Below are 57,671 nucleotides of genomic sequence, written 5' to 3' on the forward strand. Positions count from 1 at the left end.
TAGCTTGGTGGAGTTGCTCGAGTACGTCAACCCCTGACTTTTGGCTAATCCAGCCCTCAGCATAGTCCTTGTGGGGACCTTTCATGAATCTTGGCAGCCATCAGCGGCTGCCATCATTTTTGCGTTTTTGTTCTGCAGACTGCGACGTATGCGGAAATTAGTGCGTATGCTAAGGAATCATCACACTTCACGATTGAATCGAGCGATCAGACGATGGGCACTTTATTGAATCCCGCTCGGACACGGGCCATACAGGCCTGGGTCGAGCGTCTTGTAGAGCGCCTGAAACCATGGAGTTGGCTGTGGCCGCCCATGGCATTTGCAGCAGGCCTGGGCAGTTTTTTTCTGGTGGATCGTCAGCAGTGGCTGGGAGTGGCCCTGGCGGTGGGGCTGCTGGTGGCGTGGCTTCTGCTGCTGTCGGAAAGCTTGATCGGGCGGCTGCTGGCCAGGCGCGGCCACCCTACCCTGCCCAAGGGCATTGCCTCTTTCATTGCCCAGATGATTCACCAGGAGACGCTGTTTTTCACCCTGCCGTTCATCCTGATCACCACGGTGTGGAATAGCGGACAGACGCTGTTTGCCCTGCTGGTCATGGCCATGGCCGTGCTATCGATCATCGACCCACTGTATTACAAGCTGGCCGGACGATGGCGCAGCCTGTACTTCATGTTTCATGCGCAATGCGTCTTTCTGGTTCTGCTGGTGATCTTGCCGATCATGCTGCATCTGACCACCCGGCAAAGCCTGCTGCTGGCGCTGGTGCTCACCGTCCTGGTGGCCCTGCCCAGCTTCTGGCATCTGCTGAAGCAACGCAGCCTGGCGCGCTGGTGTGGTTTTCTTGCCTTGACCATGGTGTTGGCCTACGGCGCTTGGCTTGGCCGCGTCTGGGTGCCCCCCGCCAGCCTGTGGATGACGGGCAGCGCGCTATCGCCTGCTTTCGATACCCAGCAGCGCGTGCCCCAGGGTGCCACTCCGCTGACTCCTGAGGCCCTGCGCACCCATGGGCTCTATGTATATACCGCCATTCGCGCACCACGCGGCTTGAGCGAAACCATTTATCATGTCTGGCATCATAATGGTACGCCCATGGACCGTATTGCCCTGACTATCAACGGCGGCCGTGAACAGGGGTATCGCGCCTGGAGCCATAAACGCAACTTCCCTGAAAACCCCGCAGGGGATTGGCGAGTCGACATCATGACCGAAGGAGGACAACGATTGGGGCTGATCCGCTTCACGGTCTCGGATGACGAGCAGCAGGCCTCCATGGCCGACAGCACCATTCAGCGCAGCGGATTGAGCGCGCTAAATTTGCGGCGATTCGTGGCAGGCAGCCGCTCTGACCAGCAGGCCCCAGACGCCGCCGATTAGCATAACGCCTTGCATTCAGCGGCGCAGCTTATGACAATTCGCCCACTCACATTTTCTGGTAGCTAGCGACTATGGCTTCAACTATTGGTTTTCGTATTGCCCGATTGCCCCATTTATGGCGCTCCATCATCGACCGCAGGCTAGCACCGCTGGGGCTGACCCAAACGCGCTGGGTCACGCTTTATCACTTGTGGAAGCTCGGCGAAGGCAACCCGCAGTGCTATCTGGCGCGGGCCATTGGCGTCGAGGCACCTTCGCTGGTGCGCACGCTGGGGCAGCTGGAAGAGCAGGGGCTGGTGGAGCGGCGCGCCTGTGACACTGACCGTCGCAGCAAGCGCATTTATCTCACCCCGGCGGCGATGCCGCTGCTGGAACAGATCGACAGCGTAGTGCTCGCCGCCCGCAAGGAGATCTTCGCCGGGTTGAGCGACAGCGACCTGATCCAGTTGGACCAGTGGCTGGCGCAAATCGAATCCAATGGCCTGGCCATGCAGGCCAGAGACCAGGACAAGCCGTCGGTATGATCCCCCGGCGGCCGCGAACAGCTATCTCGTCAGGACAGCTATCTCGTCAGGAGGGTCGACCGCCTGACGACAGCGCCTTGCCTGGGGGGCGGTCTGACAGGCCGCCCAGCGACACTTTCAAGGTCATGATATCGCCCAGGTAGCTGGTAAAGCGTTCGGCGGTTTGTGATTCCCACCACCATAGCGTCAAGGCGTACGAGTTGCACTCCAGCACCAGCGCATCCTGGGGCAAACGCTCCAGCAAGGTGCGCAGCGTGGCGTCGGCGCTCTCCGGTAGCGGTCGCAGCGGCGCAATACGCCACCGCCAGCCAGCATGAAAGGCTTCCAGTGCCGCGCTGGCATGGCTATCGCGCACCAGAACGAAATCCGGCCCCGGCGTCTCCTGGCCAAACCGCCACCGATAGGCTGGCATGGTGCCTTTGAAATGATGCAGCGGCGGCACGGCCATCTTGATGGTCACCCCCTGCTGCCGCGCACTGTCGCGTAGCGCCATCTGGCGCTTCTGGCGGGGGCTGGGCTTGAGCCACATCACCGGCGCCATCACGAACAGCAGAATCAGAACAATCACCAACCATTCCATTTAGCCACCTCTTGCATTGCCGTGCAGGGCAACGATTGCAAAAAACCATGATCCAGGTCGTTGTGCAGCGCCACTACCCGGCCTAAAGTAAGGTTATCTAACGAAGCTTCTCTTTGTTAAATACCACCAAGGAGATACGCCATGAGCTATCACCACATTCTGGTCGCCGTCGACCTCACCAAGGACTCGCACAAGATCCTTGAACGCGCCGTGGCGATTGCCGAACGCAATAACGGCGCCAAGCTCTCGATCATGCACACGCTGGAGCCGCTGGGCTTCGCCTACGGTGGCGACATACCCATGGACCTGACCAGCATTCAGGACCAGCTGGACGACCACGCGAAAAAGCGTCTGGCCGACATTGCCGCTCCGCACGTCGAGCCCGCCGACCAGCACGTGGTGGTGGGCATGCCCGATACCGAGATCCATCGCTTTGCCGATGAGCACAATGTGGATCTCATCGTGGTGGGTTCCCACGGCCGCCACGGCTTTGCCCTGCTACTGGGCTCTACGTCCACCGGCGTGCTACATGGCGCCCAGTGCGACGTGCTGGCCGTGCGCGTCGGCAAGAAAGGCGAAAAAAGCGACGAGTGATCGGCCATGACCGACCCTAACGCCAAAGGCCCCTTACGGGGCCTTTTTTGTAGCGCCTTGAAGGCTATTCGCCGTTCGCCATCGCCTCCAGCTCCATCCAGCGCTCCATTGCCGTTTCCAGCGACTGCTGCACTTTTTCCAGGGCTTGCAGCCTGGCAGTCACGGCGGTAGCTTCCTGCTGGTAAAACCCCGGATCGCCCACTTCCTGCTCAAGCGTCTCGACTGCCTGCTCCAACCGCTCTATTTCGGCAGGCAGCGCATCCAGCTCTCGCTGCAGCTTGTAGGAGAGCTTCACGGACTTCCTGGCAGGCTCGTTGACAGGTTTTTCGACCACTTCTGGTGCAGGTGCCGATGTCGGCTCCGTCTGCTGGCGGGCAGCACCCTCCCAAGGGGCCGGGGGCAGCTTGCCACCTTGTCGAATCCAGTCGGTGTAGCCACCCACGTACTCGCGCACGCGCCCTTCCCCTTCGAAGGCCAGCATGCTGGTCACCACGTTATCCATGAAGGTACGGTCGTGGGAGACCAGCAGCAGCGTGCCATCGAAGTCGAGCAGCAGCTCTTCGAGCAGCTCCAGGGTTTCCATGTCCAGGTCGTTGGTGGGCTCATCGAGCACCAGCACGTTGGCAGGCTGGGTGAACAGCTTGGCCAGCAGCAGGCGGTTGGACTCGCCCCCCGACAGCGCCTTGACCGGCTGACGCACACGATCCGGCGTGAACAGGAAATCCTGCAAGTAGCTCATCACATGGCGGTCCTTGCCGCCGACAGAGACCCGATCACTGCCCTGCGCCACGTTGTCGTAAACGGTTTTCTCCAGCTCCAGCCCCGCCCGAAGCTGGTCAAAGTAGGCCACCTTCAGGTTGGTGCCCAGCTGCACGCTGCCTTCGCTTGGAGCAAGCTCTCCCAGCAGGATTTTCAACAGCGTGGTCTTGCCCGCGCCATTGCGACCCAGGAAACCGATACGGTCGCCGCGCATGACTTCCAGATTGACGTTGCGCAAGATGGTGTCGTCGCCAAAATACTGGCTAACGCCCTTGAGCTCGACCACCCGCTTGCCCGTGCGCTCGCCGCTGTCCACGGTCAGGTTGGCCGTGCCCTGGCGCTCACGGCGCTGGCTGCGCTCATTGCGCATCGCTTCCAGAGCCCGCACGCGCCCTTCGTTACGGGTTCGGCGCGCCTTGATTCCTTGACGGATCCAGGTCTCCTCCTGGGCCAGCTTCTTGTCGAACAGCGCATTTTCACGCGATTCGATTTCCAGCTCGTGCTGCTTGCGCTCTTGATACTCCGCGTACACGCCGGGGTAGCGGCCCAGCTTGCCACGGTCCAGTTCCAGAATATGGGTGGCCAACTTCGACAGAAAGGCACGGTCGTGGGTGATCAGCAGCACGGCGCCATTGAACGCCAGCAGTTGCTCTTCCAGCCACGCAATCGTATCCAGATCCAGGTGGTTGGTGGGCTCATCCAGCAGCAGCAAGTCCGGCTCCGACACCAGCGCCCTGGCTAGGGCCACGCGACGACGCCAGCCACCGGAGAGCGCGCTCATCTCTGCTTCGGGCGGCAGGCCCAGGCGCGTCAGCACCACGTCGATACGCTGGTGGAACGACCAGCCATCAATCGCTTCCAGCCGCGTTTGCAGCGTGGCCATGCGGTTCATGTCCGGGTCGGGGTCGTTGATCAGATGCTGGTATTCCGACAGCAGCTCACCCGCTTCGGGCAGCCCCTGGGCCACCATGTCAAAAATCGTCATGCCCGATGATTCGGGCAGCTCCTGGGCCAGCACGCCGATTTTCAGCCCCGGCGCGCGCCAGATGGTGCCGTCGTCCGCCTGGATGTCGCCTGCCACGAGTTTCAACAGGGTGGATTTACCGGTGCCGTTGCGCCCGACCAGCGCCAACCGCTCGCCCTTTTCAACCGTGAGGTCGGCGCGATTCAATAGTACCTGGGTGCCGTAAGCGAGTTGCAGCTGTTCGAGTCGTAACAGGGTCACGCAGTGTCCTCCTTCGTCGTGAGGCGCACAGTGTAACGCATGGACCCCTGTAACGGTGCACTCATATAGAGCCCGGCGGTACAACGTGCTAACGTCCAACGTGAAAGGGGCAACACCTACGGCTGTCTTGTGGCACTTACAGGGTAGAAAAGCGTGACCGTTACCGTCTCCATGCACTTTGTCAACGAGCTGTTTCGTGGCCTGGCTCCCACCGGGCAAGCGGCCACGCGTTATTTGATGTTGTCTGGCATCTCCCCATTCTTGCTCGAGGCTCCCAATGGCCGTGTAACGGTGGAACAGTTTGCCCAGCTTTACCGGCTTCTGGCGGAGGAGCTCGACGATGAGACGCCCGGTTTTTTCTCTCGGCCACTGCGCTGCGGCACTCTCAAACTGCTGTGCCTCAGCATGCTGGATGCCCCCACGCTGCGTATCGCACTACATCGCTACACCCAGTTTTTTCGTATTGTGCTGGATGACTTTGGCTATTGTTTTTCCGTGGAGGGCGACCTGGCTCGTATGGCCCTCGAGGAGCACAAACCGCTTCAGGGTAGCCACATTCTGGTGCATGAGCTGATGTTGAAGCTCTTTCACGGCATTGCTTCCTGGCTGATCGCGAGAAAAATCCCGCCCATATTGATGGAGTGCAGCTATCCACAGCCCGCCCATCGAGCTGACTATCTCTATTTTTATCCAGGCAAGGTGACCTTCAACCAGCCGAAAACGGCGGTCTATTTCGATACGGCTTTTCTGGAACATCCCGTCCGACAACGCAAACAACACCTGGGGGCTTTTTTGCAGCGTGCGCCAGCAGACTGGTTTTATGTCTCTTTCGAAGACCGTATCGCCACCCATCGCGTGCGGGAGTACTTGCACCGCCACCAGCTCTCTTCCAGCACCATTCACGACGTGGCCAATGCGCTGCACGTGTCCGTCCGTACCCTGTCGCGCCACTTGCAGGCAGAGGGCACCCACTTTCAGGCGGTAAAGGACGAGTATCGGCGGGACGTGGCCATTCAGGTATTGACCCGCAGCAGGGAGCCGCTCTCCTCGCTGGCCGACACCCTCGGCTTCGAGGACCAGGCCTGCTTCAGCCGAGCCTTCAAGCAATGGACCGGCAATTCGCCTGCCGCCTACCGCAAAGCGCAGACAGCAGGCACCACGCTCTGAGCCGCTAGATCTCCGTGCGGATACGTTTTTTATCCAGCTTGCCTACGCTGGTCTTGGGTATTTCATCGACGAAACGTATCAATGAGGGCACTCCCCAACGGTTGAGCTTGCCCTGCGCCACGAATTGCTCCATGAACCCCTGAATCGCCTCGACGGTAGGCGGCCGATTGAGGTCGCTGGGCACGACGAGCGCTGCGGGACGCTCCCCCCACTTGTCATCCGCCACGCCGATGACCGCCACTTCAGCGACGCCGGGGCATTGACTGATATAACTTTCCAGCTCCAGGGAGGACAGCCATTCGCCGCCGGTCTTGATGACGTCCTTGATGCGATCACTAATGGCCAAAAAGCCATGCGCATCCAGCGACCCCACATCCCCGGTGTGTAACCACCCCTCTCGCCATAGCTCTTCGCTACGCGTCTCTTCCTTGTAGTAAGCCTGAGTGAGCCAGGGCGCTTGTACGCGTACTTCCCCCACACTCTGGCCATCATGAGGAAGCGGTTGACCGTCCACATCGACCACCTGCAGCCGCACGAACGGCACCGGAAGACCGGCCTTGCAGCGCCAGGGAAGCTGGCTTTCGAAGTCAGCCTCCGCGACCTCCTTCGGCAAGATATCGGCAGTGAGCAGAGGACACGTTTCCGACATGCCGTAAGCGCTGCGGGTGTCGATCCCCAGCGCCCAGGCACGGCTTGCCAACGCCTGGGTCAAGGCGCTGCCTCCGACCAGCACTTTCCAGCCGGTCAAATCGACCTTTTTCGTCGCGACGGCCTCCGCGCTCACCACCATATTGAGCAGTGTCGGTACGCAGTGAGAAAAATCGACCTTTTCACTAACCAGCAGCTTCACCAGCATCTCCGGCTCGTATTTGCCCGGGTACACTTGCGTCGCGCCCAGCAGCGTGGCGGTGTAAGGGACGCCCCAGGCATGCACGTGAAACATCGGCGTAATGGGCATATACACCTTGTCTCGGTTCAACAGCTCGAAGCCAGGCGCCTGGAACGTGCTGGCCTCGCCCAGCGTGTGCAACACCAGCTGACGATGAGTGAAGAACACCCCTTTCGGGTTGCCGGTCGTGCCGGTCGTGTAGAACAGCGTGGCCACGCCATTTTCATCGAACGTGGGGAAATCATAATGGCTGGGCTGGTCAGCCAGCAGGGCCTCGTACTCCCCCACCAGTGGCAGCGACGTCGAGACGTCACGGCGCTCTTCCTGACAAAGCACGTAGCCACGAATATCGGGCAGTTGCTGCGCCAGCGGTTCCAGCAGAGGCACGAAGTCCTCATGCACCAGCACGAAGACGTCTTCCGCATGCTGCATGGTGTAGAGAATCTGTTCGGGTGCCAGGCGGACGTTCACCGTGTGCAGCACTGCGCCTATCATGGGAATGGCGAAGAAGCATTCCAGATAGCGGTGGCTGTCCCAATCCATCACCGCCACCACATCTCCTGCCTGCACTCCCTGCGCCGTCAACAGATGGGCCAGTTGATGGACTCGCTCTTGAAAACGACGGTAGTCGTGACGGCCTTGATCGCGGTACACGATCTGATTATTGCCCGCCATGCGAACGCCAGACTCCAACAGATCCTTGATCAGCATGGGAGGGTTGGTGGCGGAGGATGTCGAAGGAAGCAGTTTTGGCGTTATCGTCGGCATAAAACGTACCTTTGATTGTTGTTGGATGTCTGGGGCAACTTAACGCTCGATCAGTAGCGCGATACCTTGCCCGCCACCAATGCACAGCGTAATCAGTCCAAAGCGCCCCTGAATGCGCTCCAGCTCATGCAGCGCTTTAAGGATCAAAATGGCGCCGGTGGCCCCCACCGGATGCCCAAGAGCGACCGCACCGCCATTGGGGTTGAGCTTTTCCAGCGGAAAATCGAGCGTGCTGGCCACCGCCATGGCCTGGGCCGCAAAGGCTTCATTGGATTCGATCACATCGATATCGTGGATGGTCAATCCAGCCTGCTGCAAACAACGCTTGACGGCAGGAATGGGGCCCAACCCCATCAGCGATGGTTCCACGCCCGCCGTGGTGGCCACCCGCAGCCGCGCACGCACGGTGAGCCCGCGCTCCCGGGCCTCTTCAGCATGGGCCAGTACGAGGGTGGCGGCGCCATCGTTGATCCCTGAGGCATTGCCTGCGGTCACGACCCCTTCATGCTTGAAAGCCGGTTTCAGCCGAGCCAGGTCACTGAGCACCACGTCTTCCCGGACATGCTCATCACGGGCAAAGGTCAGCGTCTGCTTGCCCCGGGTCACCTCTACCGGCACGATCTGCTCATCGAAGCGGCCTTCCGATAGTGCCCGCGCTGCTTTTTGATGGCTCTCGAGGGCGAATTGATCCAACTGCTCGCGGCTGAAACCGTACTGCTGCGCGATATTTTCAGCGGTGATCCCCATGTGACCACTGCCGAACGGGTCACTCAACACGCCAAGCGTCAAATCCTCGATGCGGGTGTCCCCCATGCGAATACCGTGGCGCGCCTGCGGGGCCAACACGTAGGCTCCGCGAGACATGCTTTCGGCACCGCCCGCCAAGGCGAGGCGACTGTCGCCCAGGACAATCTGCTGAGCCGCAGACACCACCGCCTGGACGCCAGAGCCGCACAGGCGATTAACGTTGAAGGCACCGGCCTCTTTGGGAACGCCTGCACTGAGTGCGATGTGGCGGGCCAGATAGGCATCCTGCGGGCCAGTGGTGATGATATGCCCATAAACCGAATGATCGATGTCGGCGCCCTCCACCCCGGCCCGGCGCAGGGCTTCCACGGCGGTGATGGTGCCCAACTCATGGGGGGCGAAGGCGGATAGCGAACCGCCGAACCCTCCGATGGCGGTGCGCACGCCCCCTACAATCACCACGCTATCCAACTGCATATAGACTCCTTGTCGACCGTTTTTTGGACCTCTTGCTCAAGAGGCTTTGCCCAGCAGCGAGCGCGCAATCACTTCTTTCATGATCTCGGAGCTGCCGGCATAAATGGTTTGTACCCGAGCATCGAGATAAAAGCGCGAAATGGGGTACTCATGAGTGTAGCCATAGCCACCAAACAGCTGCAGACAGCGATCCACCGCATGACACTGCAGTTCGCTCAGCTGTAATTTAAGAATCGCCGCCTCGGTGCTGCTCATGCTGCCTTGCCGATACCGCTCCATGCACTGCTCGAAGTAAGCCCGGGCCATGTCAAGCTGGGCTTTGAGCTGCGCCAGCGTAAAGCGGGTGTTTTGAAAATCGGCAATCCGCTGGCCGAAGGCTTCCCGCTGGGTGACGTATTCGAGGGTTAGCGCTAGCGCCCCTTCTATCGCCCCCAGGGCCTGGGCGCCCACCCCCAAACGCTCACGAGGCAGCTCTTGCATGAGGTAACGAAACCCTTCGCCCTCGTTGCCCAATAGCGCGTCTGCGGGCAACTTCAACTGATCAAAGGCCAGCTCCGCAGTGTCGCTGGCATGCTGGCCAATTTTCTTGATCGGTTTACCTCGGGAAAAGCCGGGCAGCGACGTTTCCACTAAAAATAGCGAGACCCCTTTGGCGCCGGCACTGGGATCGGTTTTCGCGCACACGATCACCAGATCGGCCACCTGACCATTGGTGATGAACAGCTTGCCACCGTTGAGCAACCAGCCATCCTCTACCCGCGTGGCGCGGGTTTTCATCGCGGCCAAATCACTCCCGGCGTGGGGTTCGCTCATGGCAATGGCCCCCAGGCACTCCCCCAAGGCCATGCGCGGCAGCCACTTTTCCTTCTGCTCAGGTGTCCCCAGCTTCTGGACATACGGCATGACGATATTGGCGTGGATGTTGTAAGCACTGGCGAGGCCACCAAAGCCCTGACGAGACATCTCTTCGAGCACCCTTTGCGTGATGGCGATATCGGCCTCTGAGCCACCGTACGCTTCTGCCAGGTCAATACCCAACAGCCCTGCCGCCCCCAGCGCCAGCCACAGGGAGCGTGGTATTTCTCCTGCCTCCTCCCACTGCTGGTAAAAAGGCGCTACTTCCTGCGCTAAACAGCGGGTAATCATGGGCTGAAAGAGCCCCAGCTCCTGGTCGTCCATCATGACTCTCCCAGCGCCTGGCGCAGATGGCGCTTGAGAATTTTACCTGCCGTGCTCTTGGGCAGTGCGTCGGTAAACATCACCCGCTTGGGTACCTTGTAAGGGGCGATCAGGTCCTTGGCGTGTCGAATCAGCTCCGCTTCACTGGCGCTTTGCCCCTCCTTGAGCACCACCACCGCGGTAATCGCCTCGATCCATTTGTCATCGGGTAGCCCCACGACCGCCACCTCTGAAACCGCCATGTGCTTGAACAGCACCTCTTCCACTTCTCGACTGGCGACCAGCACACCGCCGGTATTGATCACGTCCTTGATACGGTCGACGATGTACAAATAGCCCGCTTCATCGACATACCCCACGTCTCCAGAGTGGAACCAGCCTCCCTGAAATGCCTCCGCGGTCATCTCGGGTTTGTCCCAGTAGCCCAGCATGAGCTGCGGAGAACGATGGACGATTTCCCCATGCTCTCCAGGCGGAACATCGTTGCCCTCCAGATCGACGATGCGCGTTTCGACCGTGAGAATCGGTCGTCCAGCAGAGGCCGGCCGTTCGGCATGCTCTTCTGGTCGCAAAACAGTCGCCAGGGGCGCTATTTCGCTCTGTCCGTAGCAGTTGTACAGGCCGACACCATCAAAGCGCTGCTGCATCTCTTCGAGTACCGGCACCGGCATGATGGAGGCCCCGTAATAGGCTTTTCTGAGGCTCGAGAGATCGTACTGATCGAAGTGAGGGTGCCGTAACAAACTGATCCACACGGTAGGAGGGGCAAAAAAAGAGCTGATCTGGTGCTGTGAAATGGCAGCCAGGCAGCTTTCCGGCAGGGGGGCTTCCAGCAGAATGACGGGCGCTCCCAGCAGTAGCGCAGGCATCAGAAACACGTGCATTTGCGCCGAGTGGTACAAGGGCAGCGCTGCCAGCACGGCGTCATCTGCCTGGATATCCAACTCCACCATGCACGCCATGTACTCGGCCATGAGCGCTTGATGGCTCATGATGGCAGCCTTGGGCGCTGCCGTGGTACCAGAGGTATATAACAACTGGGCGACGCTGGCCCCCTCCAGCGCGACGTCTGGCTCATGGGCAGCATGAGCCAGAGAAGCATGAACCCCGTGGGTACACGCCAGTACGTCGAAGGCGTCTTCTTGAAGCGATGCCCCCTCCGCCTGCAGGGTACCGTTGACGACCAGCGACAGCCCCGCGACGGCAGCGCGAACCTTGTCTCCTAGCACCGCGTCGCTCAGTACCCCTTTTGCGCCCGACTGCTCCAGAATGTAGCGAAGCTCGTCACTGCTCAGCGCAAAATTGACAGGGACGTGAATCAGGCCCGCCTTGCTACAGGCCAGCCACGCGATCACATAGGCATCCGAGTTTTTACCGTATACCGCCAGGCGGTCGCCCGGCGCCAGCCCTGCTTCCAGCAGCGCATTTGCCACCTGGTTGGCCGCGTTATTGAGCGCTTGATAACTCCACGTACGCTCGCCGAACGTCAAGGCCCGCTTCTGGGCATGCTTGCGCGCGCTGCGGTCAAGCGCAGCGCCAATCGTATTGCGATGAATGTTATCTACAGACGTCATGGCTGTTTAACCCTTTACGAGTGGGCAGACGCTTTCAGACAGTGGCCGGAACGCTTCCTCGGCAGGAATGGTGCGGACCACCCGGAACAAGTCGTCTTCATCTGCTGACTCTGCTGGGGTTTTGACTTCCACGAGGTACATGTCGTGGACCATACGGCCGTCTTCGCGGATATAGCCGTTCTGGGCAAAGATATCGTTGATAGGCGTGTCGGCCATCTGCTGACGCACCGTCTGGGTATCGTCTGTCCCGGTGGCAGCGATGGCGTCCAGGTAGTGGCGAGTGCTGGAGTAGAGGCCAGCGTGCACCATGGTAGGCATGCTGCCCGTACGCTCCCGGAAGCGTTCTGCCCAGGCGCGGGTTTCCTCGTTCAAGTCGTAATACCAGGCTTTGGTGAACTGCAGCCCTTGGGCATTTTCCAGCCCGATACTGCGCACATCGGTACTGAACAGCACCATTCCCGCCAGGATTTGCCCGGCCTGGGTAATACCAAACTCCCCCGCCGTCTGAACCGCGTTGATGGTGTCCCCGCCCGCGTTATTCAACGCAATGACGTCAGCACCAGAGGCCTGCGCCTGTAACATGAACGATGAAAAGTCGTTATTGGGGAATGGATGACGCGCACGCCCTACGATGGTGCCACCGTTCTCAGTGACCACACGCTCGACATCTGCTTCCAACGCATGACCAAAAGAGTAATCGGCACTCAACAAGTACCAGTTTTTGTAGCCTTCTTCGGTAATGGCTTTGGCGGTGCCGTTCGACATTGCCCAGGTGTCATACACCCAGTGAATATGATTCGTAGAGCAGTGTTCGTTGGTCACGCCGGAGGAGACGGCACCATTCACCAGCCCCAGCTTGTCGGCCTCCTGCAGCAGACTGACGGCTGCCAACGTGACCGATGATGCCACCAGGCCCGTGACCATATCGACGTTGCGCTCATCGATCCATTCACGCACCACGCTGGAGCCCACGTCAGGGCTGTTACGATCATCGGCACTGAACACCACGATATCCGCACCGTTGACACTGCCGCCAACATCCTCGATCGCCATCTGAATGGCATCGAGCCCCAGAGGACCGATAGGATCGCGGTAAACGCCTGACATATCGGCCAGATAGCCAATGCGGATTTCGTTATCAGAAATCCCTTCATGGGCGGCAACGAAAGGAACGAAGCCTGCAGCAACCACCGCAGAGGCTAACGCAGACAGGGTGAAACGACGTGATAACGGCATGAGGGTACCTCGCTATTGTTGTTATTGAGGTGAAAATCACAACGCTGGCGTTGCGCCTTCACTCATTGAATCACGGGCATGGCGGTGACTCATTTTCATGGTAAGAGCAAACAGGCCTGCACTGTTTACCTATTGAGCCAGTTTTTTTGCAATTCATGCCATTTGCAGTGTGATTACTTGCCACGTTCATGGCGGCTTGCGTTGGCGAGCCAAGCGGCACCAGCGTTACAATGGGGCCACTGGCCCACAGGAGAGATGACCACATTGGCGACTCAGCAAGCACACGACGCATTACCTGAAGCGCTACAGTTTCGCCCCAGCACACCGCTGGTCGACATTGGCGCCAACCTGACCCATGAGAGCTTTCAGCGCGACTTGAGCGACGTGATCGCCAGAGCCCGAGCCGCCAACGTGACCAGAATGATCGTCACGGGAACGGATGTCGCCCACGCCAGGCAGGCCGTCGAGATGGCTCGGCAGTTTGCGGGGTTGTATGCCACTGCGGGGGTGCATCCCCATGATGCCAGTGGCTGGAGCGAAGACGTGGCGCAGGCGCTGGGCAATCTCTATACACTGCCCGAAGTGGTCGCGGTCGGTGAGTGCGGGCTCGACTTCAACCGCAACTTTTCCACACCGCAGGAGCAGGAGCGCGCCTTTGAAGCGCAGTTGGCCCTGGCGGCGGCATCCGGGCTACCGCTGTTTCTTCATGAGCGTGATGCAGGCCAGCGCATGCGTGAGATCCTGCACCACTGGCGCGACGATATCAGCCACGCGGTGATCCACTGCTTCACCGCAGACCGTGAAACGCTGCGGGGCTATCTGGAGCTGGACCTGCACATCGGCTTGACGGGCTGGATCTGTGACGAGCGGCGCGGGCATCACCTGCGTGACCTGGTGCGCGAGATCCCGCTGGATCGATTGATGGTCGAAACCGACTGCCCTTACTTGCTGCCCCGTAATTTGCCCGCCAAGCTGAAAGGCAGACGCCATGAGCCTGCCCTGCTGCCCTGGATCGTGCAGGAGATTGCTCGTTGGCATCAGGTGAGTGACACTGAACTCGCGGCGGCGACCACCCGGACCGCCCTGCAATTTTTCCGTATCGACACGGATACCTAGAAGGAACGACAACCATGGCCGACTACCCCGGTTTTATTGCCATAGAGATAGGTGAAGACAATGGCTTGCCGCTGTCGATTGCATGGTCACTGCCCGATGGGCGCATCAAGCAGACCTTGATCCAGCCGGATGACAGCTGGATTACCGAAGACAGCAATGTCATGGGGGCTTACAGCATCGAAGAGCTGGAGAGTCTGGGGGTCAGCCCGCTGGATGTGATCCGCGAGCTGGAGAACGACCATTTCTCGGCCACGCTGTACACCAGCGACAACGGCGAAGATGAGGCCGCCCTTGCCCGCTTGTTCGACACCTACGGGCTGGACCCTTTTGTGGAGCTGGCACCCGCACAAGTGCTGTATGAAACCCTCAGCTCAAGCGAATGGCACCGCCTGCGCAGTGATACCTTCAACGATCTGGGCCTAGAACCCATGCGCCCCGAGCACGAAATCGAGGTCATGCTGACCCTGCATCAGCAGTTGTCCGAGGCTGACTAACCCACTTTCATCAGAGCATCGTCCAGCAGGCGGTGCCCCTGCCGAATCGCCTGCTCCAGCGTGTCCTGGTGCTGATAGTAGCGCGCCAATGCCGTCCGAAACGCATTGGCGCGCAGGGGCAGTCCCTCTTGCCGATAGCGCTCGGCCCTCGCTGCCACGCGTCTTGCGAAAGCCTCCCGGTCCACCTCGCCCGCACCGCCCAGATTGTCCACACTGACATGGAACGTACGGCCACACGCCTGGGTAAACAGTTGCTCCAACGCCTGAGGGGCCACTTCGGCCTGTTCGAATGCCTGTTGCTGTTCCGCCGTGCGCCCGTCCGGGTAATACCAGTAGCCATAATCTTCCCACTGGCGGCGTTTTGCGCCTGCGATGCACCAGTGGCTGATCTCATGTAACGCACTGGCAAAATAGCCTCGTGCAAAGATCACCTGATGGTAAGGCGTTTGCTCACTCAACGGGCGGTAAAGCGGCTCATCGCCACCGCGAATCAGCCGAGTCTGATAGTGGTCTGCAAACACCCCATCAAACAGCGCGGTAATATCGTCGAGCGTCCAGCGCTCTTGCGGGTCAGTCACACCGTTATCTCATTCATGAACGTTGCACTAGTATAACGAGGGACCCATCCTTGGCTAAAGAGGAGAGCGCGAGGTATAGCAACTCCTGCTACTCTATCGCCTTTTACTGGGTCTCTTTGCTAAATAGGAACCATACCTTGGGCGGCTTCACTAGCGATATCAAGAAAATTTACTGGCCTGAAACACGCACACTCATGGCCCTGGCGCTGCCTATCTGTGGTGCACAGCTGGCCCAGGCAGGCATGAGCGTCGTCGATGTGATGATGACTGGACGACATGATGCCACGTCGCTGGCAGCGGTGTCGGTAGGCTCCAGCCTGTGGATGCCTCTGATGCTGTTCATGACCGGCACGCTGATGGGGCTGACGCCCATCGTGGCCCAACTGCTGGGAGGCCAACGCAACGGCGCCATTCGCCCCGCCGTGCATCAGGCGCTCTGGGTGGCGCTGGCGCTGGGCCTGCTGGCCGCCCTGCTGCTGCGCACGGCCGTCATGCCGATCTTCGAGCTGATGAACGTGCCACCGGCAGTGGCCACCGAGTCGGCTGCTTACCTGAGCGCGGTGGCCTTCGGCATGCCAGGCATCGCGCTATTTCAGGCATTGAGAGCGTTTTCGGATGGCATGAACCATACCCGGCCAGCCTTGTGGATCAGCCTGATTGGCCTGGCCGTCAATATTCCCAGCAACTATGTACTGATCTACGGGGGGGATGGGCTGGTCAGCCTGTTCGGCGCCTCACTGCCTGATACGCTGCAGCAACTACCCGCGCTGGGCGCCTTTGGCTGTGGCATTGCCACGGCCTTCTCCATGTGGACCATGGTCATTGCCATGGCACTCTACACACGCCGTGGCACGGTGTACCGTAGCGTTTCCTTGTGGCATGGCGCCACCTGGCCGCAGTGGTCGGGCGTGCGTGAGCTGCTCGTGGTCGGGGTGCCCATCGGCGTCGCGATTTTTGTCGAGGTGACGCTGTTCACACTCATCGCCCTGTTCATTGCCAGCCTTGGTGAAGTGACCGTGGGGGCTCACCAGATCGCGCTGAGCTATACCTCGATCCTGTTCATGCTGCCCATGTCACTGAGCATGGCACTGACGGTGCGTGTCGGTAATACGCTGGGGCAGCAGCGCCTTTCCCTGGCCCGCAAGGTTGCCTGGAACGGTGTCGTGATCAGCGTGATCGTCGCCGCGTTCAACAGCACGCTGCTCTGGTTCACTGCCGCACCGGTCATCAGCCTGTATACCTCCAATAGCGACATTCAGGCCCTGGCGCTCACGATCATCGCTCTGGCGGTCATCTTTCAGCTGTCGGACTCGCTGCAAGTGAATCTGGCCGGCGCGCTGCGAGGCTACAAGGATACCCGCATCGTCATGGTGATCACCGTCCTTTCCTACTGGATCGTCGGGCTGGGGGGCGGTCACTGGCTGGGAACCTATGGCATGGGCGGTGAGTCACAGCCGCTGGGGGTACACGGCTACTGGATCGGCCTGATTGCAGGGCTCACGACAGCGGCCATCTTGCTGGCTTGGCGATTACATCGAATCAGTCAACGGGAGTGACCCCATGCGGCCTTCAAGTTTCTACCGCTCATGCCTCGTGATGCCCGTCGTCGTGTCAGCCAGCCTGGTGCTGGCTGGCTGCGGCGACAACAGCGCGGACGAGGCCTGGGCGGCCTACCAGCGCTCGGCTGCCGAGGAGCTCGGCATTTCCGCTCCTGAACGCCAGCAACCGCGTAACATAGGCGCCTTTCCCGACCGACGCCAGCGCGTGATCGAGCTGCCGGAGATACGCGAAGGCATGCTCAATATCTATGCGTTACGCGAGTGCCAGATCACCTCCCTGATTGCTGCCAGGAACAACCAGCTAGGCCGTGTCGCACCGCCCAGCCAGCAATGGATCTACGAGCGCACGCTGTGGCAACGCCTGGATCACTGCTGGAACAGCGATATTCCTGAACGGCTGGGTGACGATGACGCCCATCGCCTGGCACAGCTGACTCAGCTCAAAACCGAGCAATTGCCCTTTGCGACCTGGAACGCCATCTTTGCCTCGGAAGAGTGGGAGAAGAGTTTCGCCCGCGCCAGTCACCCTCTGCACACGCTACCCGATCAAGACTGGGCAGAACAGCGGGCAGCACTGGATTATCTTGAGCAGATGATTACCCAGCAGTTCAATCAGGCCTGGCAACACGACTCCTCGACCCTGGAAAACCATCTCAAAACGCTCCAGCAGCGTCCGCTGACTGCCGAAGTGCTGCGCGCCTTGCTGCTGGCTGAGCAGCGTCTGAACGAACTCAACGCGGCCATCGCGCAGGCCGAACCAGACGCAGCGAGCACCTGCTGGTCAGAAGCCCTGCCTGGCTGGGTAGACCAACTGGAGCAACGCGCAGAGCAGTGGCTGGTGGCGGTGAATAGCCTTTTCGATACCCATGCCGTCAGCCCACCGCCAGCGGTGTCTGACTACCAGCAGGCCTGGCTCGACATGCAGAACCCGGAGGCCCCCTGGCAGCAGTTTCAACGGGCTCTGGCCCATCATCGTCAGTGGGCACTTACCCTGGCGCTCTGCACACAGCATTAAATATGCTCGCCATGCTTAACCTTCCAGACAAGGTGTGCTATTGGTGAAGGTAGCGGCAGATGAAAGTCACTGTCTGCCAATGTCGTGACCACGCAGTACAAGGAGGGACACCATGGGCTCACCCCTGTCAACTCGCTCTGCCCAGGTCATCGACCTGGATACCGTGCGTCAGCGTCAGCAGGCGCGAAAATGTCTCGTTCGTCTGGCTCCAGAGCTGGACGGACTGGAAATGGTTTACCAGCTCGCTGCGAGTCCCGACACCTACTATGGTCTCCCCATTCTGGCCTGGGGCTTGAGAGAAGATGGCAGCATTACCGGGCTGGTACCCTGGATGGAGTCTCTGGCGGCCTGCCATGAGCTGGACAGCGAGGAAAGCGGTTGCTTCGTCGGTTACCGTGACCCCGAAACCGATGAAATCTTCGATGTTCCCCCCGACCACAAGTACGACGAACTGGTCGCGGCTGCAGGCTATTTCGAGTATGAGGCATCCGGTGAAGTGACGCTGATCCAGCAGCTTCCCGATACCCTGGGAACCCATGCATTGTGCATGAACCGGCCCAATGCTCCTTGGCACATGAAGCCGGTCTACGGATGGCGCCTGTACAGCGACGGCAGCGTCGACGCGCTGCTGGCTGACGAGCAAAAAGCCACTCTGATGCCGATCCTGCTGGGTGATAACTGCCTGTATGACGCCCACTCGCGCCATCACACCGTCTATTTCTTCCAGCGCCACATCGCTAATCGTATCCTCGAAGAGGACCCCGCCACACTGGAAGCATTGACCATGATGGTGATCTCCGACAGCGACGATCGCTCTTGAAGCCATCCCGGCAAGGCATTGCACCATGGTCTATGCATGCCTTGCCGGGGCTCCCCAGTATCACGCCAAACGGATAAAGTAGACGTAGTGGTCGTCTGAGCCCTGTTGCTCGATAAGCTCGTGCCCCAGGAATTGGCAAAACTTGGGGACATCGCGTGTCGTCGCAGGGTCCGTCGCCACGACCTTCAGCACCTGGCCCGACGCCATGTCACGCACCTTATTGTGCATCAGCATGATGGGCTCTGGGCAGTACAGCCCGGTGGTGTCCAATTCGGCATCGAAAGCACTGGGGGCTTGTGTAGGATCAGTCATCGACTCTCTCGGTTAGGAAACAGACACTATGATAAAAGTCATCATTGAACGACGCATCATGCCCGGCCTGGAAGATGAATACGAGCAGGCCGCACGCGAAGCCATGCGCGTATCATTGGGCATTCGTGGCTTCGTTGGTGGTGAAACGCTGGTAGAGCGCGGCCACACCGACCGTCGGCTGATGATCACCAAATGGCGTGACCTGCGCGCCTGGAAAGAGTGGCACGCCAGCGAAGCGCGCGCCATGGCCATGCAGCGCATTCTGCCCCTTCTTACCGAAGATGAGGCCATTCGTATCTATGAGCCGGGGTACTAGGCGAGCGTTCAGCCAGTCAAGCACACCTTCTCAGTGTAGCAACCTGACATGCACCGTCACCTCTTCCCGATCATGGTAGAGGTGACGGCAACTTATTTTAGCGTTTACCCCCGCTGACGCCAACGAGGCTTCCAGCGTCGTCAGGCAGCGCGTTACTTCATCCCAGCGTTTCTTCATGGGTAGCTTCAAGTTGAAGATAGCTTCACGACACCATTTACGCGTCAACCAACGCTCTACCATGGCCAATACCCGCACAGGCTTGTCCACGATGTCGCACACCAGCCAATCCAGACGCTGAGGGGGCTCCCAGGTAAAGCCATCTTCACGCAGGTGGTCGATCTGACCAGTCGCCATCAGGGCTTTGTCCATCGGTCCGTTATCGATGGCATATACGTACATGCCCCGCTGCACCAGCTGCCATGTCCAGCCTCCTGGCGCCGCCCCCAGGTCGGCTGCCTGCATGTGCTCCGCCAAGCGAGTAGCCCACTGATCACGTGGAATGAATTCATGCCAGGCCTCTTCCAGTTTCAGCGTCGAGCGGCTTGGCGCACGGGAGGGAAAGCGTAGCCGCCGGATTCCGTTCAACAGTTCGCTACGATTGTCAGGGAAGCTCATGCCGAGCTGCACACGGTCTCCGTCAGTCCAGAAAATATGCAGCCGCCTTCCGCCAGCCTTGCCTCGCAGCGCCCCGCGCTTTTTCAGCGTGTTTTGCAGCGGGCGAGTGAGCGCCTTGATCAACCCGGACAGCGCTTTGCCATCGTTGGTATCCGGTGTTTCGTGCCAAATCTCTTCAAAGCTCCAACGGCTGGCTTTGACCTGATCGAGAATGGCGGTCAGACGATCCTCACGGGACAGCACCAAGGGCGGCAGGGCTGCCAGACTCTGCCTGGCAAAGATGAGATGCTGAAAAGCTGCCTGGCGGTGCAGGTCATTAATCGCCTCACCATCCTGCCGCGTCAAGCTAACCCATCCGGCCCCATGGGCTGGTTCGCAGTTTACCCCCTGCTGTTTGGCATGGTGCTGCATTTCCGCCAACGTATCGCCCTCGAAACCGGGTCGACAATAGACCAGCCACGCCGTGGGTATCGTGTCACTCACCTTTCACCTCTCTGTAAACATGGAGCCGTCACTGCCCTCTCGAAAACACATGATAACATCGCAAGCAACAACGGCTCCCCAAGACAGCCTATCAACGCATCCCCCCCACAGCCTGAGCCATGAGGGTTTTGCGCAAGTGCCATACGCAAAAAGCCCCGAACACAGAGTGCTCGGGGCTTTTTGCTTAATAAGTGCCTGACGATGTTCGGGCCGGCCACCCGGCGGGCGGCGCTCCGCTACTCTTCAGGGGGAGACCCCCAAAAAGCAAAACCCCGGCCATAAGGCCGGGGTTTCGTAATAAGTGCCTGACGATGACCTACTCTCACATGGGGAGACCCCACACTACCATCGGCGCTAAGCGGTTTCACTTCTGAGTTCGGCATGGGATCAGGTGGTTCACGCGTGCTATGGTCGTCAGGCGTAACAGGTAATGCATATCATGCTGAGGTGTTCTTGACGTATTTTTGACGTGTATTGTGTGCGTCTCTTGTCAGCAAGCGCTCTGGCTCACTGCCGCGTATCCGGTGTTGCGAGTGCGTTCACACTCCTTCGTTATCATCACGACCAGACCCCTTGGGTGTTATAGGGTCAAGCCTCACGGGCCATTAGTACACGTTAGCTCAACGCCTTGCAGCGCTTCCACACCGTGCCTATCAACCAGCTGGTCTCGCTGGGCCCTTCAGGAGGCTCTAGGCCTCGGGGATGTCTCATCTTGAAGGGGGCTTCCCGCTTAGATGCTTTCAGCGGTTATCCCGTCCGACCATAGCTACCCGGCAATGCCACTGGCGTGACAACCGGAACACCAGAGGGTCGTCCACTCCGGTCCTCTCGTACTAGGAGCAGCTCTTCTCAAACATCCAACGCCCACGGCAGATAGGGACCGAACTGTCTCACGACGTTCTAAACCCAGCTCGCGTACCACTTTAAATGGCGAACAGCCATACCCTTGGGACCGACTTCAGCCCCAGGATGTGATGAGCCGACATCGAGGTGCCAAACACCGCCGTCGATGTGAACTCTTGGGCGGTATCAGCCTGTTATCCCCGGAGTACCTTTTATCCGTTGAGCGATGGCCCTTCCATACAGAACCACCGGATCACTAGAACCTGCTTTCGCACCTGCTCGACGTGTCTGTCTCGCAGTCAAGCACCCTTATGCTCTTGCACTCATTGCACGATGTCCGACCGTGCTGAGGGTACCTTCGTGCTCCTCCGTTACGCTTTGGGAGGAGACCGCCCCAGTCAAACTACCCACCACACACTGTCCTCGATCCGGATCACGGACCTGAGTGAGAACGCCAATGATGCCAGGCTGGTATTTCAAGGTTGGCTCCCCTCGAACTGGCGTCCGAGGTTCAAAGCCTCCCAGCTATCCTACACAGGCAACATCAGCGTCCAGTGTGAAGCTATAGTAAAGGTTCACGGGGTCTTTCCGTCTAGCCGCGGGTACACCGCATCTTCACGGCGATTTCAATTTCACTGAGTCTCGGGTGGAGACAGCGTGGCCATCATTACGCCATTCGTGCAGGTCGGAACTTACCCGACAAGGAATTTCGCTACCTTAGGACCGTTATAGTTACGGCCGCCGTTTACCGGGGCTTCGATCAAGAGCTTCGGACGAATCCTAACACCATCACTTAACCTTCCGGCACCGGGCAGGCGTCACACCCTATACGTCCTCTTGCGAGTTGGCAGAGTGCTGTGTTTTTACTAAACAGTTGCAGCCACCTGGTATCTTCGACCGGTTCGGGCTTGGAGAGCAAGTCTCGTCACCCTACGCCGGCGTGCCTTCTCCCGAAGTTACGGCACCATTTTGCCTAGTTCCTTCACCCGAGTTCTCTCAAGCGCCTTGGGATTCTCACCCTGACCACCTGTGTCGGTTTGGGGTACGGTCGCACATGATCTGAAGCTTAGAGGCTTTTCCTGGAAGCGTGGCATCAATGACTTCGACACCGTAGTGTCTTCGTTTCGTGTCTCGGCCTTGAAGGGTCCCGGATTTACCTGAGACCCCAGCCTACTCACTTTCACCAGGACAACCAACGCCTGGCTCACCTAGCCTTCTCCGTCCCCCCATCGCAATCATGTCCGGTACGGGAATATTGACCCGTTTCCCATCGACTACGCCTTTCGGCCTCGCCTTAGGGGCCGACTCACTCTGCTCCGATTAGCGTCGAACAGAAACCCTTGGTCTTCCGGCGAGGGAGTTTTTCACTCCCTTTATCGTTACTCATGTCAGCATTCGCACTCGTGATACCTCCAGCATGCTTCTCAACACACCTTCATCGGCTTACACGACGCTCCTCTACCGCTCATCCGTAAGGATGAACCCGTAGCTTCGGTACCGGTTTAGCCCGTTACATCTTCCGCGCAGGCCGACTCGACTAGTGAGCTATTACGCTTTCTTTAAAGGATGGCTGCTTCTAAGCCAACCTCCTAGCTGTCTGAGCCTTCCCACATCGTTTCCCACTTAACGATTTGGGGACCTTAGCTGACGGTCTGGGTTGTTTCCCTTTTCACGACGGACGTTAGCACCCGCCGTGTGTCTCCCACGCTGGCACTCACCGGTATTCGGAGTTTGCCTCGGGTTGGTAAGTCGGGATGACCCCCTAGCCGAAACAGTGCTCTACCCCCGGCGGTGATACGTGAGGCGCTACCTAAATAGCTTTCGAGGAGAACCAGCTATCTCCGAGCTTGATTAGCCTTTCACTCCGATCCACAAGTCATCCAAATCTTTTTCAACAGATCCTGGTTCGGGCCTCCAGTTGATGTTACTCAACCTTCACCCTGCTCATGGATAGATCGCTCGGTTTCGGGTCTATATCCAGCGACTGTGTCGCCCAGTTAAGACTCGGTTTCCCTACGGCTCCCTATACGGTTAACCTCGCCACTGAATATAAGTCGCTGACCCATTATACAAAAGGTACGCAGTCACCCAACAAGTGGGCTCCTACTGCTTGTACGCACACGGTTTCAGGATCTATTTCACTCCCCTCTCCGGGGTTCTTTTCGCCTTTCCCTCACGGTACTGGTTCACTATCGGTCAGCCAGGAGTATTTAGCCTTGGAGGATGGTCCCCCCGTCTTCAGTCAAGGTTTCTCGTGCCCCGACCTACTCGATTTCACATGATCAGATTTTCGACTACGGGGCTATCACCCGCTATGGCCAGACTTCCCAGTCTGTTCGTCTAATCCGTCACACGCTTAAGGGCTGGTCCCCGTTCGCTCGCCGCTACTAGGGGAATCTCGGTTGATTTCTTTTCCTCAGGGTACTTAGATGTTTCAGTTCCCCTGGTTCGCCTCTTGCGCCTATGTATTCAGCGCAAGATACTCATCTTGTGATGAGTGGGTTTCCCCATTCAGAGATGTCCGGGTCGCAGGTCGTTTGCCACCTCACCGAACCTTATCGCAGGCTACCACGTCTTTCATCGCCTCTGGCTGCCTAGGCATCCACCGTGTGCGCTTCATTGCTTGACCCTATAACCCGAAGGAGTCTGGGGTTCGCAATGATAACGATTGCCGGATACGCTTGAGACGTATCACAATACAATTTACGTAAGAACGCTTTAAGAAACGTTCTTGTCAGCATGATATACATTGTTAAAGAGCGACTGCCATAGGCAGTGATAAACACGCTGTTCCTTTCATTTTAAAAGAAAAAAGAAGGTCTTTCTTTTTCTTTCAACGTGAAAGCGCGTTTATCACTGCGCATCAACAGCATTCTGATCAGGTAATTCATTGTGAGCGCTTGCCGCGAGGGGAAGACATCGTTTAAGGAGGTGATCCAGCCGCAGGTTCCCCTACGGCTACCTTGTTACGACTTCACCCCAGTCATGAACCACACCGTGGTGATCGCCCTCTTGCGTTAGGCTAACCACTTCTGGTGCAGTCCACTCCCATGGTGTGACGGGCGGTGTGTACAAGGCCCGGGAACGTATTCACCGTGGCATTCTGATCCACGATTACTAGCGATTCCGACTTCACGGAGTCGAGTTGCAGACTCCGATCCGGACTGAGATCGGCTTTTCGGGATTGGCTCACTCTCGCGAGTTGGCAACCCTTTGTACCGACCATTGTAGCACGTGTGTAGCCCTACTCGTAAGGGCCATGATGACTTGACGTCGTCCCCACCTTCCTCCGGTTTGTCACCGGCAGTCTCCTTAGAGTTCCCGCCATTACGCGCTGGCAAATAAGGACAAGGGTTGCGCTCGTTACGGGACTTAACCCAACATTTCACAACACGAGCTGACGACAGCCATGCAGCACCTGTCTCTGCGTTCCCGAAGGCACTAAGGTATCTCTACCAAATTCGCAGGATGTCAAGAGTAGGTAAGGTTCTTCGCGTTGCATCGAATTAAACCACATGCTCCACCGCTTGTGCGGGCCCCCGTCAATTCATTTGAGTTTTAACCTTGCGGCCGTACTCCCCAGGCGGTCGACTTATCGCGTTAACTTCGCCACAAAGTGCGCTAGGCACCCAACGGCTGGTCGACATCGTTTACGGCGTGGACTACCAGGGTATCTAATCCTGTTTGCTACCCACGCTTTCGCACCTCAGTGTCAGTGTCAGTCCAGAAGGCCGCCTTCGCCACTGGTATTCCTCCCGATCTCTACGCATTTCACCGCTACACCGGGAATTCTACCTTCCTCTCCTGCACTCTAGCTTGACAGTTCCGGATGCCGTTCCCAGGTTGAGCCCGGGGCTTTCACAACCGGCTTATCAAGCCACCTACGCGCGCTTTACGCCCAGTAATTCCGATTAACGCTCGCACCCTCCGTATTACCGCGGCTGCTGGCACGGAGTTAGCCGGTGCTTCTTCTGTGAGTGATGTCTTTCCTGATGGGTATTAACCACCAGGCGTTCTTCCTCACTGAAAGTGCTTTACAACCCGAGGGCCTTCTTCACACACGCGGCATGGCTGGATCAGGGTTCCCCCCATTGTCCAATATTCCCCACTGCTGCCTCCCGTAGGAGTTCGGGCCGTGTCTCAGTCCCGATGTGGCTGATCATCCTCTCAGACCAGCTACGGATCGTCGCCTTGGTGAGCCTTTACCTCACCAACCAGCTAATCCGACATAGGCTCATCCGATAGCGGGAGCCGAAGCCCCCTTTCTCCCGTAGGACGTATGCGGTATTAGCCTGGGTTTCCCCAGGTTATCCCCCACTATCGGGCAGATTCCTATGCATTACTCACCCGTCCGCCGCTCGTCAGCGGGGTGCAAGCACCCCCTGTTACCGCTCGACTTGCATGTGTTAGGCCTGCCGCCAGCGTTCAATCTGAGCCATGATCAAACTCTTCAGTTTAAGATCAATGCGATCCTTACTCGCCATCTCAGGACTAGCCGAAGACAACAAAAGCGGATCAAACTTGGCTCAAGGTTCAAACGAATTCACTGTGATACTCCGAAGAGTATCCTGGTGTTCGCTTGCCTTGATATTAGGTGATGATTCACCCTCATCGGCAAGCGCCCACATGAATTACCTGATCAAATTGTTAAAGAGCAACTTTCTTGAGTTCGCTGCGACGGGCTCGGTGACCTGAACCGTGTTGCCTCAGCGAGGAAGGCGTATTCTACGCATTCCGTGGTGTTTGTCAAGGGCTGTTTTCAGCGTGTGAAGCGAGCGATCAATCCAACCAACAGATGACACTAACTTCCTGACAAACCGAAGGTTTTTCAACCTTCTTCACCGCTGGTAACGCTTGGCGTCCCCGGCAGCGGATGCGTACTTTACGGATTCGCTGCCGGGTTGGCAAGGGCTTTTTTAAAAAGTTTTCAAAATAGTCGAGATAAAAAAGCGGCAGGTAATGCCCGAGGGCAAACCTGCCGCAAACCACCGATCAGTACCCTGACCAGAGAGTGCCTGGCAAAGGCGTGGGCTTAGATCTCGAAGCCCAGGCCAAAATCTTCGCTGGAAATCGCCATCAAGCTACCGGCACCTGCCTGGATCATGGCGGCGTGCGCCCTGGTACGTGGCAGCAGACGCTGGTAGTAGAAACGCGCGGTATTCAGTTTGGCCGTGTAGAAAGCGGCATCTTCACCCCCCTGTGCGCTAGCGGCCTGCTTGGCAGCGCGAGCAAACAGATAGGCGACAGCGACATAGCCGGAGTACATAAGGTAATCGACGCTGGCAGCCCCTACTTCTTCACGATCCTGCATGGCTTTCATACCGATACCCATGGTGAGTTCACCCCACTGGGCATTGAGCTTGGCCAGCGGCTCGATGAATTCCTTGAGCGCAGGGTTGTCGGCTTCAGCCTGGCAGAACTTGTGGATCTCCTTGGTGAAGACCTTGAGAGATTCACCCTGGCTCATCAGCACCTTGCGGCCCAGCAGATCCAGCGCCTGGATACCGGTCGTGCCTTCATAGAGACGCGTGATACGCGCATCACGTACCAACTGCTCCATGCCCCACTCTTTGATGAAACCGTGACCGCCAAAAATCTGCACGCCTTCATTGGTACACTCGAAGCCCACTTCCGTCAGGAAGGCCTTCACGATCGGCGTCAGCAGGCCAAGCAAGGTCTCGGCACGCTCCTTCTCTTCACCTGCTGCGCCATGCTCGACCACATCCAGCATCTGGGCGGTGTACAGCACCAGCATGCGCCCGCCTTCTGCAAAGGCTTTTTGGGTCAGCAGCATACGACGCACGTCGGGATGGACAATGATCGGGTCGGCGGCTTTATCAGGGGCCTGAACACCTGAAAGGCCACGCATCTGCAAACGATCACGGGCATAGCTGAGCGAGTTCTGGAAGCTGGCCTCCATCAGACCAAGCCCTTGAATCCCCACGCCCAGACGGGCCGCATTCATCATGGTGAACATGCAAGCCAAACCCTTGTTCGGCGCGCCTACCAGGTAGCCCGTGGCACCATCGAAGTTCATGACGCACGTTGCGTTGCCGTGAATACCCATCTTGTGCTCAAGAGAGCCACAGCTGACACCATTGCGCTGCCCGGGATTACCCTCGGCATCGGGCAGGAACTTGGGTACGACGAACAGTGAAATGCCTTTGGAGCCTTCCGGCGCATCCGGCAGCTTGGCCAGCACCAGATGAACGATGTTCTCGGCCAGATTGTGCTCACCGGCAGAAATGAAGATCTTGGTGCCGGTGATCTGATACGTGTCGCCCTCAGCAGGAACCGCACGGGTCTTGATCAGCCCAAGGTCGGTACCGCAATGGGGTTCGGTCAAACACATGGTGCCGGTCCATACGCCCTCGACCAGCTTGGTGAGGTAAGTGGCCTTTTGCGCCTCGGTTCCATGATGACGCAGCGCGTCTGCGGCGCCGTGGGAAAGCCCCGGATACATGCCCCACGCCAGGTTGGTGGAGCAGATCATTTCGGAGAGCATCATGGCCAGTGAAGGCGGCAGCCCCTGCCCGCCTTGCTCAGGGTCCGCCGCCAGGCTTGGCCAACCCCCTTCGACATACTGCTGGTAGGCCTCCTTGAAACCACGGGGCGCCTTGACCTCGCCACCTTCCAGCAGACAACCCTCTTCATCACCGCTCTGGTTCAATGGCAGCAGCACGTCACGAGCAAAACGAGCACCCTCTTCCAGAATCGCTCCGACAACATCGGGAGACGCTTCTTCACCGTTGGGGAGTGCCGCGTAGTGGCTGGGGTAATCAAACATTTCGTTCATCACGAAACGCATGTCACGCAGGGGGGCTTGATAGCTGGGCATGTCACTTCTCCTAAACGGGGGGATGAAAGGGCTGCTACTCAGCACACACTTTCAAACACGTGTTTGAAAATTAGCGCGCAGGCCCGACACAGTCAAGCAGTCGTTTGAATTAAACCGCAAAACCGGCTACAACTTTGGTCGCCACCCTTCTAATGGCATGTTTTTAAAATAAAAAAACCTGCCCCAAAAGCACGGGCAGGATATCCATCAGGGCTTACTGAGCGTCGATCACTGCATTCGGATGCCGCCGTCCAGGCGAATCACTTCACCATTGAGCATCGGGTTGGTAATGATCTGCTCGGCCAGCAGCGCGAACTCGTCAGGCTTGCCCAAACGCTTGGGAAAAGGCACCGCAGCGGCCAACGCCTGGGCAGCCTCGTCCGGTATCTCGCTCATCATGGGTGTTTCGAATACCCCTGGCGCAATGGCCATGACACGAATGGCGTGACGCGACAGCTCTCTGGCAGCAGGCAAACTCATGCCCACAACCCCCGCCTTGGAGGCACTGTAGGCGCACTGCCCGACTTGCCCATCGAACGCGGCAATCGATGCGGTATTGATGATGACGCCCCGCTCACCCCCTTCGTCTGGCGGATTGCTGGCCATGGTGGCGGCCGCCAGACGCATGACATTGAAGGTACCTACCAGATTAATCTGAATGGTGCGCGCATAGCTCTCGAGATCTGCCGGGTTGCCTTGCCGATCCACCAGCTTGGCCACGCTGACCACGCCCGCACAATGAACCACTCCCGAAAGGCGGCTTTCGCCCCCCAGCGCAACGGCCTTGTTCACCGCCTCCTGAATGTCGTCGGCGGAGGTAATGTCGGCGATGCAGGCGTGCGCCTGAGACCCCAGCTGCTCGGCAAGGTCCGCAACACGATCACTCATGTCGCACAGCACCACCTTCCCACCCGCCTTTACCAGTCGTGCTGCCGTCGCCGCCCCTAGCCCTGAGGCCGCCCCGGTAATCAAAAACGTACGATCCTTTACCTGCATGGCACTCTTCCTCTGAATGATGTCCTGTGAATCATGAGTTGTGGCGCGCTTGCTCGGCGGCTTGAGCACGCAGTTTGAAGCGCTGAATCTTGCCACTGGGTGTTTTGGGCAGCTCATCGACGAACTCGATGACCCGAGGAAAAGCGTGAGTAGAGAGCCGCTCGCGTACCTGCTGGCGAATCTCCTCCGCCAGCGCATCGCTGGGCTCGAAGCCATCGCGCAGTACGATGTACGACTTGATGACTTCGCCACGAATCTCATCCGGCTGCCCCACGGCGGCGGACTCGGCCACCGCCGGGTGCGTCATGACGCTATTCTCGACATCCGTTGGCCCCACTCGGTAGCCCGCCGTGGTAATGATGTCATCATCACGACCAGCAAACTGGAACGACCCATCTTCATTACGAATGACCACATCACCGGTCAGGTAGTAGCCGTTGACGAAGGGGTCTTTCTCCTGCCAGGTATAGCCTTGGAAAAAGTGGGCTGGCGAGCGCTTGATATCCACTGCCAGTACGCCAGGCTCGCCAGGCGGCAGCTCGTTGTATTCAGCGTCGAGAATGGCCAGACGATAGCCCGGCATCGGGACGCCCATGGCCCCCACGTGCTTGGGGTGGCCCAGGGAGTGGTGGTTGTTACAGGTCATGCCCGTTTCTGTCTGGCCATAGTGATCCATCACCGGACAGCCCAACGATTTTTCCACCCAGGTGACCACCTCGGTATTGAGCGGCTCCCCTGCGGAGCTGGCCGCCCGTAGCGTCAGGGTCTGGTGAGCGTCGTCGAACAGGCCAGACGCCTTCATGAGGCGGTAGGCCGTCGGCGCGGCGGCGAAATTGGTGATCTGATGACGTTTCATGAACGCCAGCGCGCCTTCGGCACTGAAGCCAGCTTCGCAAAAGTGTGTCGTTACCCCCAACAGCAGCGGCCCGGCAATGGCGTAATACAGGCCGTAGGCCCAGCCGGGGTCGGCCATGTTCCAGAAACGATCCTCCTCACGCAGGTCGACCGCCAGCTCCATATAGAGCGCAAAGGCCGTCATACCCGACAGGGGCACAGCAACGCCTTTGGGCTTGCCGACCGTCCCCGAGGTAAACATCTGCAGGAACGGCTGGTCCGGCGACAGTCGAGGCGGCGTATCGCTAATTGACGTATACGTCAATGCCGCCTGCCAATCATGATCCTGAGCGTGCTCACGGGTAGCGCCACCTACGGCCAGCACCGGCGGGCACTGGCTCAGGCCATCGAATTTATAGCGATTGGCATGATCGGTAATCACCAGTTTGGTATCCGCACGGCCCAACCGGTAATCGACCGCATCGGGCCCAAACGCGGTAAAGAGCGGCTGGTAGACCGCACCAATCCGCCAGGTGGCGAGCACGGCCACCAACAGCGCTGCCGAACGCGGCAGCATGCAGGCAATTCGGTCCCCCTCCCCCAGCCCCTGGCTTTTCAGCCACCCTGCCAGATGCCCACTCTGCTGCTCCAGTTCGGCATAGGTCAGCGTATGGGTTTGGCCTTGGGTATCTTCATGCACCAGCGCCAGCACATCACCACGGCCCTGACGCACGTGCCTTCCACAGCAAGCCTCGTAGGCATTCAGGCACCCATCGTGGTGGTCATCCAGCCTGGCGACGACGCTATCTATTGAAAAATCCTCGAGAAATGTCGAATACGCGGGAAGTGAGGTTGCTGCTGATGTCGCTGTCATGACGGCTCTCTTGTGTTGTTGGTCGTGAGCACTGGGTCAGGCAGGATTCCACGTAGTATTGGTGTTATTGTCCGTTTACGTTAACGGAAGCCTACCGAATATCTCAACGCTAAAAGCATTTACTCAGGAGCGCAAGCCACAAGCCGCTCGAGAGGGTTAGACGTTGGTCGATCAGACAGCGGTTGGCGAAGCCAGAGGGGGCCAGGAACTATCAAGAAAAAATCATCGAGAAAAAATCATCGAGACAGGATCATCGCGACCAGCTCATCGGCCAGGTTGTCCGGGGTGCGCGGGCCATTGGGATCGTACCAGCGAACGGTCCAGTTCAAGGCACCGAGAATAAAGCGGGAAACCAGAAAGCGGTCTCCATGAATGAGCCCTGCTGCCAGAGCATCGTCGATCACCTCGACCCACATGGCCTCGTAGGCATCGCGCAAATGGCTCAAGTGAGCGCTGGCCGCGGGGGCCAGGCGACGCCATTCGAACAGCGCCACCACATGGGCATTACGGTCGGCAAACAGCGTATCGAGGTGTGCCCGCGCCATGGCATGCAAACGCGCCTCTGGCTGATCGGGGCACGCCTGTAGCGCCGCTCTGGCGATGGCCAGTGCGTTCTGAGCGCCCTCCTCGATCACCGCTGCCAGAATTTCCTGCTTATCCTTGAAGTGATGAAACAGGCTGCCAGACTTGATGCCCATTTCCTGGGCTAGCATGCGCACCGTGGTGCGGTCAAAGCCCTCTTGAACGAATAGCTGAGCGGCTAAGCGCGTCAATTCCTTGCGGCGAGGAGAGGCATTCATTACATTCATGTCATTTACACTAGCGCTTGCTTGGTTAGCTAGGAGAAGACCACAGCCCCGCCAGCGGGTCAACGCATCGCTAGCCGCTCAGCACGATAATCACAACAATCTATCAGGAGATAGGCCATGAGTAACGCTACCGACATCGTCTTTTTATCCGCCACCCGCACCCCCATGGGGGGCATGATGGGCAGCCTTTCCACCTTGAGCGCCCCGGAGCTGGCCGCCGTGGCCATACGCGCCGCCATCGAGCGAGCAGGCATCGACGCTGCGCTCGTCGAAGAGGGCATCATGGGCTGCGTTCTGCCTGGCGGAGTCAAGCAAGGTCCGGCACGCCAGGCCATGCGACAGGCAGGCATTCCCGATGCCAATGGTGCCACGACCATCAACAAACTCTGCGGCTCTGGCATGAAAGCGGCCATGCTGGCCCATGACCTGATCAAGGCGGGCAGTGGAGCAATAGTGCTGGCAGGCGGCATGGAGTCCATGTCGAATGCCCCCCATGTGCTGACCAAGGCACGCGGCGGCTATCGCCTGGGCCACGGTGAGCTGAAGGACCACATGTTTCTCGATGGCCTGGAAGATGCCGAAACCGGCAAGCTGATGGGGGTCTTTGCACAAGAGGTGGCCACCGAGCGTGGCTACAGCCGTGAACGGCTGGACGATTTCGCGATTGCCTCGCTGGAACGGGCCATGGCCGCCACCAACCATGGCGACCTGGATGCCGAGATGGCGCCCGTCACGGTGACGACCCGCCAAGGTGAAACCGTGGTGTCCCACGATGAGCAGCCCTTTCAGGCCAAACTGGACAAGATTCGCCAGCTGCGCCCAGCGTTTGCAAAAGATGGCACCATTACCGCCGCCAATGCGAGTTCGATCTCCGACGGCGCCTCGGCGCTGATTTTATCGAGCCATGAAGCAGCACAGCGTCACGGTGTCAAACCGCTGGCCAGAATGCTGGGGCATGCCACCCACTCGCGTCATCCCAGCGAGTTTACCATCGCGCCGGTAGGAGCCATCGAGAAGCTGATGAAAAAGCTTGGCTGGGGCGTCAATGATGTGGACCTGTTCGAGATCAACGAAGCCTTTGCGGTCGTCACGCTGATGGCCATGGATGATCTGGGCCTGCCTCATGAAAAGGTCAACGTGTTTGGCGGCGCCTGTGCCCAGGGGCATCCCATCGGCTCTACCGGCTCACGCATCATCGCCACGCTGATTCATGCCTTGCGCCAGAAAGGCGGCAAACGCGGCATCGCCAGCTTGTGCATTGGCGGCGGTGAAGCAACCGCCGTGGCGGTCGAGCTGATCGACTGATTCACAGCGCGCTTCATGGCGGCAGCGATGAAGCGCGTCTGGACCATGGCTGACAAAATGGTGGAGGTTGCCATAAAAGATATATGAAAATTCATATATCAATGCCAAAATGAAGGACATCGTTTTAACGGACCTTCACATGGCACACTTCGACACCTTACCCAACCTCGACCCTGCCCTGTTCAAGATTCCCAGCCCGGAATCCCTGGGGTTGACGAGTAACGACCTCCCCTCCCCCAACATCCTGCTGCTGTATGGCTCGCTACGCAAACGCTCTTTCAGCCGACTGGTCGTCGAGGAAGCTGCGCGCCTGCTCGAAGCCATGGGGGCTCAAACACGCATCTATGACCCCAGCGGACTGCCTCTCCCCGATGCCGAGGATGCCAGCCACCCCAAAGTGGAAGAGCTGCGCACACTGGCCCAGTGGGCGGAAGGCATGGTCTGGTGCTCCCCCGAACGGCATGGCGCCATGACCGGCATCATGAAGGCACAGATCGACTGGATTCCTCTGGCACTGGGGGGTGTCAGACCCACCCAAGGCAAGACACTGGCAGTCATGCAGGTGTGCGGCGGTTCCCAGTCGTTCAATACGGTGAATCAGCTGCGTATTCTGGGTCGCTGGATGCGGATGCTGACCATTCCCAACCAATCCTCGGTGCCCAAGGCCTTCATGGAGTTCGATGACGACGACCGCATGAAACCCTCACCTTTCTATGACCGCATCGTGGACGTCATGGAAGAGCTGATGAAATTCACGCTGCTGACCCGAGAGCGCAGCGACCTGCTGACCGACCGCTACTCCGAGCGCAAGGAGAGTGCCGAAGAGCTCTCCCGACGGGTCAACCAGCGCGCCATTTGAACAAGGAGTGAACATGACACAGCCACAGCCAGCCACCCCCAGCAGCGCCGACATGGGGCTTTTCGAGCGCTATTTGTCGCTCTGGGTAGCCATTGCCATCATGGTCGGTATCGCCGTGGGTCAATGGGCGCCCCAGGTACCGGAAACCCTGGCGCGCTTTGAGTATGCTCAGGTGTCGCTGCCCATCGCCGTGCTGATCTGGGCAATGATTTTCCCGATGATGGCCCAAATCGACTTCAGCGCGGTCGCCGGTGTGCGCCGTCAGCCCAAGGGGCTGACCATCACCACCACCGTCAACTGGCTGATCAAGCCATTCACCATGTTCGCGCTGGCCTGGCTCTTCTTCATGGTGATTTTCCGCCCGTTCATCCCTGAAGCGCTGGCCAACCAGTATCTGGCCGGGGCGATTCTGCTGGGGGCCGCCCCCTGCACGGCCATGGTGTTCGTATGGAGCTACCTGACACGGGGCGACGCGGCTTACACCCTGGTACAGGTAGCGCTGAATGATCTGATCATGCTGTTTGCCTTTGCCCCCATCGTGGTTCTGCTGTTGGGCATCTCGAACATCCAGGTCCCGTGGAACACGGTGCTGCTCTCGGTCGTGCTCTACATCGTCATTCCCCTGGCCGCTGGCTATGTCACTCGCAAAGCGCTGATGGCCAGAAAAGGCGCCGAATGGTACGACAAGGTGTTCATGAAACGCCTGGCCCCGGTCACCCCCATGGGCCTGATCGTCACGCTGGTCTTACTGTTTGCTTTTCAAGGCGATGTCATCCTGAGCAATCCGCTGCATATCGTGCTGATTGCCATTCCGCTGATCATTCAGACCTTTCTTATTTTCTTCATCGCCTACGGTTGGGCCAAGGCGTGGCGCGTACCGCATAATATCGCCGCACCGGGAGCAATGATTGGTGCCAGCAATTTTTTTGAACTCGCCGTGGCCGCCGCCATCGCGCTGTTTGGCCTGCAGTCTGGAGCAGCCCTGGTCACGGTGGTCGGCGTGCTGGTAGAAGTGCCGCTCATGCTGGCCCTGGTGCGTATCGCCAATAAAACGCGCGCGCATTTTCCTGCAGCCCAACCCTCCTGATGAGGACCCCGCCATGATCGTGATCTATCACAACCCTGCGTGTGGCACGTCGCGTAATACGCTGGCCATGATCGAAGCATCGGGAGAAATACCGCAGGTGATCCACTACCTGGAAACGCCGCCCAGCCGAGAGCGGCTGTTGGCACTGCTGGCCATGATGCAGCTGCCCCCCAGGGCGCTCTTGCGCCAGAAAGGGACGCCTTATGATGAACTGCAGCTCGACGACCCGACGTTGAGCGATGACCAGCTCATCGACGCCATGATGGCTCACCCGCTGCTCATCAACCGGCCCATCGTCAGTACGCCCAAGGGCACGCGATTATGCCGCCCATCCGAGCAGGTATTGGCGCTCCTGGACCACCCTGTTGCACAATTTACCAAGGAAGACGGAGAGACCGTTTACTATCCCCCCACCTAACCGCCCGGCATGGGCAGCCAGGAGCGTCATGCGTCAAGTCATCAAGATGGAGCACCCTGCCGTGGCATTCATCCAGCAGCACGGAGGCGTGGTGACGGTACGCCGTTCGCCACGTCATGGCTGCTGTGGCGGGACGGCACATATCGCCGTGGCAGAGCTGGGCGCGCCAAGCGACACATCGGCCTTCGAATATCATCAGTTGCCAGAGGCCGACCTCTGGATAGAGCCGTCCCTTGCCTGGCAAGGCCTGCGATTACGGGTGGAAGGATGGTGGAAATTCAGGCGGCTGTTCCTGGATGGCGCCCCGTTAACGCCGGGGAGCCGGGATACTCAGCAGCGCTAGCGTGGCTGCCAGCATGAGCAGCGACGTCAGCCATAGCGCGGCTGCGCCCCACTGGTCGATCAGCAGCCCAAACAACAGCGGCGCCATAGCCTGCAAGGCCCGAGCGGGCATCATGATGAGCCCCTGCCTGCGCCCAAACCCCTGCGGGCCAAACAGTGCCAGGGGCAGCGTCCCCGAGGCAATCGTCATCATGCCGTTACCCGCGCCATGCAGCAACGCAAACCCGGCGGCCGGCATGCCGAAAAACGTCAGCAACCCGGCGCCCACGGGATGCAGCGTGGTAGCGATCCTGCCTGCGAACAAGGGGTGAAAACGGCGCAGCAAAACGAACTCCCCCATGCGCGCCGCTACTTGCGCAGGCCCCACCAGAGCAGCCGCTGCAATCGCCACCGACAGAGAAACGCCACTCTCTTGCAGCAGCCTGGGAAGGTGGGCGGCCATGGCCGTGGAGACGAACCAGCCCGCCGCGAACACGTACGCCAGCAGCAGCAGGGTAAAACGCGGCTGTTCAGGCGCCTCAGACGCAGGGCTCGACGCGCTGGAGAGCGCTCGCTCGGCCTTGGGCAAGCGAGCGTTCAAGGGCATTCCCAACACGACATGGGCAAGCGCCCAGCTGGCGCAGGCAGCACGCCAGCCCCACTCGCTCTCGATGAAGGCAGTGATGGGCCAGCCAAGAGTACTGGCAAATCCTGCCACCAGGGTCACGCCGGTAATCGATGCCCTGGCATGACTCCCCAGCAGCCGCCCCAGCGTGGCAAAGGCCGCATCGTAAAGACCCAGCGCCATGCCCACGCCCATCAGCAACCATGCCAGCACCAGTGTCACCGCCCCTTGCGCCAGCGCCAGTGCCAACAAGCCCACCGCCATGATGGCGTTCGAGGCCATCAGCACACCGCGCCCGCCCTGGCGATCGATCAAGCGCCCGACGCTGGGTCCCAACATGGCGACCAGCAGCAACGCTGCCGAGAAGGCGCCAAATATCCAGCGAGTGGACAGCTCCAATTCCAGCGCCATGGGCCCCGCCAGAATGGCGGGCAGATAGTAGCTGGACGCCCAGGCAAGGGTCTGGGCACTCCCCAGGGTGAGCGTCAGGCCAGCGCCAGGCGAGCGAATCACGCCACCTGCCTGGGCAGCGCCAGTGCCATGAGCGCGCTGGCAGCCACCAGCGCCGCCGCCACCCACAGGCACGCACTCAAACCATAGGCCATGTAGAGCCAGCCCGAGAGCAGCGTGCCGACCAGGCGGCCCATGGCGTTGGCCATGTAGTAGAAGCCTACGTCCATGGACACGCCATCGGCACGGGCATAGTGGACGATCAGATAACTGTGCCAGCTGGAGTTGACGGCAAACAGCACGCCGAAGGCCAGCAGCCCCACTACCAGCCACCCCACCTGTGCCAGGGGCAGCAGAGCCAGCAGAATGGCGAGCACGGCAAGCGCGGCGGCCCAGCCAGCCGTGAGCATCCGAGCGTCTCCACGGAACAGTGCGGTGAGCCTGGGCGCCTGGGTCTGCACCCCGCCGTAGCCAATGATCCAGGCGGCCAATAGCCCACCCACGGTCCAGTGGCTCCAGCCATGCTGATCATAGAGGAATACCGGCAAGGCCACGACAAACCACACGTCCCGGGAGGCGAACAGGCAGAAGCGCGCCGCCGAAAGCACATTGATGGCGCGGGACTTGGAGAAAATCTCGGAAAACTTTGGCTTGACCTTCTGTTTGCCAAGGTCAGCCTTCAACCGCCACAGCGACAGCCCCAGCACGGCACCCAGCATCAGCGCCATGGCCACCACCGCGCCGCGAAAGCCGATCAGCGTCAACAGCACGCCGCCCACAAAAAAGCCCAGCCCTTTCAGGGCATTTTTGGAGCCGGTCAACATCGCGACCCAGCGGTACAAGGCGCTGTTGGCATTGGCGCTATCAGCCGGCACCAGCACTTTCACCGCGCTTTTGGCGCTCATCTTGTTCAGGTCTTTGGCAATACCCGACAGCGCCTGGGCCGCCATGACCCAAACGACGGTAAGCATTCCGGCAGGCACCATGAGCATGGCAAGCGCCACGATCTGCAGCCCCAGCCCCACGTTCATGGTGCGGTTGAGCCCCAACCGCGCGCCCAACCACCCTCCCACCAGATTGGTCACCACGCCAAACGCTTCGTAGAACAGAAACAGCATGGCGATTTGCAGCGGCGAGTAACCCAACTGGTGGAAGTACATCACCACCAGCATCCGCAGGGCCCCATCGGTGATGGTAAACGCCCAGTAGTTGCCCGTGATCAGCATATACTGGCGCACTTCGAAAGGCAGTGCGCCAATGCGTGCCCTGAGCGACTCAGCCACGGCGCGCCTGCTCCTTGCCCACCTTCCAGGCAAGCTCAGCGGTGCGGTTGGCATACCCCCACTCGTTGTCGTACCAGGCGTAGAGCTTCAGCTGCGTACCATTCACGACCATGGTCGAGAGCGCATCGATGACCGAACTGCGCGGGTCGGTGCGATAGTCGATAGACACCAGCGGCCGCTCCTCGTAACCCAGAATCCCCTTCAAGGGCCCCTCTGCGGCCATCTTGAGCGCCTGATTGACCTCCTCGACGGTCACTTCGCGCTCGAGCTCGAATACCATATCGGTCAGCGAGGCATTGGCCAGCGGCACGCGAATCGCATGGCCGTTCAGCTTGCCGGTCAGTTCGGGAAAGATGGCGGTGATCGCCTTGGCCGAACCGGTGGTGGTGGGAATCAGGCTCATGCCGCAGGCGCGCGCCCGGCGCAGGTCCTTGTGCGGTGCGTCCAGAATCGTCTGGGTATTGGTAATGTCGTGCACCGTGGTCATGGAACCATGACGAATACCGAACGTTTCCAGAATGACCTTGACCACGGGGGCCAGACAGTTGGTGGTGCAGCTGGCCGCAGTGACGATGCGGTGCGTAGCGGGGTCGAACAGATGATCGTTGACGCCCACCACCACGTTGAGCACGCCCTCCTCCTTGACCGGCGCACTGACCACCACACGCTCGACCCCCTGATCCAGATAGGCCTGCAGCTTCTCCGTGGTTTTCATCTTGCCGGAGCATTCGATCACCACATCGCAACCAGACCAGTCACCTTCGGCAATCGTCTTGTGGGCGCTGAAGGCGATGGTACGGCCATCGATGGTGATCGCCTCCGGGGTAGCGCCAATGCCCTGCCCCGGCGCCCACTGGCCATGTACCGAGTCGAACTCCAGCAGGTGAGCAAACGTCGCCGCATCGCCGCCCGGGTCGTTGATGCGCACCAGGGTTACCTCGTCGGCAGCGGCTCGCGCCCACAGGCTGCGCAGTGCCAGACGACCAATACGGCCAAACCCGTTGATACCAATGCGTAGTGACATGCTGAACCTCCAGAGCCAAGTGAATCGTCAATATATGAAAAATCATATATTAAAAATCAAAAAAAACCAGCTATCGAACCCGCAGGCGGCCACGCCCCCTGCGGGTAACCCGTGATCAGTACGGCGTGATCACCCGAAGCGCCCCGTGATGTAATCGTGGGTACGCTGGTCTTGCGGATTGGTGAAGATCTGGTCGGTGCTGTCCACCTCCACCAGATCCCCCATGTGGAAGAACGCCGTACGGTCGGCCACGCGTGCCGCCTGCTGCATGTTGTGGGTCACCATGACGATGGTATAGCTCTCGCTGAGCTCATCGATCAGCTGCTCCACCTTGGCCGTCGCGATGGGGTCGAGGGCCGAGCACGGCTCATCCATCAGGATGATGTCCGGGCTGACGGCCACAGTGCGGGCAATGCACAGGCGCTGCTGCTGGCCACCCGACAACCCGGTGCCCGGCTGATCCAGTCGATCCTTGACCTCTTCCCAGAGCCCGGCACGGCGCAGGCTGCTCTCGACGATGTCGTCCAGCTCGGCCTTGCGCTTTGCCAGACCGTGCAGACGCGGGCCATAGGCGATGTTTTCATAAATCGACTTGGGAAACGGATTGGGCTTCTGAAACACGATGCCTACCTGGGCACGCAGGAGTACCACATCGCGATCCGGGGCATAGATATCCTTGTCATCCAAGGTGATCTTGCCCTCGACCCGACAGATGTCGATGGTGTCGTTCATGCGGTTCAAGCAGCGCAGAAAGGTCGACTTACCGCAGCCAGAAGGCCCGATGAACGCCAGCACTTCGTTTTCGTACACATCCAGGCTGATACCATTGATCGCCTGACTGGCACCGTAAAAGACCTTGACGTCCTGGGCGCTCATCTTGACCTTGTCGGTGGCTTTACTGGTGCGGCTCTCGCCAGCGCCTACGCTCACCAATGGGGATGTCTTGGGCTCTGTTGAAGTATTCACTTACCACCTCGTCTCGAATTTTTTACGCAGCCAGATTGCCAGTGCGTTCAGGCTCAGCATCAACCCCAGCAGTACAATGATGGCCGCTGACGTACGCGCCTCGAAGAAATTGCGCAGCTCGTTACCCTGCCATAGATAGATCTGTACCGGTAGCGCAGCCGACTGCTCCAATGGCGTGCTGGGCACGTTGGACACGAACGCATTCATGCCGATGAGCAGCAGCGGTGCCGTCTCGCCCAGCGCCTGGGCAACGCCCAGAATGGAGCCCGTCAGGATACCCGGCAGTGCCAAGGGCAATACATGGTGGAAGACCGTCTGCACTTTCGATGCGCCGATCCCCAACGCCGCCTGGCGAATGGAGGGCGGAATCGAGCGCAGCGATGCCCTGGTAGCGATGATGATGGTCGGCAGGGTCATCAGCGTCAGCACCAGGCCGCCCACCAGCGGCGCCGACAGCGGCATGCCCAGATAGCCTATGAAGATGGAAGCCCCCAGCAAGCCGAACACGATGGAAGGCACGGCTGCCAGATTGTTGATATTGATCTCGATGAGATCGGTCAAACGGTTCTTGGGCGCGAACTCTTCCAGGTAGATGGCGCTGGCTACACCAATGGGGACCGAAAGCGTGATCACGATCAGCATCATGAACAGCGACCCCATGAAGGCCCCTGCCAGGCCCGCCGACGCAGGCGAGCTGCGCGAGTCGGTATTCAGGAACAGCGACGTACTGAAGGAGTTACGGATGACGTTCTCATCGTAAAGGCGGTCAGCCCATTCCCGGGTCTGGGCACTCAACTGCTGACGCGCATCCGGCAGCGAGCGGTCGATATTGCCCTTGATCCAGACGTCGACGTTGGCCGCCGCGAGCATTTTCACTTCCACGGTCTGGCCCAGCAAGGAAGGATCCTTGATGAACTTCTCACGCAGTGCAAAGCGCTCACCCGAGGTCACCAGGGCACGCAGATCACGTAGCTGTTGAGGCTCGACCTCGACCCCCAGCGCCTCTTCCATGGCGCGGTCGATCAATGACTGCCAGTTGACCAGTCCTGCCTGGGTCAGCCACGCGGAATAACGTTCGTTGAACGCCGACTGGCTTTCACCGCTGGCGCGCACCGGCTTCTCTTCCAGCTGGATCACTTCGGGGTCGAAGTACACCTCCGGGTAGAGCGTCGCTTGCCAAAACGCCGGCACACCGCGCATCAGAATACTGATGAACAGAATGGCGACCAGGGTCAGGCCGGTCACGACGGCGGCCAACCCGGCAAAGCGAAAACGCTTTTCCTGACGATGACGTCTTGCCAGCGAGTTTTCGATCGTGGTCAGGCGATGCTGACGGCGCTGCTCAATCGTAATAGACATGGTCGCTTACTCGTATTGCTGGCGGTATTTACGCACCACAACCAGTGCGATGACGTTCAGGCCCAGGGTAATGACGAACAGCGTCAAGCCCAGAGCAAAGGCCACCAGCGACTGTGGGCTGGCAAAGTCCATGTCCCCGGTCAACTGGTTAACGATGGTCACGGTGATGGTCGATACCGCCTCGAACGGATTACCGTGCAGTACCGGGTTATTACCGGCCGCCAATACCACGATCATGGTTTCACCGATGGCGCGGCTGGCCGCCAGCAGAAAGGCACCAACGATACCCGGCAGCGCCGCAGGCAATACCACCTGGCGAATGGTCTCGGACTTGGTTGCCCCCAGCCCCAGCGCACCATCGCGCAGTGACTTGGGCACCTGAGTAATGATGTCGTCAGACAGTGACGACACGAACGGAATGATCATGATGCCCATCACCAGGCCCGCGGTGAGCGCGCTGGTGGTGCGGATATTGATACCGACCATATCGCCCAGGCTGGAAAGGAAAGGCCCAATGACGATCAGGGCAAAGAAGCCGTACACGATAGTCGGGATACCCGCCAGAATTTCGATGATCGGCTTGGCCACGTTACGCAGCCAGGGGGGCGCGTATTCGGCCATGTAAATCGCCGTCATCAACCCCACGGGGATCGCCACCAGCAAGGCAATGATGCTCACCATCATGGTGCCCCACAGCAGCGGCAGCAGGCCAAACTCACCCTGTGCATCGGTTCCCGACGTGCTGAAACGGGGGTTCCAGGTCGTACCCAGGAAGAACTCTGCCGGGCTGATGAAGCTGAAGAACTTCAGCGCTTCACCGAGCATCGACAACACGATGCCCACCGTGGTGAAAATCGCGATGGCGGAGCAGGAAGCCAGCGCAATGGAGATCACGCGCTCGACATGATTACGCGCCCGCCACTGAGGGGAAATACGCCGCCGGGCAAACACCAGCCCCACCACGGCCACCACGGCCATCAGCGCGATCAGCGTGGTGTTCTGGAAAGTCTGCAGGCGCGCCATGTGTGCGGCCGCGGCCAACTCCTCGGCGCTTCCCCCTCCGGCCACGTTACGCTCGTTGGCCAGCGCGGTGATACGCCGCAACAAGGTGTTCATTTCACGCTCGCTCATGCCTGCCACCAGCTCGGGGGGCAGTTGCTGAACGACCAGCATATCAATCAACTGTGGTGCCAACAGCGACCACAATATAAATAGGGCAAGCGCTGGCAGCCCACACCACAGGGCCACCAACGCTCCATAATAACCGGGGCGCGAATGCATTCTGACATCGTGCTCTGCCGCAACCGCGCGACTGCGTGTTAACCCCAAGTGGTAAGCCAAGGCCATTATCACGAGTAGCGTGGCTATCAAGGCAATGTTACTCATTCTCTCTCCGCCCATGATTTCCTACGTTTAAGCGCCAGCACCATTTCCATGATGCTGGCGCAATGCCTACCTGATCATCGCTGTTAAGCGATGGCGGCAGTCTTACTCTTCAACGCTTACCACGGTACGGGCTTCGAATTGAGCCAGTGCTTCAGCACGCTCTTCTTCGCTCATTGGGATCAGACCAGCGTCTTCCAGCGGACTGCCGTAGCCAGAAATCATGTCGTTCAGGAAGAACTCGGTGTACTCGGCCAGGCCCGGGATCACGTCCAGGTGCTCGCCCTTCACGTAGAAGAACAGCGGACGAGAAACGGGGTATTCGCCAGAACCGATGGTTTCCAGGCTGGGCGTCACGCCATCCACCGTGGCCACTTGCAGACGGTCACGGTTCTGGTCGTAGAAGCTCAGACCGAAGACACCAACGGCATCTGCCTGGGCATCCAGACGAGCCAGCGTCTCGGTGTAGTCACCGGCGATTTCGACGATACGGCCATCGCCACGCAGCGAGTCACAGGCATCGCCTTCTACGTTGGCGTCGCTTTCACAGCCAGCGTGGATGACTTTCTCTTCGAATACTTCACGGGTGCCGTGGTTGGAAGCCGGAATCACCAGCACGATTTCCTGGTCGGGCAGGCTGCTGTCGATTTCGTTCCAGCGGGTGTAGGGGTTGTCGACCAGCTGACCATCCTGAGTGACTTGAGCGGCAGCGGCCTTGAACACGTGCTCAGGCGTCAGAGCGAACTCGTCACGGTCGATACGCGATGCAAACACGATACCATCGTAGCCGAACATCACTTCGAGGATGTCATTAACGCCGTTTTCGTTACAGTTGGCTACTTCGCCACTGCGGATGGCACGAGAAGAGTTGGCGATGTCGATGGTGTTCTCACCAACGCCCTGACAGAACTGGCGCAGGCCGCCACCGGAGCCACCAGAACCGACGACCGGAGTGTTGAACTGGGAATAAGTGTTACCGAACTCTTCAGCAACGATGCTGGCAAACGGCAGTACCGTCGAAGAACCAGCGATTTGCACGGTGTCACGGGCAGTAGCAGCCGTCGATACGCCGGTAGCAAGAGCGGCAGCAACTACAACACCTAGTGTCTTTTTCGTTACTTTCATCGTCGTGTCCCCTTCTAGTTTCATGCCTGGGCTATTCGATTTGAGCCGTTCGCAATGTTGGCGATTGGCCTTTCACACCGAGGAGTTTGCACAGCGACGATTGCAGAAATATGACAGCGGTAATTTTTTTAGCGAGGAGTGTTAACGAAGCGTTGGCCTGGGGCACGCTCAAAGCAGCAAGCCCAGTGCCGCCAAGGTACACAGGGCCAATGAACAGCGCTGTAGCAGTACTTTATCCAGCCGATGGGCGACCGCATCGGCCAACGCATTACCAATCAACACGGCAGGCAGGAACGTCAGCGCCAGCTTGAAATGCCAGATGCTGAGCTGCCCCGCCAGCGCCAGCGTCGCCAAGGTCAGCAGTGAGGTGATGACGAAGAAGGCCGCCAGATTGCCGCGCATGCGATCCGGCGAGAAGCCGTGCATCAGCAGCACGATGGGCGGCCCACCAATGGCTGCCACGGTGCCGAAGATGCCCGACAGTACACCGGCCACGAACAGCGTGACGCGATTCACCGGCAAATGAAAACGGCACAGCGTCACGCCGACCGCAAACAGCACGATGGCGGCAATCAGCGTTTCCAGCACGGCCATGGGCGCCGCCAGCAGCAGCCAGATTCCCAGCCCATTACCCGGCAGCCGCCCCACCAGTGCCACGCTAATCTCGCGCAGATGCACTTCGTGCCAATAGCGGCGCACCATCATCAGCGAGACCGTAAAACCGAACAGCACCAGCACCACCGGCACCAGCCGTGGCTCCAGCATCAGCAGCAGCGGTGCCCCGACGACCGCCAGGCCAAACCCCGTGGCACGCTGTACGAAAGCCCCCAGCAGCAGCACCCCGGCACAGGCCAGCCATGTTGCCAGAGAAATTCCCAAAGAGAGCTCCATGGTGAGCGCCAGCCATTCGAGCATCGCCACGCCTAGACCGCCTGGGTGAGCTTTCTCACCCCGATATTACCCAGCAGCGCCGCGCCCAGCATGGTCAGCACCATCGGCCAGAGGTGCTCTACCTGGAAGAGGCCCACCAGCACACCCGCCAGCGCGCCACAGCTGAACTGTATGCCTCCCAGCAGCGCCGTGGCCGTGGCGCTGATATGGCCGAAATGATCCAACAGCGACGAGATGGCGTTGGGCGTGATCAGCCCAATCATGCCGGTAAACAGCATCACCAGCGCCACCACCACCGGCAACGAGGCCAGGCCCAGGGCCGTGGCAGCCACCAGTGCCAGCGCGGCGCATAGCTGCACCGTCAAGCCAAAGCGCAGGTTTTGCTGGGGTGTGCGCTTGCGCAGAAGATGGATATTCAGCCGATTGGAGAGCGCAATCATGACCACGTTGACCCCAAACACCAGTGGGTAAACGCCCGGAGAGAGGGAGAAATACTCCAGATAAAGAAAGGGTGAGGCCGTTACGAACGCGAAGAGGCCCGCAAACGAGGCTGCCACGGCGCAAATGTACCCCATCCCTTCCCGGTGACGCAGCACGCTGGCGTAGTTACCCAGCACCTGACGAGGAGTGGCAACAGGCAGGTCCGGGGCGCGGGTTTCAGGCAGGCGCGTCCCCAACAGCCAGAGCAAAAAGCCTGCATAGACCGCCAGAAATACAAAGATCAGCCACCAGCCGGCGATATACAGCAGCAGGCTCCCGACCGCCGGCGCCACCAGCGGCGCCAGCATCATGATCATGGCCATGGTGGACATCACCCTGGCAGCCTCACGCCCGCTGAAACAATCCCGTACGATGGCCGCCGAATTGACCACGCAGGCTCCCCCGCCCAGCGCCTGCACGAACCGCCATGCCAGCAAGGATGTCAGGCTATCGGCGGTGGTGATCATCAAGCTGGCCAACATGAAGACCACCAGCCCGCTGAGCAACACGGGCTTGCGGCCCATGCGGTCCGACAGCGGGCCAAAACAGAGCTGCCCCAGCGCAAAGCCGAACAGAAACATACTGATGGAAAGCTCGGTATGGTGAATGCTGGCATCGATACTTTCCGCCAGCACTCCCATGGCAGGCAGGTAGGCGTCTATTGCAAAAGGGGCCAACGCCGTATTGGCCGCCACCAATAGCGCCACGCGACGCGGATTGAGTTCCATACATCTCCTCGAAAGCTACGCTGGTTGGCCGCTCGCTGGCCACTTAGGTAGGACGCTAATCATACACTCAACCCCAGGATCGCGCATCGCCCACTCAGAACTGAAACATTTGCCCATTAAGCTGCCCGTCATGATTCAAATGACGCTGTCCTGGGGGCCACGATGATACTCAAAAAGCTGGAAAACATTTCGCTACGCAACCTGAGCCTGGCCGCGCTGCTATTGATGGCAGGCTGCCTGCTGATGTTCGCCGCACTGGCTTGGCATATCATGCAGCAGAGCCAGCGTGACCTGGCTTCGCTGGAGCAGGTCAATGTCCAGCAAGCCTCCTCGCTGAATCGGCTGCACATTGCCAGCCTGGAAGGTCTCAATCGCATGGACCGTGCTCTGGAGCGCCAATTGCGTCCGTCGCTCGGTGACCCCATCGCAGCGCTGGAAGCCGTCGAGTACGAGCTGAACGAGATGTCCCAGGCGCTGGAAAGTTTCCTTCAGGCCACTCAGGACAGCCCCTATTCAGCGTTGCGCGACGCCATCGATGAGCGCGCCCATCAACTGCTGGCCAGCATGGATGCCCAGCGCAACGCGATTACCTCCGGTGACCGCAGCGGCTATCGGCAAATCACTCTGGAAGCCATGGATCATAGCGAGGCCCTGGCAGGCCATGCCCGGGCGTTTTATCAGGTAGCCGACCAGCAAGGCGTCAGTCTGATGCAGGACGCCAAGCAGCGCGCAGGTATGGTGGCCGCTGGGCTGGCGCTGGGTATGGCGGTCTCCCTGGCCCTGATGGGCGCCTTGATCTGGCTGGGCCACTTCCAGTTGCTACAGCCCATCCGCCACTTGATCGGCCATTTTCGTCATATGGCCGAAGGAGACCTGAGTGCCGAGGTTCCGGCCCGTGGCAACAACGAAATCGGCCAGCTCTATGCGGCCCTGGGGGTCATGCAAAACTCCCTGATCGAGACCGTCAAGCAACTGCATGACAACAGCCAGCACGTGTTCCAGAGTGCTCAGCGGCTGGCACTGGGTAACGAGGACCTGGCCACGCGCACCCATCAGCAAACCACCTCACTGGACAACACGGCCACCAACGTACATACCCTGACCGATAGCGTGGCCCACACCGCCGAGCATGCCCTGAAGGCCAAGGAACTGACCGAACACGCCACGACACAAGCTCAGCAGAGCCACCACACCATGGAAGCCTTTCTGTCGACCATGGAAGAGATCGATGCCCACGCCAAGCAGGTCAACGACATCGTCAACGTCATCAATGGCATTTCGTTCCAGACGAACCTGCTGGCCCTCAACGCGTCGGTGGAAGCGGCCCGTGCAGGCGAACAGGGGCGCGGCTTTGCCGTGGTGGCCGCTGAAGTGCGTTCGCTGGCCACCCGCAGCGCAGAAGCTGCCACTCAGATTCGCGGCCTGCTGGCCTCTTCCAATACCAGTATCGAGCGCGGCAACCAGCTTTCCCGAGATGCCAACCAACAGGTCGAGGAGATGGTCGGCTCGATCTCTTCGACTCACCGCCTGATTACCGATATTGCCGAAGCCGCCCACCTGCAGCATCAGAACATCGAAGAGATCAACGAGACCCTGCAGGAGCAGACCCAGGTGACCCAGGCCAATGCGCGTCAGGTCGATGCCACCGCACAGGACGCCATGTCGCTGGAGTCGGCTGCCGAAGGGATGCGAGAGCAAGCGGCCCGATTCAAGATCAGCCAGCAACCCGAGACCATCGGCTATCAGTGGCGGGCAGCGGATTCTTCGCTATCATCACCGATCAAACATACTCAACGCGAGCCAGCCTTGTTAGAGTAACCATGACTCATACAAGGAGCACTGCATGGCCACTAGTCTATTAAGCCAATTGAAAGAGATGACCACCGTGGTGGCCGATACCGGGGATCTGGAGGCCATTCGTCGCTTCCAGCCCGAGGACGCCACCACCAACCCTTCGCTGATTCTTCAGGCGGCCCAACAGGAGGAGCGCCGTGCTCGTCTGGCCAGTATCGCCAAGGAGAGCACCGACCTGGACGACGCGGTCGATCGGGTGGCGGTGGATATCGGTAGCGAAATCAGCAAGCTGGTTCCCGGCTATGTGTCCACCGAGGTCAGCGCGCGTCTCTCTTTTGACAAGGAAGCGACCATCGCCAAGGCCCACTCGTTGATCGAGCGTTATGCCGAGTACGGCGTGGGTCCCGAGCGTATTCTGATCAAGATGGCTTCCACCTGGGAAGGCATTCAGGCCGCTCACCAGCTGGAGCGCGACGGGATTCGTACCAACCTGACCCTGCTGTTCGGCTTTGCCCAGGCTCAGGCCTGCGCCGATGCCGGCGTCACGCTGATCTCGCCTTTCGTGGGGCGGATTCTTGATTGGCACAAGGCGCGTCAGCCTGATGCCGACTTCAGCGGTGCACAGGACCCGGGCGTACAGTCGGTCAAAGGGATTTACGAGTACTACAAAGGCCACGGCTACCCCACCATCGTGATGGGTGCCAGCTTTCGTAACATCGGTGAAATTCAGGCGCTGGCAGGCTGTGACCGCCTGACCATCTCCCCTGCCCTGCTCAAGGAGCTGGACGAAATCGAGGCCGACCTGCCCCGCCAACTCAGCCCTTTAGGCGCCAGCAGCTCACCGCAAGAAGCCCTGACACAAGCCGATTTTCGCTGGGCAATGAACGAAGACGAGATGGCCACCGACAAGCTGGCCGAAGGGATTCGCAAGTTCATGGCTGACCAGCGCAAGCTGGAAGAACTGCTGAGCACGCTAAGAAAGGGCTAGGCTGCGATTTTCGCACGCCTGCTCTCCAGGCGTCTGTGAACAGCCCTCTGGCGCATCATGGGCCAGAGGGCTTTATTTTGCAGGAGCCCCCTGGGCTTCCAGCATCTCCACCAGCGGCTGAAACTGCTCGCGGTTATGCTCGTTCATGTGCATCAGGATACGGTGCGCTTCCAGAATACGGCCGCGCAGCCCCTCTTCGTCAGCGGGCTCCTCGGGCAGATCTTCCAGTACCGTCTCCAGCGGTGCCGACTGCTGCAGCGGTGCCGACATCAGCGTAAAGAAGCGCGCAAAACCCATCACATCCAGCATCTGCCGGACATCCGGATTATCCGCGATGATGGTTGGGGGCTGTTCCAGATGACCTTTGACGACCATGGCCACCTTGGCGAGAAAACCCAGCGCCGTCGAGTCGACGTTCGTCGCCTCGCGCAGGTCAATCATCACCGCACGCAGGCCCGGCGTTTCCGCGAGACGTTGTGCCTGGGTATCGAGTGTGGCGCAGAGTGTGAGTCTTACATCACCACACAGCTTTAGAACAAAAACACCAGAATCGAACGCCGCCTTGATGCGGCCTTCTTCAATCAGCATGACCAAATCCGCTCACCATCATGATTGTCAGGTCATCGGGTAAAGCATCGCGGTCCTGGTTCGCCTCATCGTCCTCGTCGCCCCCACTCAGGAGCGAGTTGGTGTTGGCTAGCCGGTCTCGCAGCTGCTCAAGCGTGACACTTTCGCTTACTAGTTGCTCAAGTTCCGTGAGCCGCGTGTCGAGCGTCTTACCCGGCAAGCATTCCAATACACCATCTGAACACAGCCACAACTGGAAGTTGGCTGGCAGCGGGCAGCTAAGCGAAGGATACTCCACATCAGGGAAAAGGCCTACCGGCATTCCTTCCCCCGCCAAACGCGTCAGGTTTCCATCCGCCACCAATAATGGCATGGGAAGCTGGGCGCCGAGCGAATAGTGCAGAGTCTTTTCCTCATGGTCAATAACAGCGACAAATAAAGTGGCGTGTTTGCCGATGTCGGTATCCTGAAGTTCACGGTTCAGGGCCGATAACCAGCGGGGCGGCAGCGCCTCAGGGTCCTGACCGTCCCACTCGTTCAGCCAGCGGTTACAGAGATATTTCAGCAGCACGGTCACGAAGGCCGAGGAGGCACCATGGCCGGACACATCGGCAAAATAGAACACGCTGAAGCGCTCGTTGTAGCGCTGGTAGTCGAGAAAATCGCCCGACAAATAGAGCGACGGCGCAAACCAGTAATCGTAATAGACGCCACTGATCACCTTGGGCCTTGGCGGCAGCAGACGGCGCTGAATATGTCCGCCACTCTGCTGGTCCATTCTCAGCAGGGCCAAATGGGTTTCCAGACTTTCGTTCAGCTCCGCCAGCCGTTGTCGGTCACGGTCACGCTCCTGAGCCAGTTGATGCAGCTCGATGGCCTTGCGAATCATCCTGCGCAGCAGTTCAGCATGCCTGAGCGGGTGGACGATGTAATCCACCAATCCAGCGTCGATTGCCTTGATCAAATCCGCATCCTGGCGGGTATCACTCACGACCAGTGCGGGCAGGCGATGGGCCAGTTGCAACCACTGCTGCCTGGGCACCGCTCTAGCATGGGCGACGATCAGCGCGGTGCCCACCGGCAGATGATCGATATTGTCTGCGGCAAACACCCACATCCCGTCACAGGTAATCGCCTCGGCCAGCGCATCACGCTCGCTACCGGGCTCATCGATTACCGCGATCAACTGCTTTGCGTGATCCATGTCTAGCCTCAGTCGGCGAAGTCGTCGTCACCAAAGTCGCTATCGTCGAACTCGAAATCGTCCATGGCAAAGGGATCGTCGCCCAGCTCACCATCGTTGATCTCGAACTGTCGACGCTGCAAGTAAGCATCGCGAATGAATCGGTAGCGATCCCCACGAATCAGTGACTCCTGATCCAGCAGGCCCGCCCGCAAGTGCACGATATCCAGCGCGGTCAGGCCAGCGCGCAGCTGGTGATCGTCCATGTAGGTGATGGGGTGCGCCGCGATATCCAGCGGGAACCCCGACGCATCTCGCAGGGTACGCGGCCCCAGCAGCGGCAGCACCAGATAACGTGAATCTTCCCAGCCCCAGACGGCCAGGGTCTGGCCGAAATCTTCACGCTCGGCGGTAATCTCCATATGCGTCGCATAATCCAACAGCCCCCCGATACCCACCGTGGAGTTGATCAGAAAGCGCGACGTGGCCAGCCCCGCATTGGCAGGCTTGCCTTGCAGCAAACTGTTAATGGCCGTGCGGATTTCTCCCAGGTTGGAGAAGAAATTACCTACGCCAGTCTGCACCGGCTGAGGGGTGACGGTTTTGTACCCCGTGGCCACAGGCTTCAGTGCGTAGCGATCGAGCACGTCATTGAAAGCGAACACTCGCCGATTGAAGCCTTCCCAAGGGTCTTCCGGATGCGCTGACTGCTCAACGGCACCCTCTTCGCGCTCGCCGTCGCGCTCCTGGGGAGACGTGCTGGCACATCCCCCCATGGCCAACGTGGCCAGCAACAGAACGGGGAGCCAGGGGCGCCACGTTCCGGGAGCCGTGTCTTGCGTGGCAAACAACCTCAGCATGGGGTTTCCTCTTTTCACATCATCAACGCATCTTCAAAGTGTACAACGCCAACGCTTCGCCGCTGACGTGGTTTTCACGACGTACTTATCACAAGTACTTATCACAAGTACTTATCACAAGTACTTATCCAAAGTACTTAGCCCAGGTACTTAGCCTTCTCGGCGAAGGATCACGCTACCCGCGCTGTACCCTGCACCAAACGAACAGATCACCCCAATATCGCCTTCCGCCAGGTTCTCGCGATGCAGGTGGAAAGCGATGATGGACCCCGCCGAGCTGGTATTGGCGTAGCGGTCCAGGATGATCGGCGCCTGCGGCACATCAGGCTCCTGGCCCAGCACCTTACGGGCAATCAGGTCGTTCATGTGGCGATTGGCCTGGTGTAACCACATCCGCGAAAGGTCCTCACCGCTCAATTCCAGGGAGGCCAGGTGCTCGGTGATCAGCCTGGCCACCAGCGGGCAAACTTCCTTGAACACTCGCCGTCCCTCTTGCACGAACAGCTTGTCCAGGGCCAGCGGGTCGCTGTCGGTGACTCGATTGAGAAAACCGGCATTGTTACGAATGGCGTTGGAAAACTGAGTGACCAGGCGTGTCCCTAGAATCGCATAACGCTCACTGGCCACGGCCACCTCACTGCTTTCCAGTACCATAGCAGTACAAGCATCGCCGAAAATAAAGTGGCTGTCACGGTCTGTGAAATTCAGGTGTGCCGAGCAGATCTCGGGATTGACGATCAGCGCACGTTTCACCCGCCCTGCCGCAATCGCATTGGCCGCGGTCTCCAGCGCAAACGTGGCGGAGCTGCACGCCACGTTCATGTCAAAGCCGTAGCCCGACGTGCCCAGCGCTTGCTGCACTTCCACGGCCACGGCCGGGTAGGCGCGCTCCAGGTTCGAGCAGGCCACGATGACCAGCTCAATATCCGCCGCCGATACCCTGGCTGCCGCCAATGCCTGACGCGCAGCTTCGGTCGCCATCTCACACTGAATCGACGGCTCGTCGTTGTCACGTTGTGGCAGTTTAGGCCGCATTCGCTCAGGGTCAAGAATCCCGGCGGCATCGAGCACGTAACGGCTCTTGATACCCGAGGCCTTCTCGATGAACTCGGTACTCGAATAGGCCAGCGCTGCCCGCTCACCCTGGGCAATAGCCTCGGCATGGCGCGCGTTCTCGCGATCTACCCATGCATTGAAGGCAGCGACCAGCGCTGCATTATCGACCGCGTGTTCCGGCGTATAGAGTCCTGTTCCGGTAATCACTGCCTGTGTCATGCCAACCTCCTTCATTGAATGCCTTGCCCGCGGGTGATCTCTTCCCAACGCTTCTCCAGGCGTTTTGCCGATACCGGCATGTGCGTGCCCAACTGCTGCGCAAACAGCGACACTCTCAATTCCTGTATCCACCAACCGAACGCGACCAGCGTCGGGTCTTCGGCCGCACCACGGCGCTCGCTTTTGCGCCGTGCGTCAAAGCGCGCTTCGAGGGCTTGGACATCCTGCATCAGCATTTGGTCCCTGCCCCGCTCTCGGGCGGCCTTTTCCAATCGAATCAAGGCGGCTTCCATGTAGCGTGGATACTCCGTGAGCCACTCGTCCGCATCACGGATGAAGCCTGGGTAAACCAGCCGCTGCATCTGCGCACTGACATCGCTGTAGACCAGCGCCAGTGCAAAATTAAGTTTCCCTTTCAGAATCTTGCTGACGGCAAGATGGCCTTTCAGTGCCTCTTCGACACGCCCCAGCACGGTCTCGGCATGGGCCACCAGTTGAGGCTGGGTCTTTGCCAGTCGCTCGGCCAGCTCACCGGCAGAACGCGGTAGCGGATGCTGTGCCACGACCTGTGTAAACACCGCCAGCAGCAAATCCTCGACCAGGGCCTGCTTGCTGCCTACCTTCGCGAACAGCAGCGCGCACTTTTCGACTCCGGGTAGCCGTTTGATGGCTTTGACCTGCTCAGGCAGCTTGGCAATGGCCAACCGGGCGACCCCTTCCTGATGTGCAAACTGCGCCTTGGCGGGATGATCGAACAGGCTGACCTTGAAGTGCCCGCCCTCAGCGACCAAGGCCGGGTAGGCTTCCACGCGAATGCCCGCCTGGGTGGTGACACGAGATTCAGGCAGCGGCGATGCGGGCAGCTCTTCCAGCGTGGGTGCCTGGCTGGCCTGCTCGGCCAGCGCCTGGGCGCCGGCACTGGCGGCTTCCTCGAAGCGCCGCTCAAGGGCACGTACATCACGCCCTTGCCCCAGGGTCTTGCCACCATGATCGACCACCCGCACATTCATGCGCAGGTGGGGCGGCAGCAGGTCGAGGCGCCAGTCGTCGGGGCGAACCCGCGTGCCGGTACGCCGCCGGATGAACTCGCCAAGCGCTTCGGTCAAGGGGCGCTCGTCCGGCACCAGCGTTTCCAGGGCGGCATCGACCCAATCGGGGATGGGCACCACCTGGCGGCGCAGGCTTTTGGGCAGCGACTTGAGCAGCGCAATACACTTCTCGCGCAGCAGGCCGGGCACCAGCCAGTCGAGGGCATGGGCAGGCAGCTGCGGCAGCATCGCCGCGGGCACGGTAAGGGTGACGCCATCGTCCTCGGCATCCGGGTCGAAGTGATAGCTCACCGGATAGGCCACGCCCGCCAGGGTGAGGTGATCCGGGTACTGCGCCTGGGTCACGTCATGGGCATCACGAGCCTTGAGCGCCTCAAGATCGAACTTCAGAAGCTCGGGCTGTTGCTGCTCGGCCTGCTTGCGCCAGTGTTCGAAGCCCTTGCCATTGACGATGTCCGCCGGGATGCGCTCGTCGTAGAAGGCGAACAGGCTCTCTTCGTCCACCAGTATATCGCGCCGTCGGGCACGATCCTCCAGCGCTTCGACCTCTGCGATCAACGCCCGATTATGGGCAAAGAACGCGCCTCGCGTCTGGAACTCGCCTTCGACCAGCGCACGACGAATAAACAGCTCCCGCGACTCCTGGGGCGCAATGGGGCCATAGTGCACCCGGCGCCGCGCAACGATAGGCAGGCCAAACAGGGTCACCTGCTCGAACGCCACCACCTGGGCGCGCTTCATTTCCCAGTGGGGCTCGCTGTAGCTGCTTTTGACCAGATGCTGCGCCTGGGGCTCGATCCACTGCGGGTCGATTTTGGCCACGGTGCGTGCAAACAGCTTGGTGGTTTCGATCAGCTCGAACGCCATGACCCATTTGGGGCTCTTCCTGGCCAACCCGGAGCCGGGATGAATCATGAATTTGCGGTTGCGAGCGCCCAGGTATTCGCGGTTCTCCAGCAGCGTTCCCAAATTGGACAACAGACCCGACAGCAGCGCCTGGTGCAGCTTGCCAGAGGTTTTACGCCGCGCCTGCTTGGCCTGCTCTTCGCTTTCGTCTTCATCGCGAGGCAGCGGTGGCGGCACCTCGATATCCATGTCACGCAGCAGCTGACGCAGTTGGCGGAACGTATCGTGCCACTCGCGCATGCGCAGATAGTTGATGTAGTGCTCGCGACACCAGCGGCGCAGCTGATTGCCCGAGAGCGCCTCGCGAGCATTCTCGATGCCGTGCCATAGGTTGAGCAAAGCGACGAAGTCGGAATCCGGGTCGTGCCAGCGCTGATGCGCCTGGTCGGCCGCCTGACGCTTGTCGGCAGGCCGCTCTCGCGGGTCCTGAATGGCCAGCGCCGAGACCACCACCAGCACGTCGCGCAGGCTGCCCCGTTCGGCCCCTGCCAGCACCATGCGCGCCAGCCTTGGGTCGATGGGCAGTTTGGCCAGCTTACGGCCCAGCGGGCTCAACTGGTGCTTGTCGTCCACTGCACCCAGCTCGAACAGCAGCCGGAAACCATCCTTGATGAAGCGGCCGTCAGGCGGGTCGACAAACGGAAAGTCTTCGATGTGCCCCAGCTTCAGCGCCAGCATGGACAGAATCACCGACGCCAGGTTGGTGCGCTGAATTTCGGGGTCGGTAAACGCCGGGCGAGCCAGAAAGTCGTCTTCATCATATAGCCGAATGCATACCCCTTCGGCCACACGGCCACAGCGCCCCTTGCGCTGGTTGGCGCTGGCCTGGCTGATGGGCTCGATGGGCAGCCGCTGGATCTTGGCACGGTAGCTGTAGCGGCTGATACGCACCAGGCCCGGGTCGATGACATAGCGAATTCCCGGTACGGTCAGCGAGGTTTCCGCCACGTTGGTGGCCAGCACGATACGTCGCCCGCGATGGGGGGCGAACACGCGATTTTGCTCTTCGTTGGACAGCCGCGCATAGAGCGGCAAAATGTCGGTGCCTTTCAGGTCGGCACGGCGCAGCGTATCGGCGGTTTCCCGAATGTCACGCTCACCGGGCAGAAACACCAGCACGTCCCGGGGGCCGTGGAGCCAGCCTTTCTGGCGCTCGATGGTCTCGATTTCCTGCACGGCATGAAGAATACCCTCTTGCAGCGTGCGGTCTTCTTCGTCCTCTTCGCTGCGCACCAGCGGGCGATAAAGGACATCCACCGGGTAGGTACGGCCCGAGACTTCGACCACCGGGGCCGGCGCGTCAGGCGTGCCGAAGTGGGCCGCAAAGCGCTCGACGTCGATGGTGGCGGAGGTGATGATCACCTTCAGGTCCGGGCGTTTAGGCAGCAAACGCTTCAGGTAGCCCAGCAGAAAATCGATATTGAGGCTGCGCTCGTGGGCTTCATCGATGATCAGAGTGTCATAGCGCAACAGCAGCGGGTCGTGCTGAGTTTCGGCCAGCAGAATCCCGTCGGTCATCAGTTTGACCAGCGTCGTGGGCGTGCTCTGGTCATTGAACCGTACCTGATAGCCCACCTGCTCACCCAGTGCCACCTCCAGCTCATCGGCAAGCCTGGCTGCCACGCTGCGCGCCGCCAGCCTGCGCGGCTGAGTGTGGCCAATCAGGCCCTGGCGTCCGCGCCCCAGCTCCAGACACATCTTGGGCAACTGAGTGGTTTTACCCGAGCCGGTTTCACCGGCCACGACCACCACCTGGTGCTCCCGAATGGCCGCCAGAATGTCCTCGCGACGCTCGACGACGGGCAGCTCACCGGGGTAGTTCAAGGCAACACGCAAGTCTTCCCGCTGGGCCAGCAGCTGCGTGGCCTTTGCCATATCGCGGCGCAGCTCGTTGACACCACGGTCGATCGGCTTGTTGTCACCCTGCCGTCGCTTCAAGCCCGACACACGCCGGGCCAGGCGCTCACGGTCGCGTAGCATGACATCACCCAGCGATGCGTCGAGTACCGCCAGCAAAGCAGCAGGATCTTGTGGGGATTCAGTGCGAGAAGAGTGCGTGTCGGTGGTCACGTTAGGCTCGGTTTCCATCTCAGAATAAAACGTCGGCCCACTCATGGAGTGGGCCGACCATTGTACCGCTTTCAATCACGTGACGCCTAACGCCAGCCAATATGGCCGTGTATCAGGCCTTGTTGGCTTCCTGGTCGCGCAGCTGGCGGCGCAACACTTTACCCACATTGGTCTTGGGCAGCTCATCGCGGAACTCGACGTACTTGGGTACTTTGTAGGCGGTCAGCTCCTTTTTGCACCAGGCGCGCAGCGTCTCGGCATCCAGCTGGCTGTTTTGCGACACGACGAAGAGCTTGATGGCTTCGCCGGCGTTTTCATCGGCCACCCCGACGGCAGCCACTTCCAGCACGTCAGGATGCGCGGCCACGACGTCTTCCACTTCGTTGGGGTAGACGTTGAAACCGGACACCAGAATCATGTCCTTCTTGCGATCGACGATCTTGATATAGCCATCATCTTGAAGAACGGCGATATCACCGGTGTGGAACCAGCCCTGCTCATCGATGGAGTTACGCGTTTCGTCTTCACGCTGCCAGTAGCCTTTCATGACCTGAGGCCCTTGCACGCACAGCTCCCCTGGCTCGCCAAACGGCACGTCGTTGCCCTCGCTGTCCACCACCTTCACCGCCGTACCTGCCACGGGTTTGCCGATGGTGCCCAGTTGAATGGCGTCATTGGGGTTGAAGCTGACGATGGGGGACGTTTCCGTCAGCCCGTAGCCTTCGGCAATCGGGCAGCCGGTGGTCTCTTCCCAGCGCTGGGCGGCTGCCTTGGTCAAGGCCATGCCGCCGGAAATGGTCAGCTTGAGTTTCGAGAAGTCGAGCTGGCGGAAATCATCACGGTTGCACAGGGCATTGAACAGCGTGTTCAAACCAATGAAACCGGTGAACGGCAGCCCTTTCAACTCCTTGACGAAGGCTGGCAAATCACGCGGATTGGTAATCAGCAGCGAGTGGTTGCCGGTTTCCATCAGGAACAGGCAGTTAACGGTAAACGTGTAGATGTGGTACACCGGCAGCGGCGCAATGACCAGCTCCTCACCGTCGGTCAGATGCTCCCCAATGGCCGAGCGAGCCTGCAGCA

At 59.6% G+C, this 57,671-nt stretch carries 46 protein-coding genes and 3 rRNA genes (1 of these 49 only partly in view); 17 read left to right on the plus strand and 32 right to left on the minus strand.

The genetic code is table 11. The features are described 5' to 3' along the window. Positions 1-213 precede the first annotated feature (213 nt). Both KVY02_RS10885 and slyA read left to right on the plus strand, forming a co-directional pair. On the plus strand, positions 214-1,371 hold the full coding sequence (locus KVY02_RS10885; protein ID WP_218313527.1) for a DUF5924 family protein: 1,158 nt from the start codon (positions 214-216) through the stop codon (positions 1,369-1,371). Between the two features lie 71 nt (positions 1,372-1,442). Then, positions 1,443-1,895, plus strand: a complete 453-nt coding sequence (slyA, locus tag KVY02_RS10890) for a transcriptional regulator SlyA (RefSeq protein WP_081191923.1) — start codon at positions 1,443-1,445, stop codon at positions 1,893-1,895. Between the two features lie 46 nt (positions 1,896-1,941). Here the strand turns inward: slyA and KVY02_RS10895 are convergent, their stop codons facing one another. Then, positions 1,942-2,475, minus strand: a complete 534-nt coding sequence (locus KVY02_RS10895; protein WP_081135137.1) for a preprotein translocase subunit YajC — start codon at positions 2,473-2,475, stop codon at positions 1,942-1,944. Between the two features lie 141 nt (positions 2,476-2,616). Here KVY02_RS10895 and KVY02_RS10900 point away from each other — a divergent pair, with 141 nt between their 5' ends. Then, positions 2,617-3,069: a universal stress protein gene (locus KVY02_RS10900; RefSeq protein WP_016914281.1), complete on the plus strand. Its 453-nt coding sequence runs from the start codon at positions 2,617-2,619 to the stop codon at positions 3,067-3,069. Between the two features lie 64 nt (positions 3,070-3,133). Here the strand turns inward: KVY02_RS10900 and KVY02_RS10905 are convergent, their stop codons facing one another. Beyond that, positions 3,134-5,053, minus strand: coding sequence for an ATP-binding cassette domain-containing protein (locus KVY02_RS10905; protein ID WP_081191921.1), 1,920 nt, complete (start codon positions 5,051-5,053; stop codon positions 3,134-3,136). A 153-nt stretch (positions 5,054-5,206) separates the two neighbouring features. Here KVY02_RS10905 and KVY02_RS10910 point away from each other — a divergent pair, with 153 nt between their 5' ends. Beyond that, positions 5,207-6,220, plus strand: a complete 1,014-nt coding sequence (locus tag KVY02_RS10910) for an AraC family transcriptional regulator (RefSeq protein ID WP_218313528.1) — start codon at positions 5,207-5,209, stop codon at positions 6,218-6,220. Between the two features lie 4 nt (positions 6,221-6,224). Here the strand turns inward: KVY02_RS10910 and KVY02_RS10915 are convergent, their stop codons facing one another. From KVY02_RS10915 to KVY02_RS10935, 5 genes are read right to left on the minus strand one after another with little or no spacing between them, the layout of a single operon-like run. Further along, the gene (locus tag KVY02_RS10915) at positions 6,225-7,877 is read right to left on the minus strand and encodes a fatty acid--CoA ligase (RefSeq protein WP_218313529.1); all 1,653 of its coding nucleotides are present in this window, start codon (positions 7,875-7,877) and stop codon (positions 6,225-6,227) included. A gap of 39 nt (positions 7,878-7,916) precedes the next feature. Next, positions 7,917-9,101: a beta-ketothiolase BktB gene (bktB, locus tag KVY02_RS10920; protein ID WP_218313530.1), complete on the minus strand. Its 1,185-nt coding sequence runs from the start codon at positions 9,099-9,101 to the stop codon at positions 7,917-7,919. 36 nt (positions 9,102-9,137) lie between these two features. Continuing rightward, positions 9,138-10,280, minus strand: a complete 1,143-nt coding sequence (locus KVY02_RS10925) for an acyl-CoA dehydrogenase family protein (RefSeq protein ID WP_081191913.1) — start codon at positions 10,278-10,280, stop codon at positions 9,138-9,140. Further along, positions 10,280-11,854, minus strand: a complete 1,575-nt coding sequence (locus KVY02_RS10930) for a fatty acyl-CoA synthetase (protein WP_218313531.1) — start codon at positions 11,852-11,854, stop codon at positions 10,280-10,282. The genes KVY02_RS10925 and KVY02_RS10930 overlap by 1 nt, the downstream gene beginning before the upstream one ends. Before the next feature lie 6 nt (positions 11,855-11,860). Next, entirely contained in the window at positions 11,861-13,090 is a 1,230-nt protein-coding gene (locus KVY02_RS10935) for an ABC transporter substrate-binding protein (protein ID WP_081191909.1), read from the minus strand. A gap of 255 nt (positions 13,091-13,345) precedes the next feature. Between KVY02_RS10935 and KVY02_RS10940 the strand changes: the two genes are divergently transcribed. After that, a complete protein-coding gene (locus KVY02_RS10940; RefSeq protein WP_100731697.1) occupies positions 13,346-14,206 on the plus strand; it encodes a TatD family hydrolase in 861 nt (286 codons plus the stop codon). A gap of 14 nt (positions 14,207-14,220) precedes the next feature. Next, complete coding sequence (locus tag KVY02_RS10945; protein WP_016914304.1) at positions 14,221-14,700, plus strand: hypothetical protein; 480 nt, start codon at positions 14,221-14,223, stop codon at positions 14,698-14,700. Here KVY02_RS10945 and KVY02_RS10950 read toward each other — a convergent pair. Then, complete coding sequence (locus tag KVY02_RS10950; RefSeq protein ID WP_218313532.1) at positions 14,697-15,278, minus strand: elongation factor P hydroxylase; 582 nt, start codon at positions 15,276-15,278, stop codon at positions 14,697-14,699. The two genes, KVY02_RS10945 and KVY02_RS10950, sit on opposite strands and share 4 nt — an antisense overlap. Before the next feature lie 137 nt (positions 15,279-15,415). Here KVY02_RS10950 and KVY02_RS10955 point away from each other — a divergent pair, with 137 nt between their 5' ends. The 3 genes from KVY02_RS10955 (at position 15,416) to KVY02_RS10965 (ending at position 18,672) form a co-directional block, all read left to right on the plus strand. Continuing rightward, positions 15,416-16,834: an MATE family efflux transporter gene (locus KVY02_RS10955; RefSeq protein WP_218313533.1), complete on the plus strand. Its 1,419-nt coding sequence runs from the start codon at positions 15,416-15,418 to the stop codon at positions 16,832-16,834. 4 nt (positions 16,835-16,838) lie between these two features. After that, on the plus strand, positions 16,839-17,852 hold the full coding sequence (locus KVY02_RS10960) for a DUF3080 family protein (RefSeq protein ID WP_218313534.1): 1,014 nt from the start codon (positions 16,839-16,841) through the stop codon (positions 17,850-17,852). Between the two features lie 112 nt (positions 17,853-17,964). After that, positions 17,965-18,672, plus strand: a complete 708-nt coding sequence (locus KVY02_RS10965; protein WP_218313535.1) for a hypothetical protein — start codon at positions 17,965-17,967, stop codon at positions 18,670-18,672. Between the two features lie 60 nt (positions 18,673-18,732). On the opposite strand, the gene tusA is transcribed toward KVY02_RS10965, so the two are convergent. Then, positions 18,733-18,984 (minus strand): sulfurtransferase TusA, encoded by a 252-nt coding sequence (gene tusA, locus KVY02_RS10970; protein ID WP_039179343.1) that lies wholly within the window; start codon positions 18,982-18,984, stop codon positions 18,733-18,735. 28 nt (positions 18,985-19,012) lie between these two features. On the opposite strand from tusA, the gene KVY02_RS10975 reads away from it, so the two are divergent. Next, complete coding sequence (locus KVY02_RS10975) at positions 19,013-19,300, plus strand: antibiotic biosynthesis monooxygenase family protein (RefSeq protein WP_016914310.1); 288 nt, start codon at positions 19,013-19,015, stop codon at positions 19,298-19,300. A gap of 30 nt (positions 19,301-19,330) precedes the next feature. Here KVY02_RS10975 and rlmM read toward each other — a convergent pair whose 3' ends face one another. The 8 genes from rlmM to KVY02_RS11015 all read right to left on the minus strand — a co-directional run bounded on the left by rlmM (position 19,331) and on the right by KVY02_RS11015 (position 31,583). Then, a complete protein-coding gene (gene rlmM / locus KVY02_RS10980; RefSeq protein ID WP_218313536.1) occupies positions 19,331-20,398 on the minus strand; it encodes a 23S rRNA (cytidine(2498)-2'-O)-methyltransferase RlmM in 1,068 nt (355 codons plus the stop codon). A gap of 303 nt (positions 20,399-20,701) precedes the next feature. Continuing rightward, positions 20,702-20,817: ribosomal RNA gene (gene rrf / locus KVY02_RS10985) — 5S ribosomal RNA — on the minus strand. A 165-nt stretch (positions 20,818-20,982) separates the two neighbouring features. Next, a 23S ribosomal RNA gene (locus tag KVY02_RS10990) occupies positions 20,983-23,870 on the minus strand. Between the two features lie 295 nt (positions 23,871-24,165). Continuing rightward, positions 24,166-25,698 (minus strand): 16S ribosomal RNA (locus KVY02_RS10995). Together the 16S, 23S and 5S rRNA genes form the textbook arrangement of a ribosomal RNA operon. Before the next feature lie 575 nt (positions 25,699-26,273). Further along, complete coding sequence (locus KVY02_RS11000; protein ID WP_081138406.1) at positions 26,274-28,079, minus strand: acyl-CoA dehydrogenase C-terminal domain-containing protein; 1,806 nt, start codon at positions 28,077-28,079, stop codon at positions 26,274-26,276. A 228-nt stretch (positions 28,080-28,307) separates the two neighbouring features. Then, a complete protein-coding gene (locus tag KVY02_RS11005) occupies positions 28,308-29,075 on the minus strand; it encodes an SDR family NAD(P)-dependent oxidoreductase (RefSeq protein WP_218313537.1) in 768 nt (255 codons plus the stop codon). A 31-nt stretch (positions 29,076-29,106) separates the two neighbouring features. Next, positions 29,107-30,783, minus strand: a complete 1,677-nt coding sequence (locus KVY02_RS11010) for an AMP-binding protein (RefSeq protein ID WP_026001748.1) — start codon at positions 30,781-30,783, stop codon at positions 29,107-29,109. Positions 30,784-31,019: 236 nt separating this feature from the next. Continuing rightward, the gene (locus KVY02_RS11015) at positions 31,020-31,583 is read right to left on the minus strand and encodes a TetR/AcrR family transcriptional regulator (RefSeq protein ID WP_218313538.1); all 564 of its coding nucleotides are present in this window, start codon (positions 31,581-31,583) and stop codon (positions 31,020-31,022) included. Positions 31,584-31,709: 126 nt separating this feature from the next. On the opposite strand from KVY02_RS11015, the gene KVY02_RS11020 reads away from it, so the two are divergent. The 5 genes from KVY02_RS11020 to KVY02_RS11040 all read left to right on the plus strand — a co-directional run bounded on the left by KVY02_RS11020 (position 31,710) and on the right by KVY02_RS11040 (position 35,604). Continuing rightward, complete coding sequence (locus tag KVY02_RS11020; RefSeq protein ID WP_016914317.1) at positions 31,710-32,897, plus strand: acetyl-CoA C-acyltransferase; 1,188 nt, start codon at positions 31,710-31,712, stop codon at positions 32,895-32,897. 139 nt (positions 32,898-33,036) lie between these two features. Next, positions 33,037-33,756, plus strand: a complete 720-nt coding sequence (gene arsH / locus KVY02_RS11025; RefSeq protein ID WP_016914318.1) for an arsenical resistance protein ArsH — start codon at positions 33,037-33,039, stop codon at positions 33,754-33,756. Between the two features lie 13 nt (positions 33,757-33,769). After that, a complete protein-coding gene (gene arsB, locus KVY02_RS11030; protein WP_081138396.1) occupies positions 33,770-34,843 on the plus strand; it encodes an ACR3 family arsenite efflux transporter in 1,074 nt (357 codons plus the stop codon). 13 nt (positions 34,844-34,856) lie between these two features. Next, on the plus strand, positions 34,857-35,261 hold the full coding sequence (arsC, locus tag KVY02_RS11035; protein ID WP_016914320.1) for an arsenate reductase (glutaredoxin): 405 nt from the start codon (positions 34,857-34,859) through the stop codon (positions 35,259-35,261). Positions 35,262-35,289: 28 nt separating this feature from the next. Next, positions 35,290-35,604 carry a CC/Se motif family (seleno)protein gene (locus KVY02_RS11040; RefSeq protein WP_218313539.1) on the plus strand — a complete coding sequence of 105 codons (315 nt, stop codon included), beginning with the start codon at positions 35,290-35,292 and terminating at the stop codon, positions 35,602-35,604. On the opposite strand, the gene KVY02_RS11045 is transcribed toward KVY02_RS11040, so the two are convergent. The 9 genes from KVY02_RS11045 to KVY02_RS11085 form a co-directional block, all read right to left on the minus strand. Beyond that, positions 35,569-36,720: an MFS transporter gene (locus KVY02_RS11045; RefSeq protein ID WP_081195741.1), complete on the minus strand. Its 1,152-nt coding sequence runs from the start codon at positions 36,718-36,720 to the stop codon at positions 35,569-35,571. The genes KVY02_RS11040 and KVY02_RS11045 overlap by 36 nt on opposite strands. Further along, positions 36,717-37,940 (minus strand): organoarsenical effux MFS transporter ArsJ, encoded by a 1,224-nt coding sequence (gene arsJ, locus KVY02_RS11050; protein WP_016914322.1) that lies wholly within the window; start codon positions 37,938-37,940, stop codon positions 36,717-36,719. Before arsJ ends, KVY02_RS11045 begins: the two co-directional genes overlap by 4 nt. Further along, on the minus strand, positions 37,933-38,964 hold the full coding sequence (locus KVY02_RS11055; protein ID WP_081138390.1) for an ArsJ-associated glyceraldehyde-3-phosphate dehydrogenase: 1,032 nt from the start codon (positions 38,962-38,964) through the stop codon (positions 37,933-37,935). Before KVY02_RS11055 ends, arsJ begins: the two co-directional genes overlap by 8 nt. A 129-nt stretch (positions 38,965-39,093) precedes the next feature. Continuing rightward, entirely contained in the window at positions 39,094-39,840 is a 747-nt protein-coding gene (gene pstB / locus KVY02_RS11060; protein ID WP_050980293.1) for a phosphate ABC transporter ATP-binding protein PstB, read from the minus strand. 90 nt (positions 39,841-39,930) lie between these two features. Then, on the minus strand, positions 39,931-41,289 hold the full coding sequence (gene pstA / locus KVY02_RS11065; protein ID WP_016914325.1) for a phosphate ABC transporter permease PstA: 1,359 nt from the start codon (positions 41,287-41,289) through the stop codon (positions 39,931-39,933). Positions 41,290-41,295: 6 nt separating this feature from the next. Continuing rightward, a complete protein-coding gene (pstC, locus tag KVY02_RS11070; protein ID WP_371317375.1) occupies positions 41,296-42,690 on the minus strand; it encodes a phosphate ABC transporter permease subunit PstC in 1,395 nt (464 codons plus the stop codon). A gap of 87 nt (positions 42,691-42,777) precedes the next feature. Beyond that, positions 42,778-43,797, minus strand: a complete 1,020-nt coding sequence (locus KVY02_RS11075; protein ID WP_081138386.1) for a substrate-binding domain-containing protein — start codon at positions 43,795-43,797, stop codon at positions 42,778-42,780. Positions 43,798-43,965: 168 nt separating this feature from the next. Continuing rightward, positions 43,966-44,712 carry a sulfite exporter TauE/SafE family protein gene (locus KVY02_RS11080; RefSeq protein ID WP_081138416.1) on the minus strand — a complete coding sequence of 249 codons (747 nt, stop codon included), beginning with the start codon at positions 44,710-44,712 and terminating at the stop codon, positions 43,966-43,968. An 8-nt stretch (positions 44,713-44,720) separates the two neighbouring features. Beyond that, positions 44,721-45,896: a multidrug effflux MFS transporter gene (locus tag KVY02_RS11085; RefSeq protein ID WP_218313541.1), complete on the minus strand. Its 1,176-nt coding sequence runs from the start codon at positions 45,894-45,896 to the stop codon at positions 44,721-44,723. A 162-nt stretch (positions 45,897-46,058) separates the two neighbouring features. On the opposite strand from KVY02_RS11085, the gene KVY02_RS11090 reads away from it, so the two are divergent. Continuing rightward, on the plus strand, positions 46,059-47,714 hold the full coding sequence (locus KVY02_RS11090) for a methyl-accepting chemotaxis protein (protein ID WP_016914330.1): 1,656 nt from the start codon (positions 46,059-46,061) through the stop codon (positions 47,712-47,714). A 25-nt stretch (positions 47,715-47,739) separates the two neighbouring features. Then, positions 47,740-48,678, plus strand: a complete 939-nt coding sequence (gene tal / locus KVY02_RS11095; protein WP_026001753.1) for a transaldolase — start codon at positions 47,740-47,742, stop codon at positions 48,676-48,678. A 72-nt stretch (positions 48,679-48,750) separates the two neighbouring features. Here tal and KVY02_RS11100 read toward each other — a convergent pair whose 3' ends face one another. The 6 genes from KVY02_RS11100 to KVY02_RS11125 all read right to left on the minus strand — a co-directional run. Beyond that, a complete protein-coding gene (locus KVY02_RS11100) occupies positions 48,751-49,266 on the minus strand; it encodes an STAS domain-containing protein (protein ID WP_016914332.1) in 516 nt (171 codons plus the stop codon). Beyond that, a complete protein-coding gene (locus KVY02_RS11105) occupies positions 49,256-50,449 on the minus strand; it encodes a PP2C family protein-serine/threonine phosphatase (protein ID WP_016914333.1) in 1,194 nt (397 codons plus the stop codon). Before KVY02_RS11105 ends, KVY02_RS11100 begins: the two co-directional genes overlap by 11 nt. An 8-nt stretch (positions 50,450-50,457) precedes the next feature. Beyond that, positions 50,458-51,288 carry an MlaA family lipoprotein gene (locus KVY02_RS11110; protein WP_016914334.1) on the minus strand — a complete coding sequence of 277 codons (831 nt, stop codon included), beginning with the start codon at positions 51,286-51,288 and terminating at the stop codon, positions 50,458-50,460. A 150-nt stretch (positions 51,289-51,438) separates the two neighbouring features. After that, a complete protein-coding gene (locus KVY02_RS11115) occupies positions 51,439-52,563 on the minus strand; it encodes a beta-ketoacyl-ACP synthase III (protein ID WP_081138375.1) in 1,125 nt (374 codons plus the stop codon). Between the two features lie 11 nt (positions 52,564-52,574). Then, a complete protein-coding gene (hrpA, locus tag KVY02_RS11120) occupies positions 52,575-56,606 on the minus strand; it encodes an ATP-dependent RNA helicase HrpA (RefSeq protein ID WP_218315081.1) in 4,032 nt (1,343 codons plus the stop codon). Between the two features lie 94 nt (positions 56,607-56,700). Further along, positions 56,701-57,671: the 3' portion of an AMP-binding protein gene (locus KVY02_RS11125; RefSeq protein ID WP_218313542.1), read on the minus strand. Its footprint extends 700 nt past the window's final position; only the last 971 of its 1,671 coding nucleotides appear in the window; its start codon lies beyond the right edge, outside the window — the gene reads right to left on this strand; its stop codon occupies positions 56,701-56,703.

Source organism: Halomonas sp. 18071143, assembly GCF_019211725.1.
GTDB classification, from domain to species: Bacteria; Pseudomonadota; Gammaproteobacteria; order Pseudomonadales; family Halomonadaceae; genus Vreelandella; species Vreelandella stevensii.

Bases quoted from the DNA above. Each gene is read 5' to 3' on its own strand.
- bktB (WP_218313530.1), bottom strand. From the start codon at position 9,101: ATGCAGTTGGATAGCGTGGTGATTGTAGGGGGCGTGCGCACCGCCATC.
- arsH (WP_016914318.1), top strand. From the start codon at position 33,037: ATGGCACACTTCGACACCTTACCCAACCTCGACCCTGCCCTGTTCAAG.
- KVY02_RS10945 (WP_016914304.1), top strand. From the start codon at position 14,221: ATGGCCGACTACCCCGGTTTTATTGCCATAGAGATAGGTGAAGACAAT.
- KVY02_RS10895 (WP_081135137.1), bottom strand. From the start codon at position 2,475: ATGGAATGGTTGGTGATTGTTCTGATTCTGCTGTTCGTGATGGCGCCG.
- KVY02_RS11015 (WP_218313538.1), bottom strand. From the start codon at position 31,583: ATGAATGCCTCTCCTCGCCGCAAGGAATTGACGCGCTTAGCCGCTCAG.
- KVY02_RS10940 (WP_100731697.1), top strand. From the start codon at position 13,346: ATGACCACATTGGCGACTCAGCAAGCACACGACGCATTACCTGAAGCG.
- KVY02_RS11040 (WP_218313539.1), top strand. From the start codon at position 35,290: ATGCGTCAAGTCATCAAGATGGAGCACCCTGCCGTGGCATTCATCCAG.
- tusA (WP_039179343.1), bottom strand. From the start codon at position 18,984: ATGACTGATCCTACACAAGCCCCCAGTGCTTTCGATGCCGAATTGGAC.
- KVY02_RS11055 (WP_081138390.1), bottom strand. From the start codon at position 38,964: ATGTCACTACGCATTGGTATCAACGGGTTTGGCCGTATTGGTCGTCTG.
- KVY02_RS11105 (WP_016914333.1), bottom strand. From the start codon at position 50,449: ATGGATCACGCAAAGCAGTTGATCGCGGTAATCGATGAGCCCGGTAGC.
- KVY02_RS11110 (WP_016914334.1), bottom strand. From the start codon at position 51,288: ATGCTGAGGTTGTTTGCCACGCAAGACACGGCTCCCGGAACGTGGCGC.
- KVY02_RS11090 (WP_016914330.1), top strand. From the start codon at position 46,059: ATGATACTCAAAAAGCTGGAAAACATTTCGCTACGCAACCTGAGCCTG.
- KVY02_RS10915 (WP_218313529.1), bottom strand. From the start codon at position 7,877: ATGCCGACGATAACGCCAAAACTGCTTCCTTCGACATCCTCCGCCACC.
- KVY02_RS11000 (WP_081138406.1), bottom strand. From the start codon at position 28,079: ATGCCCAGCTATCAAGCCCCCCTGCGTGACATGCGTTTCGTGATGAAC.
- KVY02_RS11005 (WP_218313537.1), bottom strand. From the start codon at position 29,075: ATGCAGGTAAAGGATCGTACGTTTTTGATTACCGGGGCGGCCTCAGGG.
- KVY02_RS11085 (WP_218313541.1), bottom strand. From the start codon at position 45,896: ATGGAACTCAATCCGCGTCGCGTGGCGCTATTGGTGGCGGCCAATACG.
- KVY02_RS10900 (WP_016914281.1), top strand. From the start codon at position 2,617: ATGAGCTATCACCACATTCTGGTCGCCGTCGACCTCACCAAGGACTCG.
- pstA (WP_016914325.1), bottom strand. From the start codon at position 41,289: ATGTCTATTACGATTGAGCAGCGCCGTCAGCATCGCCTGACCACGATC.
- arsB (WP_081138396.1), top strand. From the start codon at position 33,770: ATGACACAGCCACAGCCAGCCACCCCCAGCAGCGCCGACATGGGGCTT.
- tal (WP_026001753.1), top strand. From the start codon at position 47,740: ATGGCCACTAGTCTATTAAGCCAATTGAAAGAGATGACCACCGTGGTG.
- KVY02_RS11080 (WP_081138416.1), bottom strand. From the start codon at position 44,712: ATGCTCGAATGGCTGGCGCTCACCATGGAGCTCTCTTTGGGAATTTCT.
- KVY02_RS11100 (WP_016914332.1), bottom strand. From the start codon at position 49,266: ATGCTGATTGAAGAAGGCCGCATCAAGGCGGCGTTCGATTCTGGTGTT.
- KVY02_RS11010 (WP_026001748.1), bottom strand. From the start codon at position 30,783: ATGACAGCGACATCAGCAGCAACCTCACTTCCCGCGTATTCGACATTT.
- KVY02_RS11020 (WP_016914317.1), top strand. From the start codon at position 31,710: ATGAGTAACGCTACCGACATCGTCTTTTTATCCGCCACCCGCACCCCC.
- hrpA (WP_218315081.1), bottom strand. From the start codon at position 56,606: ATGGAAACCGAGCCTAACGTGACCACCGACACGCACTCTTCTCGCACT.
- KVY02_RS10925 (WP_081191913.1), bottom strand. From the start codon at position 10,280: ATGGACGACCAGGAGCTGGGGCTCTTTCAGCCCATGATTACCCGCTGT.
- KVY02_RS11115 (WP_081138375.1), bottom strand. From the start codon at position 52,563: ATGACACAGGCAGTGATTACCGGAACAGGACTCTATACGCCGGAACAC.
- KVY02_RS10930 (WP_218313531.1), bottom strand. From the start codon at position 11,854: ATGACGTCTGTAGATAACATTCATCGCAATACGATTGGCGCTGCGCTT.
- slyA (WP_081191923.1), top strand. From the start codon at position 1,443: ATGGCTTCAACTATTGGTTTTCGTATTGCCCGATTGCCCCATTTATGG.
- pstC (WP_371317375.1), bottom strand. From the start codon at position 42,690: ATGGGCGGAGAGAGAATGAGTAACATTGCCTTGATAGCCACGCTACTC.
- KVY02_RS11075 (WP_081138386.1), bottom strand. From the start codon at position 43,797: ATGAAAGTAACGAAAAAGACACTAGGTGTTGTAGTTGCTGCCGCTCTT.
- KVY02_RS10965 (WP_218313535.1), top strand. From the start codon at position 17,965: ATGGGCTCACCCCTGTCAACTCGCTCTGCCCAGGTCATCGACCTGGAT.
- KVY02_RS10935 (WP_081191909.1), bottom strand. From the start codon at position 13,090: ATGCCGTTATCACGTCGTTTCACCCTGTCTGCGTTAGCCTCTGCGGTG.
- KVY02_RS10975 (WP_016914310.1), top strand. From the start codon at position 19,013: ATGATAAAAGTCATCATTGAACGACGCATCATGCCCGGCCTGGAAGAT.
- arsC (WP_016914320.1), top strand. From the start codon at position 34,857: ATGATCGTGATCTATCACAACCCTGCGTGTGGCACGTCGCGTAATACG.
- pstB (WP_050980293.1), bottom strand. From the start codon at position 39,840: ATGAGCGCCCAGGACGTCAAGGTCTTTTACGGTGCCAGTCAGGCGATC.
- KVY02_RS10960 (WP_218313534.1), top strand. From the start codon at position 16,839: ATGCGGCCTTCAAGTTTCTACCGCTCATGCCTCGTGATGCCCGTCGTC.
- KVY02_RS10885 (WP_218313527.1), top strand. From the start codon at position 214: ATGGGCACTTTATTGAATCCCGCTCGGACACGGGCCATACAGGCCTGG.